Genomic DNA, 57671 nt, shown 5'->3' on the forward strand with positions numbered 1-57671 from the left:
ATCCGCACCCACCTCGGCCTCAACAAGCCCATCTACAAGAAGACCGCCGCCTACGGCCACTTCGGCCGAACCCCAGATGGCGACTTCTTCCCATGGGAAAAGACCGACCTCGCCGACGACCTCAAGGCCGCGCTGGCCTGAGATCCGGCGAAAGCCCGGAGTTGGAGGAGGCGGGGCGAAAGCTCCGCCTCTTTCCGTTTGGGCAACCGCCGGGGGAGGTGGCGGATACCGGAACGGAACGATGCGCTTCCGCTTCCCCGTCGGCCTGCCGCCTCCGCAGAATCCCGTGCCGGTGGAATCCCGTTGCGGCGGCGCCCGTAATTCGCGGTTCAGGCGTTAACCATTAGGTAACGAGTCGAAAGGGGAACGATCCCATGACCGACGCCGCCGCCACCTTCGCCGCCAAGCCGCTCCGCACCGTGTTCCAGCCCGTGATCGATGCCGACAGCGGCGCGCCGATCGCCTTCCAGGCGCGCGTGGTGGAACCCGACGCGGCCGACGCCTTCGAGCGCGAGCGGCTGCGCTACGAGGCGGCCATCGCCGCCGCCGCGCGCGCGGGCATCGCGGGGGCCGAGCCGATGCTGGCGATCGCGATGCGCCCATGCGGCGTCGATCCCAACCGCCAGATCGCCGCGCTGTTCCGCGCCGCGCTCGCGCATCGCGTGCCGGTCGAGCAGTTGCTGGTGGAGGTGCGCATCGATGCCGGCGCCGATCCCGAGGAGGCGGCCGGGCTGGTCGAGGCCTGCGTGCTGCGCGGGATCGAGGTCGCGCTCGACGGCTTTTCCGCCGGGCCGGCGGCGATGCGCCTGCTCGCCCGCTTCGGCCTGCGCTACGTCAAGCTCGACGCCGCGCTGACCCGCAACATCGACCAGAGCATGCCGCGCCAGCTCATCGCGGAAGGGATCGCGCGGCTGGCGCGGCGCCAGGGCTTCACGATGATCGTCCAGGATATCGCCACCCCGGCCGAGCTGGGCGTGCTCTACACCATGGGCGTGCGCCACCTGCAGAGCCACTGGATCGCCCCCGCGGTCACCGCCGCGCAGCTTCCGCCGCGCCTGGGCGCCCGCCGCGAACCGCGCGTGGTGCGCGTCACCCACGAAAGCCGTCCCGCGCTCCGCGCCGAGGCCGCCGCCGCCTGAGCGGCGGCCCGGATCCCGCCCAGCCTCTGGACTCGGGTCCGGCGCGGCCTCTATCCCTTTGGGGATGAGCGACGCCAGCCTTTACGCCCGCATCGCCCGCGCCGCCGCGGCGGCGGGGGACCGTCCGCTGCTGATCGAGGACGGGCGCGTCACGCTCGCCTGGGCAGAGCTGGACGCCGCCACCGCCGCCTGGGCCGCCGCGCTCGCCCGTGCCGGGGCGCGGCCCGGGGACCGCATCGTCGTCCAGGTCGAGAAATCCGCGGCGAACGTGCTGCTCTATCTCGCCGCGTTGCGCGCGGGGCTGGTCTATGTCCCGCTCAACACGGCCTATACGGTGGACGAGCTGGCCTATTTCCTGGCCGATGCCGATCCCTCGGTCGTGGTGGTCGATCCGTCGCGGGCGGAGGCGGTGGGCGGGCTGACCGGCGCCACGGTGCTGACGCTCGACGCCGCGGGCGGCGGCATCGAAACGCCCCCGGCGGCGTTCGAAACGGTGCCCCGCGCGCCGGACGACCTGGCCGCCATCCTCTACACCTCGGGCACCACCGGCCGATCGAAGGGCGCGATGCTGAGCCAGGACAATCTGGCCTCCAACGCCGAGGCGCTGGTGGCGCTGTGGCGCTTCACGCAGGACGATGTGCTGATCCACGCGCTGCCCATCTATCACGTCCACGGGCTGTTCGTGGCGCTGCATTGCGTGCTGCTGTCGGGCGCGGCGATCCGCTTCCACGCCGCGTTCGACGCCAATCGCGTGCTCGCCGAGATGGCGGAATCGACCGTGCTGATGGGCGTGCCGACCTTCTACGTCCGCCTGGCGGCGCACCCCGGCCTTACCCGCGCGGCGGCGGCGAACATGCGCCTGTTCGTCAGCGGCTCCGCCCCGCTGCTCGAATCGACCTTCGCGGAGTTCGAGGCGAAGACCGGCCATCGCATCCTGGAACGCTATGGCATGACCGAGGCGGGGATGATCACCTCCAACCCCTATGCGGGCGATCGCGTTCCCGGCACGGTGGGCTATCCGCTGCCGGGCGTGGAGGCGCGCATCGTGGACGAGGTGCTGCAGATCCGCGGCCCCAACCTGTTCAAGGGCTATTGGCGCAATCCGGAGAAGACCGCCGAGGACATGCGCGAGGGCGGCTGGTTCGCCACCGGCGACATCGCCACCATGGCGCCCGACGGCCGCGTGGCGATCACCGGCCGGGCCAAGGACCTGATCATCGCGGGCGGGCTCAACATCTATCCCAAGGAGATCGAGCTGGCGATCGACGCAATCCCCGGCATCGGCGAGAGCGCCGTGATCGGCGTGCCCCATCCGGACCTGGGCGAGGCGGTGGTGGCGGTCTGCACGCGCAACGGGGAGGTGGACGAGGCCGAAGTGCTCGCCGCGATCCAGGGGCTGGCACGTTTCAAGCAGCCGCGCCGCGTGCTCTTCACCGATGCCCTTCCCCGCAACGCGATGGGCAAGGTGCAGAAGGCCGAGCTGCGCAAGATGCACGCGGCGCTGTTCGCCGTCCCCGCCGCCGTTTGAGGGGGAGGGTTGCCGCCCCGGTGCGGCGCTGCCAAGCTCGCGGGCGCGGATGTACAAGCGGGTGGGGACGACATGATACGCATTGTGGCGCTGATGCTCGCAACGGCCTGCGCCCTCGCCCCGGCCCCGGTGCTGGCGCAGCAGGCCCCGTCGATGTCGATCAAGGAACTGCATGCGACGACGCTGGCCGCCGCGCGCGGCAAGCTGATCCGTGCCTATGATCAGGCCGCCTGGCACGGCACCGACGCGATGTTCGCCCGGATTCAGCACCCGGAGGACGTGATCGGTGGCTGGATCGTCGATGGCCCCGCCCACGCGCCGGTGCTGGTCTTCTTCGATCGCAACGATGCCGATCCGCACGCGGTGTTCGTGGTCGAGTTCCTCGACGGCAAGATCGTCGCCACCCGCCTGATCGGGGAGGGCGACGATGCCAGCCTGAGCCCCGAACGCAAGGCGATGATCGCCGCGCGCGAACGCGGCATCGCCGCATGGCGGGAGGAGAAGCCGCTCTATTGCGCGGACAAGCCGCCCAACACCGTGGTTCTGCCGCCGGAGCAACCGGGCGAGCCATATCTCGTCTATCTGCTCACGCCGCAGGTGAAGGATCGCGCCTGGCCCGCGGGCGGCCATTTCCGCGCGGAGATCGCCGCGGACGGGCGCGTGCTGGCGAAGCGGAGCTTCACCAGATCGTGCGTCACGCTCGAGGCCCCGGCGGACAAGGACGCGGCGGCGCTGATGGTGACCCATCCGCTCGATCCCGTGCCCACCGAAATCCACGTCTTCACCGCGCTCACTTCCGGCATGACGCTCTATGTCGGCGCGGGCGGGCGCCTTTGGGTGGTGGAGGGAACCCGGATATACTTGGCCGATCCGCCGAAGAAGCGATAGCGCGGACCGATGGAGAGAATGCCGATGCGTCACCTGTTCGCCGCCGCGCTGCTGCTCGCGCCGCTCCCTGCGGTGGCGCAGGCCCAGCCGGCCCCGGCGCCCGCCGCCGCCCCCTCGGCCTCGGTCCCGGAGGTGAAGGCCGCGCTCGAACGCGGCGAGCGGCTCTATTATTATGATTTCGCATCGGCGCTGGCGACCGACGACTATCTCGCCAAGGCGCCCGGCGGCCGCCAGCAGGTGCGCGGCTGGATCGTGGAAGGGCCGCCGCAGGACACCGTCGTCAGCTTCTATGGCGATGGCGCGGATGGCCCGCGCATCCTCTATTCGGCGCGCTTCGATCGCGGGCGGCCGGTTTCCAGCCATCTCGCCGCCGAGGGCGAGCAGCAGCCGCTGACGCCTGCGCAAAAGGCGCTGGCCGCCGCGCGCGACGCTGCCGCGGTTGCCATCGCCCAGGCCAAGGTGCAGCCGTGCGGGGCGCCCTATTTCAACGCGCTGCCGCTGGCGGGGGAACGGCCGGGCGATCCCGTGCGCGTCTATTTCCTCTCGCCCCGCGCGCTGGAGAAGAGCGTGCCCGGCGGCGGTCATTATGTGATCGAGGTGCCGCCGGACGGGGTGCCGCGCACAATCCACGGCTTTTCCGATATCTGTATCGAGCTGCCCGTCACCGCGCCCGGCGGAGGCCCTGTCCAGGCGCTGGGCATCGCACACCGGGTCGATCTGATGCCGACCGAGATCGACGCCTATCTGACGCTGCTCTCGGCCCTGCCCTCGCGCATCGTCACGGCCGACCGCACGGCCTGGATACTGGAGATCGCCAACGGCGCCCCGCGCGTCGCCCACGTCGTCCCCGCAGCCCCGCAGCCCTGATCCGGGCCGCCCGTCGGGGCTGCGAACAAGGCGCTTCAATTTGCGCCGCGCAGCCGGTAGGGCGCCGGAGCCCTTACAACCGATAGACGAAACCTGCGCGCCCGATGACCGCGAACAAGCCCGGCGATCCCACCACCATCCGGCGCCTCTACGGCCGCCGCCAGGGGCACAAGCTGCGCGCCGGCCAGTCGGCGCTGGTCGAGGAACTGCTGCCCGAACTGAGCGTGCCGGAGGAAGGCCCGCTCGACGCGCGCACGCTGTTCGGCGACGATCGCCCGCTGGAACTGGAGATCGGCTTCGGCGCGGGCGAGCATCTGGCGGGGCAGGCGGCGGCACGACCCGATCACGGCTTCATCGGCTGCGAGCCCTTCCTCAACGGCGTGGTCGGCGCGCTGGGCCATATCCGCGACGGGGGGCTGGCCAATGTGCGGCTGCACATGGGCGACGCGCTCACCGTGCTCGCGCGGCTGCCCGATGCCAGCCTGGAGCGCGTGTACCTGCTCCATCCCGATCCCTGGCCCAAGGCTCGCCACGCCAAGCGCCGCATGGTGAACCCCGGCCCGCTGGACCTGATCGCGCGCAAGCTGAAGCCCGGCGCCGAGTTCCGCCTGGGGACCGACGATCCCACCTATTGCCGCTGGGCGATGATGGTGATGAACGGCCGCCGCGACTTCGCCTGGCAGGCGGGCGAGGCACGCGACTTCCTCACCCGTCCCGCCGACTGGCCCGAGACCCGCTATGAGCGCAAGGCCCGGCGCAAGGGGCATGAGGTCTGGTACTTCCGCTACGTACGGATTTAGCTCAATCGCTTGCTGAGCATAAATGCGTGTTTTCAGAGAGTTGCCTATCCGATAGCCTCCAATTGTATCCGGCGGTTTCTAATCCGTGATTGCCCGGTGATTACTTTTTTGGTACATGAAGTATCGAAATGGCGACCGGGAAAATCACCAAGCGGACCGTCGACGCGCTTCTCGCGAATGCAGTCACGGGCTTTCTGTGGGATGAGGATCTGAAGGGCTTCGGCTTGAAGATCACTTCAGCCGGCTCTGCCTCTTATGTTGTTCAGTATCGCATGGGGGGACGAGAGGCGAAGACCCGCCGCTACACGATCGGTGGACACGGCTCACCCTGGACGCCGTCGACAGCTCGTGAGGAAGCCGCGCGTATGCTTTTCCTTGTTGCGCAGGGAAAGGATCCAGTCGAAGCGGACAAGCAGCGGCGCCGGGAGGCAGTCGATCTTGCCTTCTCCAATTATGCCGACCGCTTCGCAGCATCTTGCAGGGGAAAAGGATGGACGACGCTCGTGAAGCGATCGCTGCGGCTTCACGTCAAACCAGTGCTTCGCGACAAAGCTCTGCCGACGATTGCCCGAAGCGATATCGTCGATGTTTTCGATGGGATGCCTGCCGAGCAGATAGGCAATCGGAGAAACGTGTTCGCGGTCCTGCGCCGCCTGTTCAAATGGGCCATCAGTCGCGGCGATATTGCTTCCAGCCCGATGGAAGGAATGGAAACCCCGCCTCCAGTTAAGCCTCGCGAGCGCTGGTTGTCGGACGACGAGTTGCGACGCGTGTGGACGCACGCACCGCTATGCCATCGTTGTTTCGGACCTATCGTGCGTCTGCTGATCGCTACAGGTCAAAGACGAGAGGAGATCGCCGGGCTGCAATGGGAGGAGTTGAATCGCGCCGACCGCGAGATGCGGCTTTCCGGCGATCGCACCAAGAACGGTGAGCCGACGAGCGTTCCGCTCAACGACCTCGCCGTCGCCGAACTGGATATGGTCGCCCGCAGCGATCGCTGGCCAAAGCGTGGCCGGGTGTTTCCAACCTCGAGCGGTGCTGCCTTCACAGCCTACCACAAGGGCAAAACCAAGCTCGACAGGCTGATTGCTGAAGATGGCGGAGAACCGGTCGCGCCATGGCGCCTGCATGACCTGCGGCGAACCCTTGCCACAGGCTTCCAGCGCTTGGGGGTGCGATTCGAAGTCACCGAGGCAGTGCTCAACCATGTCGGCGCATCGCGTTCGGGCGTCGCCGCAATCTATCAGCGCCATGACTGGAAGCCCGAAAAGCGCGAGGCGCTGAACGCCTGGAACGATCATATTGTGAAATCGCTCGCCGCGGCGGCAACAGGTAGTTGAGGCCAGTTGAAGGCATGGGGCAGCCCAGGACGCCTAAGAATGCCGGCGAAGGAAAAGGGCGCGGACAAGCTGACCGCGCCCTCTAGCGCTCAGAAGCGGTATCCGATCCCAAGCAGGACCTGATGGCGATCGAACTTGCCATCACCGTCGCTGAGGTCGGCGTAGCGATACTCGACACGTGCCGAGACATTCTTCCAGACGTAGCGCTCGACGCCGCCGCCAACGGTCCAGCCGTCGCGATCCTCCGAACCGCTGGACGTGGTGCCGCCGACAGTCATCGTCGTGCGGACACGCGCATTGGTATAGCCGCCGCGCGCATAGAGGAGCGTACCCGGCAGGATCACATATCCGGCTCGGGCGGTCAGATCGATCGAGCGCTTCGGATCGAGCGTCACGCTGCCGACGCTCGTCAGATACTCGATCTCGTCGTTCGCCCCGATGCTGAAGTCCGCCTGGGCGCCGATGACGACATTCGGCACCACTTCGTAGTCGTAGGCGATGAAGGCGCCACCGACGAAGGCGTCCTTTGAGCCCTCGAGCGCGAGCGGGCCGAGTTCGCTCTGCGGGTTGCGAACATCCGTCTTGTTCCAGCCGCCCTGGACGCCGACCGACGGACCAGTGAACTCCTGCGCGTACGCAGGCATAGCCATCGCGGCGAGCGCGATTGCCGAGGTGATGATCTGAAGCGACTTCATTAGCTGTCTCCACGTTGCAGCCACCCAACCGGGGCGGCCGTCCGGTAGGGACTTAGATGGCTCTCCGGCAGGCGATGAGCCGTCGCTTCGGCGCAGAGGACCCATACATCCGGATTATGCCATTGATCCGGTGGGAGACATTTGAGCCTCAGGCATCATGCCTGGAGGAGAAGGGTCGGACTACCGGGCCCTCCTGGCGATTCGCCAGCTTGGCGAGCTTGTTTAGCGGGAGAGCCGGCGTACAGGGACGCCCCCTCAAAGGCAGGCGCCCCGTCACGACGGTCTCAAGTGCATGGGAAGCCGGTTGAGCAGTTGGCATAAGTATCTATTGGGTTTCGCGTGGGGCGCTGCGCTTCCCTCGTCAGAACACATTGATAGCAGCCGGCGCAAATGCCAGCCTCCGCTTGTCCCCGTCGACGTCGAGGTTATCTGGCACGATGGCGTGGCTTGGTGCGCCGCGCATCGGTGCATAGTGCACTCATCGCCTAGGGCGGCATGCTCAATCGAGCAGCCAGAGAGCGGAATGATCACTAATCAGAAAGGAGCGAGGCGGCTGTGGGCCTCCCAGAGCTACTGTCGAGAGCCTGCGCTTCCAACACGCGCTCCCGACCGCGCTATCCCTTAACTTCATCGAAGGAGCGCACGCCGAGCTGCTGCATCAAATCCCAGACATGAGGCACGCCCCAATGCGCGGTGATGCGGCCACGCCTGACCTCGACGATATCCATGATTGGAAACGCCACGGTCTTTCCCGAAGGCTTGAGGCCGAGGAACGGCCCCTGATGGGTGCCACGATAGGTCTTGAACGACGTGACGCGCCCCTGCTCGACAACTTGCAGGTGGACCTCGGCCCGAAAGTCGGGAAAGCCGTTTCGAAAGGTCGCGTAGATTCGCCGCGCCCCTTCCTTGGTCGGCGGATATCCGGGGAACGGCGTGTGATCGACGAACTCCGGGTGGAACAGCTCCTCGAATACCTGGAAGTCGCCGCCTGTCTGGACCTCGCGGATCAATCGATTGACGACCCGCCGCGCGTCTTCGTCATCGACGTCCTGCATTTGGCCGCCTGAGACGGCCGGGCCGGCTGCGGCCAAGCCCAGCCCGGCCGCACCCATCAGCCATGTGCGCCGGGCAACGCCGGGTCCATCGGCGAGGTCGACGGCGCTCATGCCGCCCTTGCCGTTTCGGAGGGCACCGGCGTGGCCAGGAGCTGCTGCTCCCAGGCAAAAGCAACGCCTGAGCCCCCGCCATGCTCGCCGAGCACCTTTGCCACCGCGGGGATTGATTCGGTCCGGGCCCAGTCGCGCTGCCACTCGCCCATGATCGCCATCCACGTCATCGGGTTGGCGCCCGCCGCGACCATCCGCTGGACCGCCATGTCGTGCGCTTCCCGGCTGACTCCGCCCGAAGCGTCGGTCACGATCGTGACCTCGAAACCATCACCCAGCGCGTGAATCGTAGGCATCGCAAGGCAGATTTCGGTCCACAACGCCGCGATCACAAGCTTGCGCCGGCCAGTGGCCCGAACCGCCTCGACGAAGATCTCGTCTTCCCAGGCGTTGATGAACGTCCGGTCGATCGGCACCTGTTCCGGGTCGACCGCCTGCAGACCGGAGATCAGCGCGCCGCCACGATCCGCGAGCACCGTCGAAAATATGATCGGCACTCCGAAAGCCTTCGCCGTCTTGGCGAGGCCGATGACGTTGTTGACGATCATCGTCGGCTCGTGGCTGTGCAGATTGGCGAACTGAAACGCTTGGTGATCGATCAGCAGGAGCGCACAATCTTGCGGTGCGAGCAGTGCGGTCAGGCCATTCTTGGTCATCGCTTTCTTCCTCTCTGAATCCTGGATGGGGTGGCGGCAGCGCCCGAGGGGGAGTGGACGCCGCCGCCTGTGCCGGCCACTGGCTTTGGGGGATGCGACCGGCGGGGGGACCTCTGGATAGGGTTCAGGCGAGCGCTGTCCGGCGCACCGCGGGTTCCTTGGCGCTCACGACCTTGGCGAAAGCCGCCACCTGCAAAACACCGCCGGCCAGCGCGATATTCTTCATGAAATGGATGAGTTGGTCATGGTCGGCGAAATTCGAGTGAAAGAGGAGCGCCGTCACGACGCAGAATGCCGACAGCAGTGGTGCGACGATCGCCAGGCGAATGCCGAAGATCAGCATCAGCCCGCCGATGATTTCCATGGCGATCGCGCCCGAATGGGCGAGCCAGGGGAACGGGATCCCGGCCGCACCGATATAGGCCTGAACGGCCGCCGGCATGAGGATCTTCTCGATGCCGGTGTAGAGGAACAGGCTCGCGATGAGCAGACGACCGATCGCCGCCATGGGCCGGTTTGCATTCATAGGGCTTCTCCCGGCAGCATATGCGCCGCCTGTGAAAAGAAGCTGCCCGTCGGTCGGCTTTCGCGAAATCAGACGGGCTGCGTACCGACCTAATACTTCGGTGTGAGCGACGGGTCCCGGCCGCATCGCCGCATGTCTTACGCCCCTTATCCCAGCGCATAATTCTCCGGGCACAGCCTGCCGGAGAAAATGGTGTCCGCACTTCAAGGAGCAGGCGCCATGCGATCAATTCGAGGCTTTTCGCGCGGAACGATGGCCGGCGGGCTGCTCGCCGTCATTGCCTTGGTTCCCGGCGTGGCTGCCTGGCGTGCGTTGGTCGAGACGCTTCAGGATCCGCTGGTTGCGGCCATCTTGCTTGGTGTGGCCGCAGTCTCGATCAGCCCAGCGCTGTCGCCCAGGCCCAATTCGCGAGGAGCAGGACGCTGACGGCTGCTTGCCTCAAAAGCGCTTGGCGACAAAAAGACCGAAGGATCGAGGCGGTGCAGCAGTAACTTGCGTGCGTCCAAGAGTTGCGCCGTTGACCGTTCCCGACTGGAGAGCGACCGTGTCGGTCAGGTTCGTGACGTACAGGAACGTGCTCCAGCTTCCTCGATCAATGCCGAGTTTCGCATTGATGAGCGTGTATCCGGGCAAACGCCGCCGAAAAGCGTTGGACGGACTGATCTCCGTGTAGACGCCGCTCGAATGGGAGCCGTCGATCCGGAACAAGCCTTCCAGGCCCTCACGGAGGGGACGCCGGTATTCGATCGTCCCGGCAATTGTCAGCTCCGGGACCATCGGGATTCGATCGCCGCGCCTGCCTGCGGCCACGACCGCCGCGCTCACCTGGTCGTCCGACAGCCTGGCGTCCAGAAGCGTAACGGCGCCACCAATCTCAAGTCCGTCCACCGGGAGGAGCAGGGTCTCGACTTCCAACCCCTGCACTCGGGCGGTGCCGGCATTCGAAATGAAGCGGAAGAAGCCATCCGGACGCGAGCCGCTGACCTGCATGTCCGACCAATCCATGATGAAACCGGCGGCATGGATGCGGGCCAGTTTGCCGAACGGCTGGACTCGGATACCGAGCTCGTAGTTTCGCACCTTGTCGGCTTGATAGGGGATGAGGCTGTCGGGAAGCCCGAGCACTTGATTGACGCCACCGGGCCGATAGAACCGTCGATGGTCGGCCAGGGCGGCACGGCAACTCTCATCCCGGATTGCTCGTAGCGCTGCTTGAACCGGTCAAACGAACTCGCCGTCAGCCATGCGTCGTGGATGAGAAGGACTGTCGCCACGTCTCGTCGCGTCTCCCTGGACAGACAGGAGATCCATCGTCCGAGGCAAGCATAGGCCTCGCCCGGGGCGGGAACAGCCCAGTCGAGTTCGTGCCGACCCCATTCGGGGTGGAACAAATGTCCGTCTGTACTTCAACCAGCTTAAGGGGGGTCGGCCGATGCGCGCGCGCAACGACTGTGATAGGCCTGAGCGCGCAATGCGGGGGAGAACCGACTGCACGATGGGCGAAGTGCAACGATGAAGCGGAGTTTTCTTGTCAGCTGCTTGCTGGCGCTATGCTGCTCGGCGGCAATCGCGTCTGACGTTCCGCGCTCGATCGCGCAGCTCGAGCACAATGCCTCGACGCGTGCGCAGGGCGCGCCAGCCGGTATTGTCGCAATTGCCCAGACCCGCGACGGCTATCTCTGGTTCGGCAATGTCGAAGGGCTTTTTCGCTATGACGGCCAAACCTTCGAGCCGATCGGCTCGCGTAGTCCCAACGCCGCCGGCTCAAGCATCATCGCCAGTCTCGCGGCGAGCCGCAGCGGCGCGCTCTGGATCGCATACCAGGCCCATGGTGGTGTCGCGGTGTACCGCAATGGCAGGATCGAGGATGCACGCCTTCCCGAGCCTGCCCATACGGTCACCCAAATCGAGGAAGCCCCAGACGGATCCATCTGGGCGATCAACGGCCGGCCAACAAATCAACTTGCCCGCTTCGTCAACGGCCGATGGGACCAGCTCAAGTCCCGCGGTGTCCCGGAGGGCTGGATCTACGATATTCTGTTCGCGCGGGACGGAACGATATGGCTCGCCTATGATACCAAGATCGCGATTCTCAAGCCACGTGCCGCGCGGTTCCAGATCGTGCCTCAGCCCGTCGCCACCGGTGCGAGCCTTGCGCAGGATCGCCATGGCCATATCTGGCTGTCCGATGCGTCAGGCACCCGGATCATCCCGGACTTCGGCCTTGGCACAACCAGGGCCCAGCGCGTCGTTTATCCGACCGATGGCTTGGTCCGCCGCGCCAGAATCCTGTTCGCGCGCGATGGAAGCTTGTGGGGGAGCAGCGACACCAACGGCCTGTTCCGCATCGCCGATCCAGAGGCCCTTCTGCGCCGCCGGGCGCCGATGCTTTCCACCCTGGAGACCTTTCGCGCCAAGGACGGGCTCACCGCCAATGGCGTGCTTCCAATTTTCGAAGACCGCGAAGGGAATATCTGGGCCGGGACCGAGCTCGGGGTCGACAAGTTTCGCGTGACGAACGTGATCCGGGAGGAGGGTTTTACCTCCGGCTCACCGGTCGGCTACATGGCGGCGGCCGACGGCACGGGCAATGTCTATCTCGCCGACGACCGCAATGTTCAAATCATCGAGCCCGGTCGCCCGGCCAGGCCAATGCTTTCCCACGGGGGCAAGGAGCTTGCCTTGTGCACCGTGCGGAACGGCGAAGTGCTGTTCGGCATCGATGGCGAACTGCGTCGCTTGAAAGGCGGGAAAATGGTCGAACGGTTGCCGATCCCCGGTCGCGCCTCGGCCTATGGCTGTGGCGAGGATCCCAACGGCACGCTTTGGATCGCGCTCCTGAGAAAGGGTCTCGCCTCCTGGACAAGGGCAACAGGATGGAAGGACCGAAGCAATCTGCTTCCCCAGGGGCGCGCTGCCCAGGACATCGTCATGGACCGTGCGGGCTGGCCGATCGTCATCCTCGATCGTGCGGATTTGCTTCGCATCGGCCGTGGCAGGACAAGCCTCGTCCCCGGCGACCGCTTGGGCATCGGACGTCTCTCGGCAGTGTATGACGGCCCAGCCGGCCTCTATGTTGCCGGCGTCAACGGACTGGTCCGGCTGAATGGCAGCAGCTTGCGCCGCCTCGACCCGTCGCGCTTTGCATGGAGTCGCAACATTCGGGGCATGATCCAGACGGCCGGCGGTGAAACCTGGACCCTCTCCATGGCGGGGATCGCGAAGCTGCGGACGGCCGATCTCGACCGCGCGATCAACGGCAGTGCCGACAATGTGCCGACAAGAATCTTCGACGAGCGGGACGGCCTGATCAGCATGCCCCAGCGCCTCGAAGGACCGCAGATCGTGCCAGATGGCGCTGGAAGACTGTGGTTCCTGACCCGGCAAGGGCCCCTTACGGTCAATCCAGCGCGACTGTTCCGCAATCCGCTCCCCCCGCCTGTGGTCATCCGCGCCGTCACTGTCGGCGAGTCTCGATTCCCGGATCCCTCCGACCTGATCCTGGAGAAGGGCACCAGCCAGCTTGCCATCGACTATGGGGCGCTGAGCTACGCCGTTCCTGATCGCGTCCGGTTCCGCTACCTGCTTGAGGGGGTCGATACGGATTGGGTCGATGCGGGCAGCCGGCGCCAAGCCTTTTATACGAACCTCGCCCCCGGCAACTACAAGTTCCGCGTGATCGCCGCCAATGATGATGGCGTCTGGAATCGCAAAGGCGCTACGCTCGCGATACGAATTCCGCCAACCTTCCTGCAGAGCCCCGCGTTTTTCGTCATGTGCGCGATCGCCGCGCTCGCCCTTCTTTGGCTGGCCTATTCGTTGAGGCTCCGCGCGGTTTCCGCCAATATTCGCGCACGTATGGCCGAGCGGATGGGCGAGCGTGAGCGGATCGCGCGAGAACTGCACGACACGCTCCTTCAGACCGTCCAGGGACTGATCCTTCGCCTTCAGAACATCGCGGACGACATGTCGCCGGAGCAGCGGAGCAGACGTTCACTCGAGCAGGTGATCGAACAGGCCGATGGAGCCCTGGAAGAGGGGCGGGACCGGGTTCTTGAACTGCGCGGCTCCAGCGTCGCCGACGATCTCGAGCAAACCATCATGGCGATCACGGCCAAGCAAGCCTTCAAGCCGGAGGTTCAGATTTCGGTCGTGAGCGAGGGCCAGCCACGAAAGCTGCACGCGATCGTCTCCGACGAAATCGCCCGCATCGCCGAGGAAGCGATATTCAATGTCTGGCGACACGCTGAAGCGACCATGCTTGATATCCGCCTCTGCTATCGAGCCACCTCATTCGTGCTCACGGTACTTGACGACGGCGTGGGAATAGATGCCGAAACGTTGCGCTCCGGCCGCGCGGGCCATTTCGGATTGACCGGCATGCGCGAGCGCGCCGCTAGGCTCGGCGCCGAACTGTCGATCGCCGAGGGCACGGTCCGGGGAACCGAGGTACGGCTGAGCATCCCCGCCGCGGTCGCCTATGCGGGTCGGACAAAGCGATGGTTCGGGCTGAAGATTCTCGCCGGGAGGGAGCAATGACGCAGGTCAAGGTAGAGGTCGCGCTGACCCCCATCCGAGTGCTGGTCGTCGATGATCATCCCATGCTCAGGGACGGGATCATCGGAGCAATCGAGCGACAGGCCGACATGCTTCTGGTCGATGAAGCGGTCGACGGCGTGGAGGCTGTCGAAAAATACCGTCTGCATCGGCCCGATGTCACCCTCATGGACCTCCAGATGCCGCGCATGGGCGGCATCGAGGCCATTGAGACCATACGAAATGAGTTCGCCGAAGCGACGTTCATCGTCCTCACCACCATCCCGGGAGACACCCAGGCGCTTCGGGCAATGCAGGCCGGCGCGACGGGCTATCTGCTCAAGAGCTGCATCCGCAAGGACCTGATCGACACGATCCGCACCGTCCATGGTGGCCGCAAGCGGATCGCACATGATGTGGCCCATGAGATCGCAGTGCATGCGCTCGACGAGCGCCTCAACGAGCGCGAAATCGAGATTTTGCGTCTCATCGCCGAGGGCCATCAAAACAAGCAAATCGCTTGGGAACTCGACATCACCATCGACAGCGTAAAGGCGAGCCTCAAGGCGATATTCGCAAAGCTGGATGTGGCGGATCGCACCCATGCCGTGACGGTCGCCCATCGTCGCGGCTTCATCGAGCTGTAATTCCCCACCCTGGCCGACTGGACATAGCACCAATCAACCAGGCCACTCGCCTTCTCGGTGGCTGATCCGGCGTCCAGCGCGTGCCTCTCGCTAGGGGGTCAACCGAACTGGTGAGAACTTGAGCGTGCAGAATCGCGGAGGTGTGCGAAGGCCGCCTAATCCTTACGGATAAGGAACGTTATCGGACCGTCTGATTCCTGCCGCCCCGATGCGATCGCATGAATGGTCGGGTACGGAGTCGCCGGCAGTTGCGCGCGCTCCGCGATTCGGGAGCGCTTGATGACGACTTCACGACGCGAACTGCTCCGCGGCAGCCTGCTTGGGGGATTGGGCTTCGCGGGCGCCATGGTCGCCCTTGACGATGCCGCCGCGGCACAAGCGCCGCGCGCACCTGTGCCGCAGGTGCCAGGCACGTCACTGCGAAGGGCGAAGCTCAATGGCATCGACATCGGCTATGCGGTCGCAGGGCGCGGTCCGGCGATGCTTCTTCTGCATGGCTGGCCCTTCACCTGGTACACCTGGCACAAGATCATCCCAGTCCTCGCCGAGGCCTTCACGGTGATCGCGCCCGACATGCGGGGAATGGGCGAAACGTCCAAGGCGGCCTCCGGCTATGACGTCGTGACGCTCTCTGAAGACGTTGCCGCAATCCTTGCGCATGAAGGGTTCAAAAACGCCAACATTCTCGGCCACGATCTCGGAGTGGGCGTCGCGTTTCAGCTCGCCATGCGACATCCGCAACTCGTTCGCCGCCTCGTGGTGACCGAGAGCATCGTTCTGGGTGCGCCCAAGGCCGAGATTTTTATGAATACGCCACCCTGGTGGGTTGCCTGGCACAATGTTCCCGGGCTGCCGGAGCAGGTCCTGGCGGGCAAGGAGGGCGCCTATCTCGACTGGTTCTACAGCAATCTGACCTTCGGCAACGTCGGCATCGGCAAGGCAGCACGCGACCAGCATGTCGCCGCCTATACCGGCATTGCAGCGCTGCGCGGCGGTTTCGAACACTATCGGGCTTTTCCCGCGACCACCGAGCAAGGCCGGCACGCGTCGCAGCGTCGGCTCACCATGCCTGTCCTGGCACTTGGAGGAGAGCTGGTGGGCGATGTTCTATATCAGCAAATGGCAGTCCTTGGTGACCAGGTCAGCGGCGGCAAGATCGACAAATGCGGGCACATCATCCAGGAAGAGCGCCCCGACGCACTGCTCGAGCGCTTGCGCGCCTTTTTGTGAGCGAGGGCGCTGGACAAACTTCAGACGACTTATGCGCCTTGGAGAGCCGCACAGGTTAGCACCATGCTCGGCAACTTCAGCCCCTCGCCAAAAGGGTTTGCGCGTTCTGGCGTCTCGATAGCATGAATGGTCAGGTGCGATCCGCCGCTTGAGGAGCACGCCGAGATCGTCGCTTCAGCGTTCGCTCAGCTCGATTCGAGCGCGTTCACCCGGCTTTCGAGCTCCGCGATGCTTTCGGACACGGCTTCGAAGCTGGGCGCGGTGCCGAAGATCATGCGCGACATCGCGGCATAGTCCAGCTTCAGCGCATCATACATCGCGCCCTCGGGCATAAGCGTAAAGGTCGGCGGCACTGCGCTTGCCAGGTCGAAAGCGGGCCGGTTGAAGAACATCCGCGCATGCGCAACGCAGTCCGCGCCAAGTGCAGGATCGGCGAGCGCCTGCTTGCCAACCGGTGACTGCATCAACTCGTGCAGATCGTAATAATGACGCGAGATGCGGTTGCCGCCGCCGCGCAGCACACCCTTCGTCTCATACCAGTGCCGCAGGCCATGGAGGATGACCACCTTATCCCAGAAGGTCCGCTCCGCGTCGACAATCGTGATGTTGGGCACTTCGAGATCGAGCCCCGGCGCATCTTCCTCCAGATAAGGACGGATCGAGCGCACCGAGTTCGGATCGAGCGCAGACTTGGCGCCTGATTCGATCTTCACGGCCTTGGGAATATAGGCGTCATCTTCGGTCGCGGTTGGATAGCGGACGAGCAGCGTCTGCCTATCCTTGTCGGGCACTATCTTCAGCTGGCCTACCGCAATACCGTTCCGCTCCGACGCATCGGCCGCAATCCGCGCCAGATTTTCGAGCACGGCGCCGTTGATGAACGCCTCGCACGCTTCGCGAATGGCATCGAGCGCCTTTTCGCGCTTCTTGCCGCTCATCGTCTGCAGGTCCTCGACCGAATGTCCCTCACCCAGATCGTCGCGGAACACCGTGACGTCGATATCCTCCGAGAAACGACGGATCAGCCCGAAGCCCTTGGATAGCGAGGTGCCGCCCTTGAACAGCAGCCGCGGGCCGTCCGGCATGCCGTTGAACAACGCATCGAGCGTCCAGCACACCCAGAAGTCCTTTTCGACATTCTGCGGCGTCGTGCCGATCCGCTGGGCAGTCGCGGCGAACAGCCCGGCGCGGGTTTCGGTATCGGCCGACAGGATCGTGTCATAGGCGGGGTTCATGCGGCGCGTCTCGCGGTCAGCAGGGGTTTCAGGAAATCGTGCATCCAGGTTGGCAGCGTCGACAGCCCGTCGCGCAAGTCGTCGCGAAGCACGGCCGCGTTGGGCCCGCTGTGCAATAGGTCGTCGAGCCGCTGCCGCAGGTCGTCGCGACCGTCTGGATCGCCGAGCGTGTCGCGCAGCCAGTGCAGCGCCTGCACGATCCGCATCGCCGGGCGCCCTGCCCAGTAGAGCTTGCTCGCCGCGGTCGGCTTGAACGTGATGATCATATTGCCGAGCTGAACCGATCGCAGCCGGGCATCGGTATGGACGACGATCTTCGACGGCACTGCGTTGGTGAGCCCCAGATCGTTAGCAGCCGTCATGCCATCGACCAGCACCCGGATCTGATCTCGGCGCGCAATCGCATCGATTACCTGACGCGGGTCGGGCGCGGTGGGCTGGCGGGTCAGCTGGTTGACATCCGGCTTGTCATAGAGCCCACGGTCGATGCGCCTGAGATCGCCAGCCTTGACCAGCCGCTGGAGAACCTTGTCGACTGCATCTCGCGAGCCCAGGTCGAGAAAATCGACCGGGGTCCACACCGTACGCGGCTTTGCCGTGGTGATGCGTCGCAGGATCTGCGCTTTGAGATCGGGTGGGTTCATGTCCGAAATCCGCCTAGATATTTCGGACCAGGCAGATACGTCATTGTCCGAAAAGTGACAACAAATTTCGGACAGAACTAGCGGGAATCACCTTCGCTCATAACATCGATGGCGGCGGCCGATCCTCGCCAAACAGTCGCCAAAATCCTTTGGTGAACGGCTGCAAGGCATCCGGCGTCATCGCGTCCTCGACGATCTCGCCGAGATAGGCCGGATCCTGCCAGGCAGGAGCGCTGACCCAGTCATCTCCGGCGATGATCCGATAGTCCCGCACCCCGGTCAGTGTCAGCATGGCGATCCACGGCCCCTCGACCTTATGGTCGCGCAGCCTGGTAATGGTGAAGGGCACGATCCCCTTCAGTTCCGGCACGAAATATCGGGGCCAGACCAGCTTATGGCCTTCTCTGTCCACATGGCCGATGCTCCAGGCAAGATCGACATAGCCCAGCCGGTGATTGACCGACCAGCTGCGCACGCTTCCGGTCTTCGCATCGACCGGCGAGTGCGCGATCACGCCGTCCAGGCTCACGATCGTCTGCACATCGCTCGTGTGGCGCGGCGGCAGCACCGCAACTTCCCGGGTAACGTCCAAAGAGCGCACGGCCCGTAATATGGAGACCGGTGAGACTGTCAGGACCGCAGCAGGCCCTTCATGGATGCGAAAGGGCATGCCGTTGCCCGCACTTGCCTCGACAGCCTTGTGGTGAAGGTCGCGGATGCGGGCGGGCAGATCGCTGGACGCCGCGAACGCCTGGCGGAGCTCCGTCGTGCTCATCTCGTAATTACCCCGGTTGGCGCGCCGGAAGAAGCGGCTGCTCTTGTCGAAGACCACCCGGTGCGGCGCGATCATGCTGGCGGCGACGCGCATCACGAGCGCCACCCGGCCATCGTCGAGCGGAATTTCTCGCACGCGGACTTGCGGGACGCGCGGATCGACGCAGCTGCGCAATTGGTCATCGATCCGGCGAAGCCCCTCGTCGAGCCCGTCCTTCTCGATCCCGACAATCTCCGCGGCGACGCCGTTCTTGTCCTCCCGGACACCGATGACGATATCGCCGCCATCGGTGTTGGCGAAGGCCGTCACGTCCGCGAGGAAGTCGCGAACCGCCTTGTGGTCGGCACCCGGAAAGCTTTGCTTGAAGTCGAGGGTCGGGCCTTCGCTCCGCCCATAGGTCTGCAAGGCCTGGATGTCGGCTGGGGTGATGTCGTCGAGCGGGCGTTCGATCATGCCCCCGTGTAGCAGGCTGGGGAGCGACTTCGAAGTTGATCGCGCGAGGAGTCGCGCGGCGCCGCCGGCCGTTCTAGAACGGCGGTGGTAAGGAAGGGAATTCGTGACGCATGAGCAGTTTGCGCTCGGTTGATTTGAGTCTGATCGACGAAATTCTGCGCGGCGGGGACAAAGGATATATCCTCGACTTTTCCGACCGAACGTTCGGCGACTTCTTCGTGCGTGAACTCGACATCGACATCGACGCGCCCGAGTATAAGGACGAGGGCGTATCGAAGGCCAAACGGCTTCGCTGCTTCCTCGGCAAGGTCGATGACGCCACCGCCGCGCGCGCGCTGCGGGCCTTGTGGGAGCATCGCGAGGCGCTTCGCGGCAGAGACGTGGCGGATCCGCTGCCAAGGGCGGCGGGCCAATATGCCGCGCTGATCGCGCGTCTCGATGGCTCCGGGCCGTCGGCCCCCGTCAACGTCGTCGCGGCGCCCGCGATCGAGGCGATCGAATTCGACCGGTTCCGCAGCCGGCTTGTCGCTATTCGCGACCTCGCGCCCCAGCAACGCGGCTATGACTTCGAACGCTTCCTGCAGGACCTGTTCAATGCATTCCGGCTGAGTGCGCGAGAGCCGTTCCGCCTCGTCGGCGAGCAGATCGACGGCAGCTTCGAGCTCGCCGGCGAGACCTATCTGATCGAAGCCAAGTGGCTCAACCGCAAGGTCGGCGTCGGCGATCTCGGCGCGTTTCACGCCAAGCTCGACCAGAAGGCGCAATGGGCGCGCGGACTGTTCATCAGCTTCCACGGCTTCACCGAGGTCGGCCTGGAGGGGTTCGGGCGCGGACGTCGCCTCGTCGGGATGGACGGGCGTGACATTCATGAGGCGCTGTTGCGCGGAATCGCGATCGACCGCCTGATTGCGCTCAAGGTACGTCATGCTGCGGAGACCGGCGAGGTATTCGCGCCGATCGACAAGCTCTTTCCCTAATATGACCGCGGTCTGCCGAGCGCCGGACTGCACCGCGACCAAATTGTGTCGTGCGCATATCGTGCCCGCCGGGTTCGCGCGGACGCTCAGCGCGCCGGGCGGGCACAACAAGGCGGTCCGGTCAACGGGCGCGCAACGGGCGGTCCCGCCCCATGGGGACTATGATCCGAACATCCTTTGCGGCGATTGCGACACCGCGCTCGGGCGCTTCGACGGATATGCGATCGCCTTCTGTGCCGAACTGCCGCCGACGCCCGATGCGCGCACCGGACAGGTCTTCTCGCACGAAGCCTTCGACGGGGCGCAGTTCGCTCGCGCGGTCCTCGCGATCCTCTGGCGTGCGTCCATTAGCACCCGCGAGCAGTTCCGGGCTATCTCGCTTGGACCCTATGAGGATCGTGCGGCAGCGATCCTTTTCTCGGGCGCCCCTCTGTCCAGCCTGCCCGAGTTCGAAGTCGTGCTGAGCCGCTATGCGTCCTCGGCACACGACGCGCGCAAGTTCGTCTTCATGCCGATGCGAATCCGGTCGGGGGCTCTCACCGCATTCACGATCGGGCTGAGCGGCTTTCTGGTCTGGGCCAAGGTAGATCAGCGTCCGACGGACAAGCTGCTCGCGCCCTTCGTGATCAATGCGGCGAGCGTGTTGCGCAGCCCAATCGTGCGCTTCGAGGAGTCCGCCGAATATGGCTTTTTCCAGAAGGCCGGGCGTCGGGGGCGGGAACGGGCACGAACATCATGAGCCCGGGACATGTGCCGGAGGCGTAAGGGGAGGTCTTCCCCTGCCGACAGCCTTGGAGTGGCCATACCCTTCTGCGAGGGCGAGCCCCCCAACATCCCGGGCTTCCCGGAAGGAGGGACAGGCCCGGCGCAGCCCTCAGGATGGGGCGGCGACAGCCGGCGGGCTCATCGCCGCCAGCCGCGTCCGCCCTCGCGTCCGCCTGCTGCTCTGAGCAACTGCCCGACCGGACGCCCACCCAGCGTGCAGGTAGCGACGACCCGGTCATAGCTTCGGCGCCCGGCGCGGCAGATGACGGTCTTGCCCATTGCCAACCGGATCAGCCGACGCTTGGCTTCCTCGCCACCGCGTTCGTGCAATTCGGGTGCATGGAAGTCGGCAAGCCGGACCTCGGGCTGCCGATCGGCGTCGCCTCTGCGGTATTGATTTGGCTGGAGTGCATCTCGGAAACCCTTCACGAAGCCAGTCGGCGCTGGCGATCATCCAGTCCGCGCGGGCCGACTTCCTCGATCTGAAAGCTGCGGGGCGGCAGCGCGCGGAGTAGCTCGGACTCGGGAAGCATACCGTCGAGCCAGGCCATGTTGTGGCGGCGCAGGATCACCGCGCCCTGGCGCTCCTGATAGAAGAAGATGTCGGGATTGGCTTCGATCGTGATGATCGCATAGCCGGTGTCCTGATCGCCCGACGACGGGCGCCAGATCCCGGCCATGTAGAAGAAGTTGCCGTCGTCGAGCGTGACCCGGAATTTGCGGTCGCCATTCTTCACCTGAAATTCGCTCGCCGGCACCAGGCAACGCTGATGCGGAAAGGTCCGCCCTTCCGACCGGACAAACTTGAACGGCTTGCCGCCGGGCTCCCAGGCATCCAGACCCCAAGCGGCGGAAATCACTTGGGGCTTCCCGGATTGGGGGTTGCGCCGAATGATCGCCTTTCGGCTACCAAAGGGTGCTTCCGACTCGAAGGGCGTGACTTCCATGGCGAGAACATAATGCGAACGATGTTGCCGTGCAAATCGGAGGATCGCGATGTGCAATGACTATCGGCTCGAGGTGCCGATCTCGTCGATCATGGAGGATTTCGAGGATCTCGAAATCGCGATCGACCTGCCCGAGGGCACCCCGAACGTCGCCGCGCGCGAAGACATCAAGATCACCGACATCGCGCCGATCGTACGCAGCGCGGGGGGTGGCAGGGGCGAGTTGGTCAACCGACGCTGGAGCTGGCCGGGGCAGAACGGCAAGCCCGTCTATAATTATCGCGCCGAAGGCCGGCAGTTCGGATCGAACCGCTGCCTCATCTTGGCGGATGGCTTCTACGAATTCACCGATCCCGAGGCCCCCAAGCAGAAGCGGCTCGACAAATGGCTCTTCACCATGACCGATCATCGCTGGTTCTGCATCGCCGGTATCTGGCGCGAGAGTCCGCTCGGCGAGGCTTTCACCATGCTCACTCTCGATGCCGGCGAGGACGTCGCGCCCTATCATCACCGCCAGATCATTCCGCTGCCGCGCGACCGCTGGGCCGCCTGGCTCGATCCGGAGGTGCCGGCCGAGGATGTGCTCGGGTTGCTGCCGAAAGGAAGCCTGGTGCCGGTGCGGGTCTACCCGCCGGCACCTGCCCAGGCCGCGCTGCTGTGACCGAGGCCGCGCGTTCGCTCGAGCGGTTCGTCGAGGCGCAGGCGTCCGTCTATGCGACGGCGCTCGGCGAAATACGGCGCGGTGCCAAGCGGTCGCACTGGATGTGGTTCGTCTTCCCGCAGCTCGCAGGACTGGGGCGCAGTGAGACCACGAGGTTCTTTGGTATCGGGTCGCTCGAAGAGGCTCGGGCCTATCTTGCGCATCCGGTCCTGGGGTCGCGCTATGTCGAATGTGTGGAGGCACTGCAGGACCTCGGGACGAGCGAGCCGATCGCCGTGTTCGGCGAAATCGACGCGACGAAGCTCAGGTCGTCGCTGACCCTGTTCGAGGCGGTGAAGCCGAGCCCGCTGTTCGCCGCGGCGCTGGATCGATGGTTCGGCGGCGAGCGCGATCCCGAAACCTATGCGCTGCTTCAAGCTCCCCGAGGGAATTCCGGATGACCGACGATCGCGAGGTTCGGCATGACCTGCGGGGGTCCGCCCGAGTCAATCCGACCGTCGCGGCGCTGATGCGCCGGGGCTTTGACAGCCAGACCGCAAATGACATCCGCGCGCTACGCCTCACCCTTGCCGACCTCAAGCAGCGCGATGACCCCGCGCTCGAACAGCTGGGCTTGAGCGCCTCCCAGATCGCCGCGGTTAGAGAGGGTGGCCGGCCGCCAATTCCATTTGACACGCTCGTTCAGGTTCTATGGGCAAACCGATCCAGCTGCTGTGTGTGCCGCAACTTCGATCGGGCAATCATCCTTCATCACATTGTCCCTTGGTCCAGAAGCCTGGATCATGATGCTGCCAATCTAGCTGTGCTATGCCTCGAGCATCATGCGCGGGCGCACCGTACCGGTACGCTGGAGCAGAACCTCGGCGCGGCGCAGCTGCGCGCGTTCAAACAGAAATGGGAAGAAGAGGTCCGCCATCTCGACCCGAAAGCGATACTCGACGCTACCAGGGTCGATGGTCATCACTGGTGGTGGTTCAACCACGTCCGCATTCTGGAGATGGCGCAACGGTTGGGGATAGATCTGACGCGCCGAGTCAATTTCGTAAGTGTCGCCGCGCGCGGCTGGGTTGACGGTCGCGGCCAGATCTCCGAGCGGCACCTGCAGTCTCCTTATATGTACGTCGGCGGCGACGGCATCATCCTCTACGACTATATGCGCGAGGTCGCCGAGGAGGTTTGGGCGCGGACCACAATCTTCAATTTGAGCGACGACCTTGATCCCGGATTTCTCCGACGCGTCGTCCAACCCGGAGATCTGATCCTTGTCCAAGGTCGGCACAGCTTCAAGTCGCTGAACCGCGAAGTCAGCGGACCTGGCCAGGCCTGCGCCGTTCAGCGCCAAGCCAATCGGGTACGGATCACCTTCACGATCGATCGCTGGGAGGCGGTAGCCAACTCCTCTTGGTCGGCCTGGCTGTACGGAACCCAGCACGCCGCCAGTATCCTTCGCGTCGTTCACATTGAGCCGGGAGAACAGCTGCATCTGCAATGCACCGGGATCGCCATTGGCTCGGCGCTGCAGGGATTATCGACCCGTCATTACTATTCCGCGACCTGGCCTTCATCCGTAGATGAAGAGGTGGAGGAGGGCGGAGAAGCCTAGGTGACGGCTGCCCGGCCCCGGCGCGACAATTGCCGATCCGGTCCGAATCGTTCCAAGACCCTGAGCGATACTCAGGCGCCTTGACCCACATGCCGATGTTATCGATGTAGGGCCGAGTTAAACGGCCGATCTCCAAGCATTGCGTCGCCGTTTCTTGGGAAGGCTAAAGGTCACGTCATGAGGTTCATTGCCGACGGCCCCGATCTTCCCGACGACTTGCTGGATGCCAGGGACGAAGGTCAGGTCATATTCTTCTGCGGGGCTGGCGTTTCGCGGGCCGAAGCCGGCGGCCCGAGCTTTCGCGAACTCGCGGATCGCGTGGTGACATCGCTGGGATCTTCACGACATTCCCCCGCCCGGCAGTTGCTCGAATTGTCGGAAAAGATCGTTCCGATTGCCGGTGTCGGGGGCATACCGCCTGCCGACCGCATCTTCGCGATGCTCGAGCAGGAATTTCCCGTTGCCGATGTGCGCCGCGCTGTGGCGGTTGCCTTGCGGCCTAAGCCCGATGCCGGGCTGGGGCCGCATGCCTCGCTGGTCGACCTGTCGCGCGGACCGGATGGGGTCGTGCGCCTCGTCACCACCAATTTCGACCGCGTCTTCGAGCAGGTCGATCCGACCCTTACGGCGATCGCTCCGCCCGAACTCCCTGATCCCGCGCGCGCAGGCGCCCTGCGGGGAATCATCCATCTCCACGGCAAGGTATCGCACGACTATACGGTCCAGGAGGGCCCGGAGTTCGTCCTGTCATCGGCCGATTTCGGGCGTGCCTATCTGGCCGATGGCTGGGCCACCACATTCATGCGCGCGCTGATGAACCGATATCGCATCGTCTTCGTCGGCTATTCGGCGGACGATCCGCCGATCCAGTACCTGCTTGAGGCATTGCGGCCGAGCATTGCGCCTGATCAGCTCTACGCCTTGCAGGAGGGCGAGGCTTCCTACGCGACAGGTCTTTGGCGCCATAAGGGTGTCACCGCGATTCCCTTCAACGGCTTCGGGTCCCTATGGCAGACGCTTGCAGCCTGGGCCGAACGCGCACGCGATCCGGACGCCTGGCGCAAGCGCATCGCCCGGATGGCATTGCGCGGGCCGCGCGATCTCCAGCCGCACGAGCGCGGTCAAGTCGCACATCTGGTGAGCTCCGCAGCAGGTGCGACGATATTCGCAGAACATGATCCCGCGCCGCCTGCGGAATGGCTCTGCGCCTTCGACCCCTATGTCCGGTTCGACCGGCGCCGCGCTGCAAGTTGGCGTGACCCCGAGCCCGATCGTTTCGACCCCTTCGCGAGCTACGGTCTCGATGGTGAGACCCAGCCGAACCGGGAGGAGGACGCGCGACCTGGCCCGACAACGGTTCCGGCCGAGAGTTGGTCGGCGTTCGAGGCCGCGCCCGGCGAGCGTCCCGGCGGCCGCAATCAGCTCCGGCGTTCCCTCCGTGGTCCGGGGGCGATCACGCCAGCGCCGCTCCCCGCTAGGCTTTCGCGCCTCGCATGGTGGATCGGCAAGGTCGCCACCGATCCGATCGCGATCTGGTGGGCGTCGGGCCAGAACGCACTGCACGCAGACATCAGGTTCCCGGTCCGCCAGGCGCTGCGCAAGGACGGCGTGACGCCCGACATTCGTGCGGCCTGGCGTCTCATCTTCGCCGCACTCGACGAGCCGGGCGAAGACGCCAGGGATCGCTACGAGCTTGAGCAACTGATCGGCGTCGAAGGCTGGTCGCGCCTCAGCGTGATCCAGCTGGTCGAGGTCGAACGGCCCCGCCTCACGGTTCGGCGCCCGATGACCGCGCCCATCGCCGGGCGCAGCGACACCCTCCACCTGGTCGAGGCCGATGTCAGCTATCCGGGCCACAATTCCGATCTTGAAGTGCCGGACGAGCATCTGCTCGACTATATCGACGGCACGCGCCGCAACCTTGTGCTCGCGACGCGACTCGAGGAGATGGTCGGCGGCTTCGCGCTGACTCATCTCGATCCGCTCAATCCGTTCGAACGCGGTCCCAACGAGTTCACCGCGAGCTCGCCCGATATCTCGTCGTTGATGGCGCATCTCGGTAATCTGGTTCAACGTCTCCATCGGATCAGCCCGGACCTTGCCGTAGCGGAGGCCGCAAGCTGGCCGAGCGAGTTGGGGACTCCGTTTCGCAATCTGCGCCTCTGGGCCGCCGCCATGCCCGGACTCACCGGCCCCGAGGCGGCGGCGGCCATCATTCTTTCGCTCGATGAAGACGCCTGGGACTCGCGCCTGGAGCGCGATTTGCTGACGGCAATCGGCGCGCGATGGGTGGAGCTCCCGGAGGAGGCAAAGCAACGCATCGAAGCGATGATCCTTGCCGGGCCCCAACCTTGGGAGGGCGTCGATCCCGATCGGTTCGAGCCCTATCGCCTCGATGGCATCATGCGGCGGCTGTTCTGGATGAAGCGCACCGAACTGGTCCCCAGCTTCGATCTGGACGCCAAAATTGCCCGGCTCAAGGATCTGAACCCCGAATGGGATGTGCAGATCGCCGCCGAGCAGCTCGACCGAAGTCCATCGCGTGGCGGCTGGGTCGGAACGGACAAGAGCCATTCGGCGCTGCTCGAAACGGCGTTGGACGCGCTGCTTCCCGAAGCGCAGGCAGCCTCGGGCCGCGGGCGCGACTTCCTGATGGAATCGCGTCCGTTCCGCGGGCTGGTCGAGACGCGGCCGGTAAAGGCGCTCGCCGCACTGCGCCGGGCCGCGGCGAAGGGCGAGGAATGGGCCTGGGCGTGGAATGACTTCCTCTGGTCAGAAGCTAGGGGTAACGATTCCTCTCGCTTTCGCTGCTATCTCGCCCGGCGCATCGGAGCGCTGCCCGATCCAGTGTTGGTCGCGAACCTGCGTGCCCTGGTGCAGTGGTTCACGGGCCACGCCAAGCCGGTCTGGAGCGCGGATCGCGAGCTCTACTTGGCGACCTGGACGCTTCTCGCAGGCACTATTGCCCAGCATCCCGACGCCGCCAACTCCGCGATCGTCGTCCAAGGACGGCATGACTGGATCAGCGAAGCGCTCAACGCTCCCGCCGGGCGCCTGGCCGACCATCTGTTCGACGAGCTCGGGTGGGATGAGGGGCCTGAGACTCCCACGCAATCGTTGCGCGAGCGCGCGCAGATATTGCTCACGCTGCCGCCCGAACCCAAAGCCCATTCCGCCGCGCAGTTGGCGATGCGGACCAACTGGCTCTACCTGCACGATTCGGACTGGACGGTGCAGCATCTGGTCCCTCTTATCGAGCAAGGGGCCGCGACCGATGTCGGTGATGCCGCGATCGCTGGCTTTCTGCGACAGTCTCATTTCCCGCCCAATGAACTCTTCCTGCGCCTCAAGCCGCTCATGCTGGCGCTATTCGCGGACGAGCAATCCACCTCGCGGCGGCACGACAATCTCCAGTCGCTCATTCTCGCCAGCTGGTTTCGAAAGGATGGCGAGGGCAATCGCCTGCTGGCCTCGGACGATCTGCGCGAGGCGCTGATCACGACGAGCGAGCCAAATCGACTGGGAATCCTCCGGCTCCTCGCAAATTGGGCTGAAGAGAATGAGGACTGCGCCGCACAGACGGTTGAATTCCTGCACTGGGTGTGGCCGCGCCAGCTCGCGGTGAGGAGCCCCGCAGCGTCGACCGCGCTTGCAGAGATTGCGCTACGTGCGGGGGATCGCATGCCCGAGACGACCGCCGTGGTCCTGTCCGTGCTGGAGACCACGGCGGAGCAGATCAATGCGATGCCCTATGTCCGCCGGACCAAGGACGATCAGATCTCGAAATTTCCCGAGGAGCATCTCGCGCTATTCTTCGCGATCCTTCCGGAGGACACCACCTTGTGGCCTTGGGGAATGGGCCAGGTGATCGAGCGGTTGTCGGAAGTTCCAGCTTTGAAGAACGATCCGCGGCTTTCCGATCTGCGTAGGCGACTCGCCAGGATCTAGCCGGCTCGTTACCTTTTCGGTGCAGGCCGCTTGCGAATTTTGGGCGGCGCTCCGCTTCCCGTTTCTTCGGTCAAGTCGGGCAATTCGGCTGGCACGGTAGTGGCCAGCATCGGCGATGCGCTGCGCCAACCCAGCGACAATGCCATGGTGGAATCCACCAGCTCAAGGTTGTTTTCGCCCGACACTGTGAACTCGACCTCGCCGGCTGCGAAGTCGAATGTGATCGACATGTTGTCGCGGCGATACATCAACTTTCGTTCTGCACGCCGCTCGTCGAATTGCCCCTCGCGATCGGCCAGGTCTTCAAGGGCATCGGCCACGTCGTCATAGGCAGCGGCGCGCTTGTCGAATGTAACGATGAACCGGTCCAGATCCAGCCCCGCAATCGCTTCCTCGATTTCCTCGCGCTGTCCTTCCCAGCCATCGCGGAGTTCAAGTCTGCGCCGGATACGCCAGGCAGCCGGATCGTCGGGATCCTGATCGCTCAGGACCCAAAAGCGAAACGCCGGCGTGTCCACTGTTCCGTCGCCACCGCTGACACTGACATCGCCTTCGCGCCGCTTGAATCCAAGCGCCTCCTTCGCTGTGCTGAACAGGTCGTCCAGTTCTTCCTGCAGCCGGTCGTTGAGAAGGCTGCCGATCCAGTTCGCCGCGCGCTCGTTGATGTCCGTGGGTACGGTGTGGAAGTTCCGCTTGAACCCTGGCAGCGATTTGATCGCACCGGTCTCGACGCCTTCGAGAAAGGCTTCCGAGTTTTTCAGGCCTAGATTCGCGAGCGTGGCTGCGGGTGTGACAGGCGGTTCGGGGACATGCCTAATCCTGAAGGTTCGGGGCGAATGCAGAATGGCTCGCGGCGTCTGCTTCTCGCGGATGCGGGTCTTGCTCGTGATGAAGTTCTGGACCTCGGACACGAGCCAATCGCGCAGGCTGACGTCAGTCATCCAGCGATCCCGTTCCAGCGCACGCTTGTCCTCCCCCTTCAAGGCTCGCAAAAGGTGATAGGTGAAGATGCCGTGCCCGATCGCGTCCGAGCCGTAGGATTTCTCCCCATCAGAGCAGGAAAGGAAGACGGCCATATAGTCCGTTCCTTCCAATTGCTCCTCGATCTCATCGTCGCTCAGGTCGAAGATCAGCGACCGGCTGGTCGCAAGCGCCTTCATCGATTCTGCGCAAGCGTCGATGAAGAGAAGTGCTCGGGTACAGGCACTCGCCTTGACCTTGGCGATGACGTCCTGGTCGAGGTCGATCGTGGAATCGCCAAGCTGCAAGGCGTTGGTATCCCAAGCAGTCAGACGGTTCTCACCCTCGATCTGGCAACCGTGCCCGGCATAGTAGAAGATGAAGAGGTCCGTCGGCGCGAGATTTGAGATGACATAGGTTGCGTCGCCACGAATCGTGCTGAGCGACGCATTGCTATCAATGAGGAGGTGGGGATCGACGTCGGCGATGCCGTCGTAGATTTGCTCGATCGTCCGTACGAACGCTTCTGCGTCGGCGCGCGCGTGATGGACCTGGACGATCGCTGGGCGCTTGGGCGCGTTCTGATAGTGCTCGACCGCGATCGCGAGGACCACAACTCGATCATAAGCCGATGCTTCCGACGCGATATTTCGAGTTACGACGCCCATCGTTCTTTTCATCTCTGACTTTCCGTCTTCAAGCGGCTCCTCAGGGAAATAGGCATTGAGCAGCACGCGTGCCACCGGCCCAAAGCTCGTACCACGCAAGTGCTTGACGACGCGCGCGGTTGTATCGGAACATAATAGGAACACACGAGTCGTTATTTCCTTATGCTGACCGAAGCCGCCAATGCCGAGACCGACCGCGCCCGCCTGCTTGCTGAGCTTAAGGCGCGCATTGCCGTGCCGGTTGCCAGCGGTGCGCCGCTTCTGCCGTACGGGATCGAGGCGATCGATGCGCGTCGCCTCGCTCTACCTGCCCCAACTCGCGATCGAGCGGCTGCGGCGGGCCGAGCGTCCCGCCGCGCCGCCTGAGCGGCCCTGGTCCCCCGCGCCGATCCTGCCGCCGAGCGTCAACGAGGATCCTGGCGCATGCTCGGTGCCGCGCGGCGGCGGCTGGCGCCCGGGCGCGCGCTGGGCGCAGGGCGGCGCGCTGGGACGGAATGCCGCGGCGAAACAGATTGCAGCATTGCCCGCGCACCAGCGCCCGCCGATGCGCGAACTCGGGCGCCGCTCGGAGGCGGCCGAGCATCCGTTTCGTGCGATGCCTCCGGACGCAGGAGGGCAAGCGCCCGGGCCAATAATGGTCCCCGTCGATCCACTCTGGGGACGGCCGACGATCCTGATCGAACGCATCGGTCAACGCGAGATCGTGACCGCGGCGTGTCCGGTCGCGCTGGCGCTGGACCTGATACCCGGCATGGCGGCCTCGCATGCACGGGCGCTGGTCGGCGATCTCGATGTGCGGGAGGCGGACGCAGCGGCCGACCTAGCTTGGCTCGACCGGCTGGCGCTGCACGCTGTCGCGCATTGGACGCCGATCGCCTGCCCCTCCGGCGCCGACGGCATCTGGCTCGATCTGACCGGCACCAGCCATTTGTTCGGCGGCGAGGCGCGCTTCTGCCGCCGCGTGCTGCGCTTCCTAGCCCGGCTCGGCATGACCGGGCGCCTCGCGGTCGCGGGCACGCCGGGCGCCGCGCATGCGCTCGCCCGCTATGGTGGCGAGGCGCTGACGATCCTGCCGCCTGCCCGCGAAGCCGAGGCGCTTGCCGGGCTGCCGGTTGCGGCGCTTCGGCTTGACGCGAGCGTGCTGGCGGCGGCGGCGCGGTTCGGGCTCGAACGCATCGGAGATCTTTATGCGATGCCGCGCGGGCCGCTGGCCCGGCGCCTGGGGCTGGGCGCCGTCGCGCGGCTCGACCAGGCGCTCGGACGGACGGCCGAGCCGATCGTGCCGGTGGTCCCGTTCGAAGCGCCCGAAGTATCACGGCGGCTGCTCGAGCCGATCGCCACCGCGGAGGCGATCGCGCAGGTGATCGCCGATCTGGTCGACGATCTCATGCTGATACTCCAGAAGCGCGGGCTGGGGCTGCGCACCGTTTTGCTCACGGCCGAGCGGATCGATGGCGCCGACCAGCACTTCGCGACCGGAGCCTCGCGCGCCACGCGCGATGCGCGGCACCTGGTGCGCATGTTCGGCTTGAAGATCGACCGGATCGAGCCCGGCCTCGGCATCGAGGCAATGCGGCTGACCGTTATGAGGAGCGATCGCATAGTGGCTGCCGAGGTCGAGCAAAGGAGCATATTGCAGGTCCAGATGGCCTGCTCCGGCCTTCATCGTCAGCAGGTCGATGATCGCTCGGGTCTTTTCCGCATCAGCGAATATCAGCTGCATCTGCTCGAACAGGCTATCGTGCGTGACGATCAGGACGGTCGACGCGAAGGTGAGATAATAGCGCTCTGCCTCGTCCGGGATGCCTTCGAGCTTCTTTTGGTAGACGCAGCTGATGAAGTTGAAATAGCGCTGGAGCTTGAAGATATCGATCGCCGTCACCCCCTCGGTGACTTGCTCATAGGGGTCGAGCCGGACGAAGCTGTCGACATCGAGGTGCAGGAGGTTCTCGACTTCGTCACGAAACATGTCGTCCCTTGAGAAGAGCTCGAACACCTGGGGTGCGCTCGGCAGCATCAGGCGCAGCCGCTTCACCGGCGTCGCGACCAGCTCGATCAGCGAGTCGAAGACCTGCTCCTCGAACCCTTTTTCGATGAACTCCCGCACCGAAGGAGGTGGGTCGGACCCGTTGAGATGGCGGGCGCGAATCCAGGCCTGGTTCTGGCTCTGGATATAGCCGAGCCGGATCGACCGCTCGATGTCGGGGTCCGACGAAAAGATCCTAACAGTCTCGCCCTCGAGCTCCGCCTCAAAGGGCAGACCGTCGATGAGCTTCTCGGCATCGGTGAACTTCGTCAGCCGGACAGCTGCGAGCAGAAGCCTCTCGTATACCGTCGCCTCGGGCAAGATGCCCTCTATATCGATGAAGTTGCAGCATTCGTCGTGGATCGGAAACAGCTTCGAATACATCGCGATGATCAGCGAGCCCGCGTCGGACAGATCCTCGGAGGAATAGCGCTCGAGGTTGAGCGAGCTCAGCGTCGGGTCGGGGATCCAGTGGTGGTAGAAGCGGCTGTTGAGCACGACCAGGATCGTCTTGAGCGCGATATTCTCGCGCGTCCGCAATATCCCGTTGATCTCCTTGTGCAGCGACAGCGCGTTGGGCGCGACCTTGGTCAGCGCGAGCACCGAGCGGAGATAGTCGATGCGGTCGTCGCGTGCGGTCAGAAGATGACGAACCTTGAGCGCCATCTTGATGATGCCGGCGATGAGCGATCCGTTGAACTCATATTTGGAGGATCGCAGGATGCCGCTCCTGCGCAATCTGGGGATCACATACTCGGCATCCGCCCGCAGGATCGCGATCGCGGTTGCCAGGGACTCTTCGCGCCGCGCCGCGCCCAGATGGCCGGTCAATTCCTCGATCAGCGACTTGATCTCCTGATCACGTGCTATTGAAGGCGCGGGCGGCTGGTACGCTTCAAGTACCGCGATCATGCCGGCATGATTGCGCGCGTTCAGCAGCGCTGCGACAAGCGATCGCACGGACTGGTCGCCAGATGGGGCAGGCAATGTCGGCATTCGCTTCGCGCATTGCCGTCTTTGCTCTCGCTGCTCAATGCTGATCTCCCGAGACTTACACAGGTCGCATTAGGAGCCTTGGCCAAGATTTTTCCAATACTGTCTATTCATGGGCGAGGACCTTCTGCTGATTGCGGATCAGGTCCCGAGGCCAGTTCAAACCGTCAACGAGTTGCGGTACCAACCCTTCAGCCGGAGGGAGCGTGCGATGAGCGAGGTCAAATTGTCCGCCACCCCCAAGGGCAATGGCTATCAGGCAACTGTCACCTTTCCCTCGGGCGTGTCGATCAGCTCGGCCGAAGCCTATCCCAGCATTCCCGAGGCGATCACGGCAGCGGCGCTGAAGCTGCTGGATATGCCCGAACGGATCGAAGCCCTGGCGCCCGGCTCGGTTTGAAGGAACGACGGGACGCCGTTCCTTACCGGCAGATCCGCGAGGGGAATGCCTTCCCCTGACGGCCAGCCTTGGTCTGGCCGTACCCCTTCTGCGGGCGCTCCGCCCCGCAACGCCCCGGTGAGAGCAAGAGAGCGGCCGGTTCGGCCGTGACGGGTCAGGGCCGAGAGAGAGTCTCGCGGCGCCCGTCGCGGAGAATTTTCCATGGCGACTGTCCTCAATCCCGCTGCCGCGCCGCCACCGCGTTCCGGCGCCTACAAGGTCGATATCTCGCGAGGGTCGCGCATCGGACGCGTCTCGTCCGAATGGTTCTCACGGCCCGACGACGAGCGCTATTTGTCGCTCACCGAGCTCCATGCCGCGGTCCTGGCGCGCGCCGAGCGCGCCACCACCCGCACCGTCGAAACCCGCGAGGTCCGAGTCGAGGCGAGCCGCGACGATGCCGAGCGGCTCGCACTGATGATCCCCGGTCGCGCCGAGCCGGTCGCCCCGACCCATTGGTCGTTCGGCCAGCTCGCCAGCCTGGTCGGTGCGCCTTCGGGCTATCTGCGCCAGCTCCCCGCACCGCTTGCTGCTATCAATCTGCAGCACGGGCTCCTCTCGCATCGCGGCGAGCTGATGAAGACCCTCGAAACCGAGGACGGCCGCACCGAGCTGCGCGCCGTCACCGGTCCCGATTATGGGCGGATCTGGGACCATGAACTGGTCGCCGCGGTGATGAAGATCGCGGGCAACGGCACGGGCGATACCCGCTGGAAGGTGCCCGGCCTGCTCGACTGGTCGACCATGACCCACAACCCGTTCGTCGAGGTGACCAAGGATACCACCACCCTCTATGCGAGCGATCGCGACGTCTTTCTGTTCCTGGTCGACGATGCGCATCCGATCGAGGCGGGCCGACTGCCCAATGGCGACCCGGACCTGTTCTTCCGCGGCTTCTATTGCTGGAACAGCGAGGTCGGCTCGAAGACGCTCGGCATGGCGAGCTTCTATCTCCGCGCCGTCTGCATGAACCGCAACATCTGGGGTGCGGAAGGCTTCGAGGAGATCAGCATCCGCCACTCCAAGTTCGCCGCGAACCGCTTCGCCCATGAAGCAGCGCCCGCGCTGGAGAATTTCGCGACTTCGTCCCCGCAGCCCTTCATGGCCGGCATCATGGCCGCGCGGCGGCGGATCGTCGCCAGGACTGACGAGGACCGGCAGGATTTCCTGCGCAAGCGTGGCTTCTCCAAGGCCGAGACCGGCCGGATCATCGCGACCGTGCTCGACGAGGAAGGGCATCCGCCCGCCTCGATCTTCGACTTCGTCCAGGGGATCACTGCGCTCGCCCGCGACAAGCCGCATCAGGATTCGCGGCTCGATCTCGAGGCCAAGAGGGCGATGGGTCGGCAGCCGGCGGCCCTGCGCAACGGTTCGCCCGGCTATTTTCCGCCGCGGGCGTACCGCCCGCGTTGCATCGCGAAGCAAAATAGCCGGGCTCCACCGTCCTCCGCTGACGCTTCGGCATCCCCGGCGCATGCGCGCCGGCCGCGTTGCTGGATGTGCCCCGTGCCGCCGGCCACCGCCTCTTGTCGCCAGGAAGGCCGCGAGGGCGCGGCCGCAAGCCAGGAGACGCATCATGAATGATGACCGCCATATCGACGAGGACGAGGCTCCCTCGCAATTCGCCGACCTCCTCCAGGAACTCGAGCTGTTCGGACGCAGGCCCTTCGACGACGATCTCGATCCAAGGCCCCTGCCCGAGGGCCGGCTGGTCGAGGCGGCGGCCGCCGACAGCTTCGACGCGATGGTCGCGGCCCTTTGCGATACGCGTCTCGAGCCCGACATGGAGGATCTGCTCTGGGGCTTCACCAACGTCTTCCACCGCGCCGGCGAACGGGTCGAACGCGAGCTCGACGCCAACGAGGAGGCGCAGAGGCGACTGCAACGCGAACAGGACGGATCCGAGGTCAAGTCGGTCGAGCTCGAGACCGCGATCGCGGAAGGGCGCACGATGATCGAGCGCCGCGATGCGATGGAAGCGTTCCGCGAAGCCTTTGCCGAGCAGTTTCGCCACTATTTCCGCAAGGCCTGGCTGCCCCGCTCGGGATCGATGCTCAACCGCCGCGCGATGACTGCGGCGGTGATCGAGAGCCGCGAATTTGTGAACGACAGGCGCTGGACCGACGCCAAGCTCCTCCTGCCCCCCGGCGAGCGCATCTATGTCAGCGGCGGTGCCGACTATAACGATCATCGCAAGGTCTGGCGGGTGCTCGACGAGGTGCGTGGGCGCCATCCGCAGATGGTCCTGCTCCATGGCGGGTCGAGGACGGGGGCCGAGCGCATCGCTGCCCTCTGGGCAGGAGAGCGCAAGGTGCCTCAGGTCGCATTCGCTCCGGACTTCACCAAGCACAGCCGCTCGTCCGCACCCTTCAAGCGCAACGACCGGGTTCTCGACACCCTGCCGCGCGGGATCATCATCTTCCCCGGTGGCGGCATCCAGGACAATCTGTTCGACAAGGCACGTGCTGCCGGGATCGCGGTCCTCGATCATCGTCGGCGATGATGGTCGCACATCCACACGCGCCGAAGCCGGGCGGTCCCGACCTGGGCCCGCGCCGGCGCGCCGCAACGCGGGCGTTCGCCCGCGTCCTCCACTGCGTTCCGGCCCAAGGGTGCGGCCCGCCTCCCACGCGAGCCCGCTCGGTCTCCGTCCCCCGGCTTCGGCCGGCAAGAGCTGGAGGTGAACGATGGACGCCGAACTTCGCAGACTTCGCCGCAACCTGGAGACCATGCCCGAGCCCGAGCGCCAGGTATTCGATCGGGCGCGCTATCGCGACCTCGACTATATTCAGATCGCCGATGAACTCGACATCACGATCTTGGAAGTCGAGCAGCTGATGGCGAGCGCCATGCGGCATCTGGTTCGCGGGGACGCTTGATAAGCGGGAACATTGAGGAAACTAGGTGGCATCGCTAGGCTATGAACATGCGCGTCGATCTCGATCATCTTCCCGAAGTTCAGCAGGCCGAGCTGGCGCGCGTGCGCGAGACGCTGATGGCCGAGTTCGCGCAGGCGATCTCGACCAGCACCCAGCCGTGGAAGAAGAACGGGCGGATCCTCAAGATCATCCTGTTCGGAAGCTACGCGCGTGACGACTGGGTGGATGAGCCCGAGAACGGCTACCAGTCCGACTTTGACCTGCTGGTGATCGTCAGCCACGAGGACCTGACCGACATCGCCGGCTACTGGTATATCGCCGAGGACAAGATCCTCCACGATCCCAAGGTCCAGCGGCCGGTCAACATCATCGTCCACACCCTCGACGAGGTGAACAAAGCGCTCCAGCGCGGTGAGTATTTCTGGGTCGATATCGTCCGCGACGGAGTCGTGCTGTACGAACTGCCGCAGCACGCGCTAGCGGCGCCGAAGCCGCTGACGCCGGCGGATGCGCTGGCGATGGCCCAAGGCTATTTCGAAGAAGAGAGCCGGTCGGCGTCAAACTGGCTTCGCATGGCTGAACTGGCGGCGGCCGAGGGCTCAGATAAGGATTGGCGCAACAAAGCCGTGTTCAATTTGCATCAGGCGACCGAGACCGCATATGCCTGCTTCCTCTTGGTCCGCACGCTCTATTTTCCGCGCTCGCACAACATCAAGTTCTTGCGGTCGCTTGCCGAAGACAAGGACCCGCGACTGATTGACGCCTGGCCCCGCGCCACGCGCATCGATCGTCGTCGCTTCGAGCTACTCAAGCGTGCCTATGTCGAGGCGCGCTACTCCCCGAGCTACGAGATAGGAGCTGACGATCTCGATGCGCTCGCCGCGGCGGTGAGGCGATTGCGCGACGTCGTTGAGACATTGAGCCTTGAGCGGTTGGCGCAGTTGCGCGGCGAGATGACCCGTTGATCGACTAACAGGATTCGCAGCCTCTTTGCGACTGCGCTCTATGCCGCTTCGCGGTACCGAGTCCCCAGCGGGTCTCAGCCGCCAGAGGGTGACGATCGCGAACGCTCATTCGCGGCGGATTTGCGCCCCAATTTTAGCCACTCATCCGCCCAGCACTTAAGCCTGCGAGCCGCCGTTCGCCTAGGCAGCAACATATATGATACTCGGTGGGAATTGGCTCGTCCGCTTTGAGGGGGCGGTCTCCTCCGTTAAGGTAGCGAGAAGGCGTGGAGTCGCTGTTGGTGGAAACTGGTCGCTCGCCTTTCCGGGTCGTGATCGCGGTAAGCTGGACGTTTGAGTGCCAGCGCGGCGGTCCCCCGACCAGTTGATCGCTGCTACTGCCCAGGCATGCCCCCCTTCGCAGCGTCGCCGCAGTGCATCAGATTGAAGCTGCGCGAGGGACGTTATCGCGTTATATCGCTCGGAACAGGTAGAGATCGGAAGAACTTCATGGCCACCGCTGCAAATTTGGATTTCAAGAACGAGAGCGATCTGGTCTTCTCCGACATCTCGAGCGAGGCTTGGCGCGAATATCAATTCGAGTCCGGCGCGACCGTCAAGATCGACAATCCGGTCAAGCTCAACGTCAGCGAAAGTGGCGGTCACCGGATTTTCGACGGCCAGGGTCTATCTCATTATATCCCGAAGGGCTGGATCCATCTCGTGTGGGAGCCCAAGCCAGGCCAGCCTAATTTCGTGCGCTGATCCGGCCGCAAAGCAACCCGGCGCGAGGGCATAGGGGGCGCCCGTGATCGTCTTTATCTCTTCATCCGCGCGGCCGCGTTATGTCGACGATATCATCCGCATGCTGGCATTGCCCCAGGGCGGTCAGATGCAGTTTCGCTACAGCGCGAACTGGCTGACGGATGATCTGCGACGCCGCGTGCCGGGCGCGCAACTCGCCGATGAATATGGGCTGGTCTGCTTCGTCGCCCCTGACACGGCCGCTGCTCCCTATGAATTGATCCCGATCCGGTTCGTGCGCGTGATCCGCGCCGAGCAGGTTGGCACCTCCTACATCATCACGCTCGCGGCGGACGCTTATGCCAGCGGCGTTACCGACGCTGCGCTGCGGGGCGCGGTTCCGGCGGACGACCGCAAACGGCTGCCGAGCGCGGCCAAGGCCGCCGACGAACTTTATTGTCTCGAGGCGGCCTTCAACCCCCGGCCGCACAAGCGCTTCGACCACCGGGCGTTCGAGGCGACCGCCGAGCAGTTGAGCAAGCAGCCCACCTTCAACACCGATGAGACTGCCTTCTTCGCCGTGAGGCAGATCAGCAAGATCGACGGCTGGAGTTGGTTCGGCACCTTCGCCAGCCCAAGCGCGATCGAACGTGGCGCGTTCAAGCTTCGGACGGGCAATCGCTATGAGTGCCAGGTCTACTGCCTGCGGCTGTTCGAGCACGACAGGGGCGAGGACGGCGTCCGGCCTCCCTTGAAAACGCTGTACTTGGTCGCCGAAGGCAATGACGATTCGATCCAGTTCGCGTCCACCAAGCGCAGCGCCATCGACTCAAGATACGACGTCAAACGCTATGTGTTCGCGGTCGAACTGGAGGCAATGCGCCGGGTCAGCGGCATCCGGCTGTTTCTGTCGGTAGCGGGCGACGCCGATGAACTCGCGCGGCAGGACGTGCCGCTGCAGATGGTGTTTGGAGGATCGATCGCCATCGCATTCTTCAAGATGCTGTTCATCGGGGTGGCGACCGCTGGCCCCGGCATGACGGCCGCCGGCCTCGCCGGCAAACTCACCGCGGGCGTTGCGGTCGCGATGATCGCGATCGGCATGCTTGCCGGCGTGGCCGCGGTTTTTCCCGCGTTCCGCAAGCCATAGGAAGAAAGGCGCGAGTTTTTGAACGAGGCCCGCACATCGGGCAGTCTGCTTGGTCTTAGTGGGGATGTCACCGGCGGCCATGTGCCGCGATCAAAGGAGGACATGATGACTGTAGATACCAACGCCGACGACCGCCTTCTGACCGAGGTGGAGCGCCAGGAGAAGTACCTGGCCAAACTGCCCGACGATTTCCCGTTCCCGCTGTTCAACGCCGCGCAGGCGCTCGAATCCCAGCGGCGCAGCGGCTATCGCAACACCGCCGCCGCCGCCCGCGAGATCGTCGACAACGCGATCGAGGCCAAGGCGACGCGCATCGATATCTGTTTCGAGCGTCCCAAGCAGTTGAAGGCGCACCAGCGCTCTGAATCGATCCACGCCATGGCGTTCATCGACAATGGTTCAGGCATGCTGCCCAAGATGGCCCGCTACGCCTTGTCCTGGGGATCGGGCACGCACTTCGACGACCCGGCCTTCATCGGCAAGTTCGGCTTCGGCCTGCCAAACGCCTCGATCAACCAGACCAAGCTGGTCGAGGTCTATACCAAGACCGCCGACGCGCCCGCGATCACCAAGGCGACGCTCGACGTTCGCCGCGTGCGCCAGCACGGCCTCCACACCATCGAAGAGCCGGTCGAAGCGACCCTGCCCGATTTCGTGCAGAGCTATCTCGACAAGGCTGGGCTCGCCTTCGATCACGGCACCGTCGTCGTGTGGGTCGAACCCGATCGCCTGAGTTATCGCACCCCCGCGCTGATGAAAGAGCATCTGCTCGACGATTTCGGCGTCACCTACCGCTACCTGCTCGACAAGGTCGAACTCCATGTCGATCGCACCAAGATAGCCGCGGTCGATCCGCTCTTCCTGACCCCGCACGCCCGCTATTACCTCGACGAGACCAAGGGCGGGTCGAAGATGAGCGCCGACTATAACATCGCGGTCAAGTATGCCCGTGACCCGGAAACCGGCGTGCCCGCGCTGACGAAGGTCGCAGACCTTGCCGAACTGGATCGCAGCGATCCCAACCTCGAAGCCGCCGGCGCGATCTACGTCCGCGTCGCGCGCTTTCCCTATGGTTTCGCCGAAGCCGCGCCCAAGGGGCAGAAGGCGGCGACCGACGCCAACCGCCGGTTCGAGATCCGCAAGTCCCGTCGCGGCATGTCGTTCGTGCGCGCTGGCCGCGAGATCGAAACCGTGGACGTCTTCCCCAAGTCGGTGAAGGACCAGTCCAAGGGTCTGGGCGATTGGCCGCTGCTTCAGTCCTACGCCTATCATTGGGGTGTTGAAGTCCGCTTTGATCCCGACCTCGACGAGGTGTTCGGGATCACCAACGACAAGCAGACCGTCCGGCCGATGGAAGACCTGTGGCGGCTGTTCGCCGCCGAGGACATCGACGATCAGCTTGGCCGGGAGCAGTCGTACCAGCGCAAGATGCGCAAGGACGAGCGCGCCAAGCAGGACGTCGCCAAGGCCGAAAAGAGCGCGGAACCGACCGCGGCGGAGACCGCCGCTGCCGCAGCCGACGCCATGGCCGGACAGAAGCCGCGCGTCGCCGAGCGGCTGAAAGCCAAGGTTCGCGAAGAACTCGAGGAAAAGGTCGCTCAGCGCTCGAAGGTCGACGACAGTTCGATCGAGGCGGCGCGCAAGGCGCTGGAGGACGAGGCCAAGCGGCGGCCGTATATCGTCGACTTCTATGACGAGCCGCGCGGCCCCTTCTACAAGCCGGAGTGGCTGCTCGGCTCGCAGGTCGGCGTGCTGATCAACCGCCAGCATCCCTTCTTCCAGACGCTCTACAGCCCGCTGCTCGACTTGCCCCATGGCGGCCAGGCCAAGCAGGCGCTCGACATCCTGCTGATCGCGCTGGCGCGTGCCGAACTGGCGGTCGAGCATGAGGAAACCGCCAACTGGTATGTGACCCAGCGCGAACGCGCCTGGAGCACGTTCCTGACCGACGCCTATACCTCGCTTCAGCAGAAGATGGCACCGGTCGACGAGGAATCCGCCGATCCCGCGGAGCCTGAGGCGGATGCCGGCGCGGCGATCGAACTCGAAGCGGCGGAATGAGTTGAGGCGCGGGGGCGATGAGCCCCCGCGCCGCCATCTGGCCAATCGGTTGTTCGATCGGTAGGATGGTGTTCGAGTGTAAAGCGTACCCAGCTCGAGACCAGTGTAGGCGCGGCCATGAGCCGTCATGTCCCCCGGACGCTGCAACGGCCTTCAAGCTGATTTTGAAGGCAATAGCAGCGAAAAGGAGGACTCCGTCATGCGCGGTGTCACGCTCAATGATCTTATCGTCGCGGCGCTAACGCAGCAGCCATATCACCAGCAGCGGCTTGGCCTTCAGGCCAAGCGCTATTGCCGGGCGATCACCAGCCGGTTCTGCGCCGACTTTCCCGAAGATCGCCATGAAGAGGTTTGCGGCCAAGCTTTCACCGAGTTGATGGCACTCGGCCCGGCCGCGCTAGATCGGCGATCAGGCCTGTCCCTTTTCCGCCGGGCAATTTTCGCCTCGATCCGCATCGTCCGGTCCGATTATGCGGCCCCCGGCCGACGTACGCGGCGGGCGGGCATGACCATGCCACGGCCCAAAATCGCGGCGGAGGATATTGGCCGTTTCGCCGACGGCGAAGCGATCGAGCGCGCGACGGTGAGCGATCCCAACGGCGCCTATCTCGACTTCGACGCGTTCGAGAGCGTCGCGGCGGCCGACGCGCTAAAGCAGTGCGAGGACCGGGTCGATGCGGAATGGGCATTGCGGCGGGCGCCGCCTGGGATCGCCAAGGCGCTTCGGCTGATCCATCTCGACGACGAGCCGGTGGCGAAGGCGGCTGCGGCGATCGGCATGACCCGATTCGATCTGTACCGCCATGCCCAGGCCTTCGCCGCAAGCTGGGCGAAAGCGGCCTGAGCCATGAACATGTCTCGATCAATGCGGGGGGCGGGCATCAGTTCGGTGCTTGCCGCCCAGCGCGCCTACGCCGAAGCGCGCCGTGAACGCTCGAAATATGGGCTCATGGTCCCGGAGGCGTTTGTCCGCGGCATTCGTGATCTGGGCTATCGCAGCAATGGCGACGCCATCGCCGAACTGATCGATAATGCCCTCCAAGCCTTTGCCGACCGCGTCGATATCGTGTTCGGCTACGATGGGACCACGTCCAGCAAGAAGCCGGTGCAATTGGCGGTGATCGACAATGGTCACGGCATGGAGTCCGACATGATCCGCATGGCGGTGATGTGGGGCGGCACCCACCGGGAGGACGATCGCACGGGCCTCGGGCGCTACGGCTATGGCTTGCCCTGCGCGTCGGTGAGCTTGGGTCGACGGTTCACCGTTTACTCGGCTGTCGCGGATGGCGACATGCACGCGGTCACGCTCGACCTCGATGCATTGGCCGCCGGCGACTATACCGACCTGCATGGCGAAATCGTCGTGCCCGAAGCGCAGCGGGTCGATCTGCCTTCGTTCGTCGCCGACCATATCGCACTGGCGCACCCGACTGGCTGGCATGCCGGCACGGTCATCCTGATCGACAAGCTCGATCGGCTGGAATGGGCCACAACCCAGGGCCTGCGTGAAAACCTGGGCCGGCAGTTCGGCGTCACCTACCACAAGCTACGCGGCGAGGCGGCGCTGTTCGTCGACAATGAATTCGTCGAGCCGATCGATCCGCTGTTCCTGACGCCCGACTTTCACCTGCATGATCTCGACAGCGACCTCGCCCAGCCGCTCGATCCGATCCGCATCGAAGTGCGCGATCCCGAGACAGCAAGCTATCGCGGTGCGATGACGCTCCGTTACGCTTGGCTTCCACCCAGCTTCGGTTCGGTCGACAAGGAGCGCGACGCGGTCGGGCTAAACGCCAATCCGCGCTTTGCGATCCTGAAAGACTATCACGGCATCGTCTTCAGTCGGAATGGACGGCTGATTGACGTGCAGACGCGTACGCCCTGGACCAGCTTCATCAACAACGACCGCTACATCAAAGTCGAGATCGAGTTCTCCGCAACGCTCGACGAGGCGTTCGGCGTGACCACCTCGAAGCAGCAGGTCACCGTCTCGACCTTCATCTGGGACTTGCTGCGTGAAGCTGGGCTGCCCAAGGCGATCGAGCAACTGCGCGCCAAGGTGAAAGACGCCAAGCTCGCCCGCCGGCTCGCGGCATTTAGCCCCAAGCCGGGCGAGCGGCTGCTCTCGGAACGCGCCATGTGCGGTATCGCCGGACTCGGTGGCGCCGAGCGCGAGCATCAATATGATCTCGGCCTGCGCGTCTCGCCCTACCGCCTCCAGTTTGAGACGCTCCCTGGGCACCCTTTCTTCCGGGTCGACCGAAATTCGGGGGCACGCACGCTTCACATCAACACCGCGCACCGCTTCTATGAGGATCTCTATCAGGCTCCGCCGACCACTGCCGAGTTCCGTTCGGCCCTCGAAATCCTGCTGTTTTGCTATGGCGATGTTCTGCTCGACGCCGGCGAAGGCGCCAAGGGCACGCTGTTCGGCCAGGTCCACCTCTGGTCCCGGCGGCTCGAACAGGCGCTCGGTATGATGGCCTCGCACCTGATCGCGAGCGACGATGAGGATGTAGGTCCGTTGGAATGAAGCGGCTAAACGAGGTGGCTAAAGCGCTGTCAGGATGCAATAAGAGTCGGGGTCGCGCGAGCGGCCCAAATCGATTCAGGAGGCGGGGTGGCCGCGAACGACGAACTCTTTGGTCCCGGCCGAATACGTGCTTTTTCGCCATTCCTTGCGCCTGAAGAACGTCATGAGCTGAACAAGGCGATCGACATTGTCGGTCCGTCAGTGCCGAGCTTCGCCGATGCGATGCGCGCGCTGGCGCGCAGCTACATCGATGACGGCGACAGCCTGAAGCTGCGGACCCTGCTGCTCCTGATCGCCGACCTGTCCGAACAGGGCTGGCAGGTCACGTCCAAGGGCGGCGCGATCACGTTCCAGCCGCCCGGGCTCGCGGCCAAGGGTCAGGAGTCGATCGAAGACATCAAGGCGCGCGTACGTGACGCGCTGCAGAAAGCCAGACGCCGCCAACTCGCCGAGCCCTCGGTGCGCGCGTTTCTCGAGCGGTCCGAGCGCCGCCGTTGCCGTAAGGATCACGGCAATACTTCAGTCCTCGACCTCATCGACGATGGCTCGGACCTGGCTCGGGCGCTGGCGGCGGTCAATGCCTTGCCCGAAACGGAGCGCGAGGCCGCGCTCGCCAAGGTCGTCGATCCGATCGTCGAAGTCTGCGATGCTAATGCCCGCTGCGCCGACACTGGGCTCCCGCTGAACGATATCTGGCGCTACTTCCGTCACACCTGGGCGCATGAATATCGCTCGATCCCGGGGCGCCAGATGCTCGTGCTGATCCGCAACGCGGCACGCCCCAACCGGCCGATCATGGGCATTGCCATGCTCGCCAGCCCAGTCATGCGCCTGACCGCGCGCGACCAGTGGATCGGCTGGCTGCGCGAGTCCGCGCAACAGCGCATCGCAACGGGTGCATGGGACGCGGTCGAGTTCGCCGAGGCGCTAATGGCGCGGGTCGATGCATCGATCGACGAGGTGCGCTGGGACGATCTGGCTACGGCGACCGAGATCAAGACGCCGGGCGAGGCGGTTGCCATGCGCCTCGAGCAGCGCGCCGCCGGCGCGAAGTTCGCCCGCGAAGCCGAACTCAAGGCGCATTTCGAGACCCAGCGGGGCGAAGGCGATGCTGTGCGCCCACATCGCGGTGTCCTCAAGTCAGCGACGCCCGATGCCGACTGGGTCGCCGCGTCGGAGGATCTGCTGTTCGTCGGCAAGCGCGCCGAAAGCTTGTCTAAGTTGCTTTTCGCAAAGCAGGTCTTTCGTGCGGCCCGCTTGAAGCGCTGGCCGACTCAAGCGCTTGATCGGCTGTTCCAGAGTCGTGATGGCAAGCGCGCGCTCGACATCGTCCTGGCCGAGTTCCGCAAGGCCGGCCTCTCCAGCGAAGTCGCCGATGTCAGCATCTGCGGCGCGGTGCATCCCTATAACGAACTGCTCGGCGGCAAGCTGGTGGCGCTGTTGCTGGCGTCGCAGGATGTCCGTGATGCCTATGCGCGGCGCTATGGCGGGCAGATCAGCGTCATCACCTCGCAGATGGCGGGCCGACCGGTAACGCGATCCGCTGATCTCCGCCTCGTCACCACCACCAGTTTGTACGGGGTCGGGTCGAGCCAGTATAACCGGCTCGTCCTTCGCCAGAAGGATCACCCGAACCTGCCGGGCGACTTGCGGTGGGGGGCGATCGGCAAGAGCCTGACCGGGGGCTTCGGCACGATACACCTCGGCAGCGAGACCGCTCAGGCGCTGCGCAGCATGGCTTTCGCCCGACACGACTCCCGCCGGGTGAACAATCGCTTCGGCGAAGGCACCAGCCCGCGCCTGCGCCAGATCCGTGAGGGCTTGGACGCGCTCGGTTTGAAGAGTGATGCGATCCTGCATCACGCCACGCCTCGCATCTTTTACGGGTGCGAACTGGTGCCGGGCGCGCGGTCATCCTTGCTTGGCTTGAGCGGTGCGGCGGCGCCGGCGGCGTCCAGCACCGATGTCGCAGCTGCGTGGCGCCGGCGCTGGCTGCTTGCCCGAGTTGCACGGCCGGAGACCCTCGAAGCGCTGCGGCGCCTTGGGCCGACCAGTATTCGGGCGAGCCTCCATGCCGATATCCATGGTCAGTTCTCGCTGCCGATCGATACTGACTGATCTAGGACGCGATCGATTAGCACTTCGCCGCGGTCGTCGAGCAACTTCATTCTGACGTTGAAAGGCTGCAGACCATGCCTCCAGCGCGCCATGCCCGACAGCCGATCAAAATGTCGGGCAGGCACCTATCGAACGCGACCGCCGTTTCTATCCCGGTTGGTTGGAACCACTGGGACCCGGGTCGGCCAACATTGCCGCGCCCCCCCTGTCGCTTGTACGCCTTGCCGAACGAACGTCCGCTGTGCCACCTTGTACAACTGAATGCGGACGGTCGGCACGGGCCGAAGTCAGCCGCCCCCGGTTCTAGGTCGTTTTCCCACCCCAATACCCGTACGCCCTTAGTTGGGCTGGGGCCTACCTAGCACGTTCGCGGATTGTATGGGACGTGCGGCCTAATTGGCACGAGATAAGGGGTTGAAATGTCGGAAGCGAACAGCCTGAATTCGGTCGAGCTTGCGGCCGAACTGACCATTGCCTGGCTCGGCAATCAGAATAATCGCGTGACCGCGGAGGATGTGCCAGCGTTCCTCCGGACGATGTATGCGACCATCGTCGAGCTCGAGGGTAGCGGGTCAGCGGCGCCGGAAGCGCTCGGGGAGGATCCCGCGCCTGAGCAATTCACGCCTACGGTGACGGTGCGCAAGTCGCTGGCATCGAAGGATCACATAATCTCGATGATCGACGGCAAGCCGTACCGCACGCTGCGCCGGCATTTGTCGACGCACGGGCTTACGCCCGAGGAATATCGCCGCCGCTACAACCTCAAGGCGGACTATCCGATGGTCGCCGAGAATTATTCCGCGCAGCGCCGCGAGATGGCAAAAAAGATTGGGCTCGGCTCGAAGGGCCGTCAGGCCAAGGCCCAGGCATCTGGTGATGCGAGGACTTCCACGCCGCGGCGCCGCACCAAGGCAAGCTGACTGGAGGAACGCGGGTTCAGCGGAGCGCACACTGGCGGTCTCCCTTCGGGAGCCGCCAGGGGTCGCGCGCCCTTGTTTGCGCGTGGCACACTCGCACGGCCGGAGGTCGGGGCGGCGGCTGGCCCCCAGGCCCGCGCGCACGCCGCCCCGCCGGCCGGCCTCTTGCGAGAGTGCATCCCTTTACTGGGGTCGCCTGCGGCGACCGTTCGCCCTGATGAGACCGCTTCTTCTCACGCTTCGGCCGAACAGTCGTAATCGTCTCCTTCCCATTCCGGGTCGAACCAGACTTCGTGTTCGCCATCTCGCACGATCAGCCCGTTGAATCCGTCTGTCACCGCGCGGACTGCGTCCCGGATCAGATGCTCGATCCCCTCGATCCAGCGCCCAGGCTTCACCTCGACAGTGTAAAAGGCGCACGCTTTCGAATCGCACCAGATCGATTCGAGCCGTGCGCGGACCAGATCCGGCATGGCGTCCACCGCCGCGGACATGGTCTCCAACTCGTGCGCGATGGAATAGCGGCTTTCGACTCGCACGCCGCGGTGGTCGATCGAGGGCTCCGGCGCTTGCGGACCCGCTTCCGCGATATCGAGGTCGCGCTGGTGCTTGAGCGCGGCGGCGAGTTCGGGAGACATTTCGATATATTCGACGGGCGCGAGAGCCGCTTCGTGGGCGCTGGCAGGCGGCGCAACAATCGGCTGGGGGCGGGTCCCGGTGTTTGGCAGGTCGGCCCCCGGCCAGTCGGCTTCGGTGTACGCCGGTGCCAGCGCGGCGAGCCGCCGTGCCAGGGCGCTGACGTTGACGCCGCCTTTGACCTGGCCCGTGAGGTAGAACTCAGTGCCGTGGCCGTAGATGCCGCCCCAGCGGATGCGAACGGTTTTCCGGCCATGCCGCTTCGCCCATGCCCGGCGATTCTCCGCGTTACTCGTGAAACGGCCAGGATAGGGCTCTTCCGAAAGCACAAAGCTGCGCGTCTTCGGATGATACCAGCCCTGGTCGTGATCGGCGCCCGGCGGCCGATTGTCCCAGCTGCCCTTTGGATAACAGCGGCCGCCGCGAGATGGCTTCAGGCCCGTCGCCGCCATGAACTGCAACGTGCGCGCGATCCGGCAGATCTCGAAGCGCGCCTGCTCGAGGCTGTGCGACCGGCCATAGCCGATGATCTCGTTCCCGCTCGCGAGCGAGCATCCGCCCAGATAGCCCGACAGCTGGTGCGGCTTCACCAGATCGGACAAGGGTTTGTCGATCATGAAGGTCCGCGACTCATTGCCTCGCTCGCCGCGCTCGCGGTCCGACCAGAATTCATAGATGGTGACGGGATATTGCCGCCGTTGCCGCGGCGTCTTTGGTGTCGCAAACCTGATTGTCGCGGCGTGATAGTCGGCGAACCCGGCGTCGCGCGCGACCTGCTCGAGGGCGGCGTTATGGCTGACGCCGGATGCGCGCTTCAGCTTGGTCGCGGCGCGCTTGATTCCATCCAATGTGGCAAAATGCTTGGGCATGACCTTCTCCGGCGGCCATGATGAAACGTCGCCCGCTAACGCTTCCCACGGCCACGGATAGGGCATCATCCAGCAAATTCGAGACAGTGCCGGTAAGGGCTACACCACGCGGGCGGCATGCTCCTGTCGAGAGCTGCGACTATTTCTAATGGATCTTGATCGCGACGCAAGCGGACCTTGCGAACCCCTGACCACCTATCGGCAAGCAGGCCGTTCTGACCGACCGCGGGCACCGTCCCCGCTCTTTGAGGCACTTCCTTGGACCGGCCCACGGCCTGACGCCATCAACCCGTAAAGGGTCCGCTATGCTGTGCATGCGGCCGCTTCGCCTGCGGCTACGCGGTGATTGCGGCCGTGCGCCGGACACTTCGGGCGCCTGTCGAGCGGGGGCGGTCCCCGCTCCCGGACAGGAGCTTCGAAATGCCGCTCGCCCTCGCACAGAAGAACGCATGGAGCCTCGCGCGGACCCTCATGACCATCGTCGTCGTATTCCGTATCGAGGGCAGCGAGTTCGGCGTCGCCGAAGCCCAGGAGTTCGACGGCGATCCGTCGCTGATCATTCGCGAATATGACCCCTTCGCGCGCTGACCGCACGCGGTGGTTCGTGTCGATTAACAGAGCGCTTGCGCGCGGCGGCGTACCCTGCGGTGATGTCGGCGGAGGGGCAAAGACTATCCGGGCGAGGCTGCGAGGCCTGGCGAGGTGCTGGCGCTCGCCGATGAATATCGGCGCGCGGCCAAAGGCTGTTGCCGATCGGCCAGCGGCGGTCGCCGCTTTCGCGCGCGCCCTATCGGTTGGTCGCGAACCACGCGATCGAACTTTACCTCAACGCCTTTCTGCTGGCTGCGGGCCACTCGCCCACCGAGATTCGGCGCCTCCAGCACGATTTCGGGCCGCGCGCTGGGCACGCCATCGGCGCAAAGCTGGTGCTGAGAAGGCGAACGCTGCTCCATCTCAATCGGCTGTCCGAGCGGCGCGAATATCTCACGACCCGGTATGACTATGCGCCGACCATGACGTCCGAGCTCAACCGGCTTTTGCCGTCGCTGACCGAGGTGGCCGAGAAGGTCTCGGCGATTGTCGGCGCGCCGCGCGCGGTCTCCTGACCAAGGCAGAAGGCGCTCCACCTTGTCCGGCGAAGCGCCTCGCTGCGTTCTGTTGTGCTGGTCCTGCATGGCGACGCACGGACCGGAAGCGCGCCACCTCGACGTTGAAAGGCAAGCCGCTGGCCTGGGCAGGGATCGACTGGTCCAGCCGGATCGGGCGCCTCGGCATCGACTTACGCAGGCGGGCCGATGCCGGCGGTCGCTTCGATCGAGGAGACAGGTTGCTGTGGTTCTCATGAAGCTCGGAAGCGTGCCGACGCACGGTCAGGACACGGATCGTCACAATTCCAGCCTGACCCGCCCAGGTCCTTGAACCGCGCGATACGCCAAGTCCGTCCTGCATGTCCAAACCGCCCCTGGGGCCTCGTCAATGGCTGTCTGGCCGGATGACGGCTTCGCCTCGCCTGACTTGCCGCAACTGCGTCGCCGACTTTCTTCCCCTGGACTTTCCACCCCACGCACAAGCGCGTGGGGACCCCGGATTCGCCCATTCCTCGCGAGGCAAGAAACTCTGCTTGGGCAGTCCTCCGCTCACGCTTCGGGCAGAGCTGCGGCGTCATGCGCACCCGGCCTTCGGACGCCATCGAGGCCGCATGGGGCGGTCCCGAATTCGAAGGACTAATACCATGGCAAACATCGGCAGCTTCAAGAAGGTCGGCGAGGAATATCAGGGCTCGATCGTGACCCTCAGCGTCCAGGCCAAGGGCGTCCGGATCGTTCCGGAGGACAACCGCCCGAACGACAATGCGCCCACCCACCGGGTCTATGTCGGCCGTGCCGAGATCGGCGCCGCCTGGGCCAAGACCTCGGCCGAGCAGCGTCCCTATCTCTCGGTCAAGCTCGATGATCCCAGCTTCGCCCAGCCCATCTTCGCCAACCTGTTCGACGATGAGGGCGGCGAAACCTCCAGCCTGATCTGGTCGCGCCCGCGGCGTTCCAGCAACGACTGACACGCGATCAAGGCGCCCCGCCGGACACGGCGGGGCGCCTTTCGCATGCCTGGGTGCCGCGCGGCGATCCGAGCCAGTTATCCCCTGGCGGGGACAATGGCGCGACGCCTTCGGGGCTTCGATCGCCCCCTGATTTCGCGAGCCTGGCGCCGGGAATAGTCCCCAGCCGGAGCCTACGCTGTCGCCATCCGCCCGTTCTTGCCGGCACGATCTGCCCACGGACTTGCGAAGCACGACCGCGCCGATTTCGCGCAGGAATTCCTGCGGCGAAACCCCGGCTATCGTGCGGATTGGGCGGCCTCGCGCGACGCTCGGCGATGGGGGCTTGTGTCCCTGTTCGATCCCGATCGTCCGGTGCGTTCGACCCCCGCGCTGTGGCGTGCCGATAGCGCCTCCCAGATCGTCACCCTAGTCCCCGCGCCGGCCGATTTCCCCGCCGCAGCGTCGCTGGCTGGAGACGGTGCGCTGAACGAAATGTGGGCCGCGGACGTCCGGCATCTCGTGATAGAGCGGGCGGGGTTGCGGCACCGGATTCAGGTGCGGGGCCGTGATCCGCATGCGCCGCTCGCGATCCTGCTGGCGCCGCTTGGCGACACGCTACACGCGGCCGCCTGCGACGCCACCCCTTCACGCTTGACTGCGGGGGCCATCAATCGCGGAGACCGCTGGATCGGCGTCGACCTGCTTCCCGAGCAGAGGCGGCACTCGGTTTTCGCCTCCTTCAGCCAAGACATATTCTCAGGTCTGCGCTTCTATGCGCGCGGTCAGGCAACCTGGCGCAATTTCAGTATCGCCGTGCAATCGAGCGGTGATGCGCGGCGCACGGTTCCGGTGGCGAACCCCTTCTATGTCGATCCGCTCGGAACGCGTCAGCCCGTCGGCGTCATGTACAGCTTCACGCGCGATCTTGGTCCGGAAAGAACAGCTGGCCGGGTTACGGCCTATGGCGGCACAGCCGGCCTCGAAGCACAATTCGGAGCTTGGCGGATCGACGGCCACGGCACATGGGGAAGGCAGGTCGAGCACTACGGTCTGTTCAACCGGATCAACACCGCGCGGCTCGCACTGGCGCTCGCCGACACCAACCCCGCGACGGCCTATAATCTGTTTGGTGACGGCCCCTCGACCAATCCTGCGACGATCGAATCGATCCGGGGATATACACTTCGCGACTATGGCGGTTGGTCTTGGTCGGCTGCGATCCGAGCAGACGGGCCCCTCTTCGCGCTTCCTGCCGGTACCACGCGCCTCGCGGTGGGTGCAGAGTTCCGCAAGGATCGCTACAAGGACATCGGGACACGGACCTACACGTCGACCCTGACGCCCGTCCCGCTTGCGGTCACACCCTACCCCGGCGCGCGTACCGTCAAATCTGCCTATGCCGAGCTGCTGCTGCCGGTCTTCGGCGAGGGCATGCGACTACCCGGCTTCTATAAACTCGATATATCCGCCGCCATCAGGGCCGAACGCTACAGCGACTTCGGTGACACGCACAATCCAAAGCTCAGCCTTGCCTGGGAAACGGTGCGAGGTCTCACGCTTCGCGCCACCTTCGGCAAATCGTTCAGAGCGCCCATCTTTCCCGAGCTTCGTCAGGACCCGGCGTCGATGGCATATTACGCCTGGTCCGCGCCCGATCCGCAATCGCTGACGGGCTCGTCCAACATGTTGGTCATTGCCGGCAATGACCCGGATCTGCATCCCGAACGCGCCACGACCTGGACGGTCGGAGCCGATCTGAAGCCGCAATTCCTGCCAGGATTCCAAGCCGGCGTGACTTGGTTCAAGGTCGACTATACCGACCGGATTGCGACCCCTCGGCCCAACCTGGGCAACTTCCTGATCAACCGGGACGTCTACGATGCAATCCTGACGCCCAACCCGTCCGCCCCCCAAATCGCCGAATTCTACGCATCGCCCTATTTTCTGGACCTTACCGGCATTCCAAAGACGGCGACGTTCGTCGCGATTGCCGACGCAAGGCTCCAGAACCTTTCGTCGGTCAGGCAGTCCGGCCTCGACGTCAACCTCTCCTACGCCTTCGACCTCGCTGGCGGGCGCACTGAATTCGGCGGAAGCGCCACCTACATCTTTTACATCAAGCAGGCGCTGACCGAGACCGCCCCGTCTATCGATGTCATCAATACCATCGGCAACCCGATCGACCTGCGCGCACGCGCCCATGTCAGTTGGTCCAACGGCGGATTCTCCGCGACATTGTTCGGCAACTATGTCGCGGCCTATACCAACAAGACGGTCTCTCCGTTCGAGCCAGTGTCCGCTTGGACGACTTTTGATCTTAACCTCAGTTACGCGTTCACGGACAAGTCGGGACCGTTCTCCGGGCTAAGGGTTGCGCTCACCGGCAACAATATCTTCAACCGCGAGCCGCCCTATGTGAACTATACAGCGGGCACCTATACTGCGGCCTTCGACGCAGAGAACGCGAACCCGCTCGGGCGCTTCGTCGCCTTGCAGGTCACCAAGAAATGGTGAGCCGGGCACTCCTGGCCAGCTCGACTGCCTTGCTCCTCAGCTTGAACCCAGCGGCGCACGCAACGCCCGGGACCTGCAGGGAGCGCCTGTTGCCGCCTCGACATGAGGCGGCAACAGGTACCAGGCCGATCAAGCCGCGCGACCTGATCGAGTTGCGAGATTTCGGGCGCAGTGATGCCAGCCTGACGGGGAAACCGATCTACACCCTCTCGCCCGACGGGATGAGCGCTGCCATCGCGCTCCGTCGCGCGGACGTGCAGTCGGACAGCTATTGCCTGGGTGTTGCGATTATCAGGCTCGACGGTTCGAGAAGAGCGCGCCTCATCGACGTCGGCGGCGAATTCATGCAATCCTACGCGGATGGCCGAGGTATCCCGGCGACACCGACCGGATCCGCCTATGGCACCGCGCCGATATGGTCGCCCGACGGCAAGGCGGTATTCTACTTGCGTCGCGACCACGGGGTCACGCAGGTCTGGCGGGCCGCAGTCGATGAAACCCAAGGTCGGCCTCTCACCCATTTTTCAACCGACGCGCTCAGCATCGAGTGGAGTTCGGTCGGCCGCACCCTTCTCGTTGCGACCAGGCCTGCGCTCGCGGCTGGAGCGGCCGCTATCGAGAATGAAGGCCGCCGCGGCTATCATTACGATGCGCGCTGGTCGCCGCATTGGGAAGCGAAGCCCCGTCCGCCGCTTCCGTTGCCTCAGCAAATCAGCGCGATCGACCCGCGGACCGGCGAGGAGCGGATACTCCTCGAAGCGGAGGCGCGGAAACTCAAGTCCGTGTCCATGCCTTCGCGGCCAACGGACGCGGAGCTATTCACCATTTCCGCGGCTGGAAACCGGGCTTGGACGACCAGAGTGGGCCTCAACCCCTTCAACGCACCGCGTCGGTTTCACGTCGAATTTGACGGTAGAGAACTCAACTGTCCCGATGCGATCTGCGGCGCCGGCGTATCAGCTGCCTGGTGGCGTAACGATCATACTCTGGAATTTCTTCGCGGTGGGCGCGCGGACGATGGAGGACGCTTAGCCCTCTATCGCTGGGACATCCGAAGGGGTGGTTCGCCTCAGCTGCAATTTCAAACCGATGCGGCATTAATGGACTGCACGCCGTGGCACGCCAGCATGCTTTGTGCCGTCGAAACGGCAAGAATGCCGCGCCGGTTGGTGAAGGTCGACCCTTCCACCGGCCGCTTTACGACACTCTTTGACGCCAACCCACAATTCGCAAGCCTTCGGCTCGGCGCAGTCGAGCGGTTGCGATTCAGAAATGCGATCGGTCAGCAGACCTATGGCGACTTAGTTTTGCCCCCCAACCATCGGGCCGGGCAGCGGCATCCGCTGGTCGTGGTGCAATACATAAGCAGGGGCTTCCTGCGTGGTGGCACCGGTGATGAATACCCCATCTTCCTACTCGCCCAGCAGGGCATCGCCGTACTCAGCTTCCAGCGGACTGGCTATCTCCCGGAAACCTATGCAACGGCCGACCCGAGCGCCGCCCAGCGAGTAAACATTGAAGGGTTCAAGGAGCGCCGAGCCATTTTTTCCGCGCTCCTGGCGGGGGTCGACGCAGCGATCGGCAAAGGCGTTGTCGATCCCGATCAGCTTGGCATTTCCGGGATGAGCGACGGCGCCTCCACGACACAATTTGCGCTCATCAATTCGAACCGCTTCAGGGCCGCAGCAATCAGCTCCTGCTGTGACGAGCCGAGTTGGCTGTTCGTTACCGGACCGGCGTATCGGGATCAGGCTTTGTCCTGGGGATATCCGAAGCAGGCATCGGACGGCGAGGCATTCTGGAAGGCCATGTCACTGACTGCCAATGCACCGACGATGCGCACGCCATTGCTGATCCAGGTTCCAGACAGTGAATTCCGCGGCGCCCTCGAACCCTTCTCGGCGCTCCAGCAATATCGTGCGCCCGTCGACATGTATGTTTTTCCTAACGAGATGCACGTGAAGGCGCACCCAGCGCATCGGCTGGCGATCTATCAGCGTGCCGTTGCGTGGTTCAGGTTCTGGTTGCTTGCCTCGACATCCGACGAGCCCGAGCTGGCGAACGAGATCATCCGGTGGAAGGCGCTCCGAAACCCTCCTCAGTGAATTCGAGCTGGCTCATTCTCCCCAAGCACAGACCCATGCTTCGACGTCCGCCAGGACGAGCAAATCGACAATCGCCCGCCCGTCCGGCAACGGACGCTCAAACGCGGCGCTAATCTTTGCAGGGTCGGCGACCCCTTGCCGAACGAGAACACCGTCGAGCAGCATGGACCGGAGACGCGATGCATTCCTTCGGATCACATTCGCGGCCAACGTATCGAATGCTCCCTTGGAGCGGCGTCCGAGGATGGAGTTCGGCAGGAGCCCACGAAAAGCCTCCCGCGCAACCGAGCGATTCTGACCATGGTTGAACCAGAGCCATGTTGGGATACGAAGGCACGTCTCGACCACAGGTTGCGAGAGCAGGGGTGAGCACATTGGCGCAACGTGCTGCCTGCCATAGCCCTCGAGATGGTTCGAGATGCTGATTAGGCCCCAGATTTGCCGACGTTTGCCCGGAAGCACCTGGACGCTTGGCTCCAGCCACGGATTTCCCTGAGGCCAGGGAAGGTCATGCACGGCCGAGTCTGCCATGAAGCGATTTCTCCGCGGCGTCGGCAGCTTCTGCTCCCGATCGAGCGTCCGCTTCGCCACTGAGCGCAGGGCCTGCCAGAAGGTGACATCAGCCACCTCCGCTACGTCCATTGTGCTGCGGAGTGCCGCGGCGGAGAGACCGCGGCGCCGTAGCAAATCGACGACTGGAAGCGTCGATTGCAAATGACAGAATATGTTGTCCCCCCCGCCGCCACCGAGAAACATGTCTCCGCCAACCGACCGCGCTAGCTGCTGGAGCGGCCGGTCGAGCGCCTGCGTGAAACTGCGCGCGCACGGGCGGGGTAACTCTGATGAATCCGAGCGCGAGATGTCGACGATGGCGGGGTCCAACACCAGCTCGATCAGTTCCAGTTCAAATTGCTTGGCGACCGCTCGCGCAAAGTCGCGTTCGTCAGAATCCCCGGCAATGGGGACGAATGTTGCGCATAGGGGAGCGGATCCCGCCAAGGCGAGACTCGCAGTCACGATCGATGAATCAAGACCTCCTGAGAGTTCTACGATCGGGACCGCCGCCGTCCTGCTCCAGGCTCTGCCGACCTGAAGAACGGCCTCGCGCACCGCACCAACGGCATCGGCGAAGTCGTCGATTTCGACCTGCTCCGCCGCGAAGCGCCAAGGAGTCCAGGTGGCCTGTGCCCTGGTCGCTCCGCGACCGACCTTCGCGGCCATGCCTGGCAGCAACTCGCTGATTCCGCGCAATGCAGTTTGCGCGGGCCTCAGATCGCGGAACGTCAAGGCCTGCGCAACGACGGTCCAGTCCCGTTCGGCCTCCAAGAGCCCAAGCTCGAAAAACAGCTTGGGCGCAGACGTCGCAAGTTCGACGCCATCGACGGTCGCTATATAGCAGGGCACCATACCGGAAGGATCCCGGAGAATTTCCACCCCATCGCCAAAGCTGCGCAAGGCAAGATAACCGCCCCAGAAGTTCCTCAGAAACCGTTCGGCCGGAGCGTGCAGTTCACCATCGCCAGCTTTGATAGAAAAGGTCGAGCTTCTGCGGTCGAAGAGCGGACCCCATACGATCCCGCCCCCCTCGATCAACACGTGACTGCTGGAGGCCGAACCAAGGAAGATGAACCCGGGAAGATCGACCAGCTTACAGAGATCGGGCGCCGCTTCCGCTATTGCGATGACGCGTTGCAATCTCGGCGAGAGAGGCTGACCCCTGGGCCATGCGAAGGCGAAGAACGGGCCGACGATCATATGACAAGGATCGGCGAGTAACGCCGCACATGATCATGGCTGTCGTTGAGAATCGCGCTGTCGGATTGCACCCAGCAATGCGCGAGAAAGGGTTCCGACGTGATACCGAAGACGATCTGACGCGGGCCACCGCGAGGCCCGAGCCAGGAATCGAGCGCCAGCGCATCCAGCAGGCAGTTCTTCTTGATTGGGAGTAGCCGACGTTTGCGGTGATAGGCTGACAACAGATCGGCGGAGAGCGGATCCGACACATCGGCGTAGGTGCGCCGTAAAGCCCGATGGTGCGCAATGATCGTGTGAAGTGGGCGCGTTCGCAGCGCAATCCAGCTTCTCGCGACAGCTCGTGTCAGACCATGTACGGGGGGTAGGACAGAGGCGCGACTCATTGGGTCCGCTAGCGCTCTGGGAATTACAACAACGACCGGCCTCGCCACGATTTCTCGGCTTTCGTTCTCGAAGACCGCGCTGTGCCGGACGAGCAACGAGATCAACGCAGCCGGTGGCGCGGTTTCACTCCCGTCCAGCCAATTCAACGTGAGCTGCGCGATCGCTGCCGGTACGCGAAAATATCGATCTTGCCTTATATCAAGCAGGATCAGCGCCTCGCCTTGCAAGCAAGCGGTCAGATGAGGAAGGAGAGTCCACATTGGAGGAGCACGGATCGTCGGCGCGGCGCGAGCCGCGCCGACGCAGACCGTCAGCTGTCGGAAAGGCCAGCCGGGATCTGGTAGCCGAGGCCATCGAAGTTGCCCTCGTCCTTGACCTGAGTCTCGACGCTCGCCGCGCCCAGGTCGATCAGGTCGACCGCTTTTTCATTGATGCGTTCCATGACGACACTCCTTGCTTGTCGCGACGATTCGCGACCCAGAAAATGTCGGCGCTCCTGCAGATTATAAGAACTTTATAATCGGATTATAATTTCGTCCGAAGGCGGATCAATTCCTCGACCGATTTCATCCTCACAAGATGATACCTTCTGATCGCAGCCAGTTGCTTGGCTGGGTCAAGAATTTCCTCGAGATGCCCGATCATCGGAAAAGAGACTTTCTCTTCAGCAATGCGAAAGGGATGGAGGCGCTCTGAAATATTTTCGACCGCGGGCCTGAGCTCGCGATTGGGCGCCGATTCGGCGAGTAGCCGAAACACCGCAGCAGTAGCGTCTGCCAAGGGCTTGGTTGCCAGCGCCTCCGCGATAGCCTCTTCGTCAGGTATGCGCCGTGCGGTGCGCGCCGCCATGATCGCAACAGCGGAGTGCCATTCGTATAGATCACGAAGGTCGCCCTCCGCCAA

50 protein-coding genes and 2 pseudogenes (1 of these 52 running past the window's edge) are annotated in these 57671 nt (G+C 64.4%); 36 read left to right on the top strand and 16 right to left on the bottom strand.

Annotated features, from left to right (window positions below; all coding sequences use genetic code 11):
• The 7 genes from OM513_RS18975 to OM513_RS19005 form a co-directional block, all read left to right on the top strand.
• Positions 1-141, top strand: a 141-nt coding sequence (locus OM513_RS18975) for a methionine adenosyltransferase domain-containing protein (protein ID WP_264946437.1), incomplete at its 5' end; no start/stop codon positions are given.
• Between the two features lie 233 nt (positions 142-374).
• Complete coding sequence (locus OM513_RS18980; protein ID WP_264946349.1) at positions 375-1139, top strand: EAL domain-containing protein; 765 nt, start codon at positions 375-377, stop codon at positions 1137-1139.
• A gap of 64 nt (positions 1140-1203) precedes the next feature.
• Positions 1204-2667: an AMP-binding protein gene (locus OM513_RS18985; RefSeq protein WP_264946350.1), complete on the top strand. Its 1464-nt coding sequence runs from the start codon at positions 1204-1206 to the stop codon at positions 2665-2667.
• Positions 2668-2739: 72 nt separating this feature from the next.
• Positions 2740-3555 (top strand): hypothetical protein, encoded by an 816-nt coding sequence (locus OM513_RS18990; protein ID WP_264946351.1) that lies wholly within the window; start codon positions 2740-2742, stop codon positions 3553-3555.
• A 24-nt stretch (positions 3556-3579) separates the two neighbouring features.
• Positions 3580-4422 carry a hypothetical protein gene (locus tag OM513_RS18995; protein WP_264946352.1) on the top strand — a complete coding sequence of 281 codons (843 nt, stop codon included), beginning with the start codon at positions 3580-3582 and terminating at the stop codon, positions 4420-4422.
• Between the two features lie 104 nt (positions 4423-4526).
• Positions 4527-5222, top strand: a complete 696-nt coding sequence (trmB, locus tag OM513_RS19000) for a tRNA (guanosine(46)-N7)-methyltransferase TrmB (RefSeq protein ID WP_264946353.1) — start codon at positions 4527-4529, stop codon at positions 5220-5222.
• A 128-nt stretch (positions 5223-5350) separates the two neighbouring features.
• Positions 5351-6565, top strand: a complete 1215-nt coding sequence (locus tag OM513_RS19005; RefSeq protein WP_264946354.1) for a tyrosine-type recombinase/integrase — start codon at positions 5351-5353, stop codon at positions 6563-6565.
• A gap of 89 nt (positions 6566-6654) precedes the next feature.
• Here OM513_RS19005 and OM513_RS19010 read toward each other — a convergent pair whose 3' ends face one another.
• The 4 genes from OM513_RS19010 to OM513_RS19025 form a co-directional block, all read right to left on the bottom strand.
• Positions 6655-7260 (bottom strand): outer membrane protein, encoded by a 606-nt coding sequence (locus OM513_RS19010; RefSeq protein ID WP_264946355.1) that lies wholly within the window; start codon positions 7258-7260, stop codon positions 6655-6657.
• Positions 7261-7874: 614 nt separating this feature from the next.
• A complete protein-coding gene (locus tag OM513_RS19015; RefSeq protein ID WP_264946356.1) occupies positions 7875-8426 on the bottom strand; it encodes an ester cyclase in 552 nt (183 codons plus the stop codon).
• Positions 8423-9082 carry a hydrolase gene (locus OM513_RS19020; RefSeq protein WP_264946357.1) on the bottom strand — a complete coding sequence of 220 codons (660 nt, stop codon included), beginning with the start codon at positions 9080-9082 and terminating at the stop codon, positions 8423-8425. The genes OM513_RS19015 and OM513_RS19020 overlap by 4 nt, the downstream gene beginning before the upstream one ends.
• A gap of 124 nt (positions 9083-9206) precedes the next feature.
• The gene (locus tag OM513_RS19025) at positions 9207-9590 is read right to left on the bottom strand and encodes a DoxX family protein (RefSeq protein WP_264946358.1); all 384 of its coding nucleotides are present in this window, start codon (positions 9588-9590) and stop codon (positions 9207-9209) included.
• Positions 9591-9827: 237 nt separating this feature from the next.
• Between OM513_RS19025 and OM513_RS19030 the strand changes: the two genes are divergently transcribed.
• Positions 9828-10034, top strand: a complete 207-nt coding sequence (locus tag OM513_RS19030) for a hypothetical protein (RefSeq protein WP_264946359.1) — start codon at positions 9828-9830, stop codon at positions 10032-10034.
• A 12-nt stretch (positions 10035-10046) separates the two neighbouring features.
• Here OM513_RS19030 and OM513_RS19035 read toward each other — a convergent pair whose 3' ends face one another.
• Positions 10047-10733 carry a TonB-dependent receptor domain-containing protein gene (locus tag OM513_RS19035; protein WP_264946360.1) on the bottom strand — a complete coding sequence of 229 codons (687 nt, stop codon included), beginning with the start codon at positions 10731-10733 and terminating at the stop codon, positions 10047-10049.
• A gap of 387 nt (positions 10734-11120) precedes the next feature.
• On the opposite strand from OM513_RS19035, the gene OM513_RS19040 reads away from it, so the two are divergent.
• From OM513_RS19040 to OM513_RS19050, 3 genes are all read left to right on the top strand, one after another.
• The gene (locus OM513_RS19040) at positions 11121-14147 is read left to right on the top strand and encodes a sensor histidine kinase (RefSeq protein ID WP_264946361.1); all 3027 of its coding nucleotides are present in this window, start codon (positions 11121-11123) and stop codon (positions 14145-14147) included.
• On the top strand, positions 14144-14791 hold the full coding sequence (locus tag OM513_RS19045; protein WP_264946362.1) for a response regulator: 648 nt from the start codon (positions 14144-14146) through the stop codon (positions 14789-14791). The genes OM513_RS19040 and OM513_RS19045 overlap by 4 nt, the downstream gene beginning before the upstream one ends.
• Before the next feature lie 279 nt (positions 14792-15070).
• Entirely contained in the window at positions 15071-16021 is a 951-nt protein-coding gene (locus OM513_RS19050) for an alpha/beta fold hydrolase (RefSeq protein WP_264946363.1), read from the top strand.
• A gap of 185 nt (positions 16022-16206) precedes the next feature.
• Here the strand turns inward: OM513_RS19050 and OM513_RS19055 are convergent, their stop codons facing one another.
• The 3 genes from OM513_RS19055 to OM513_RS19065 all read right to left on the bottom strand — a co-directional run bounded on the left by OM513_RS19055 (position 16207) and on the right by OM513_RS19065 (position 19128).
• Entirely contained in the window at positions 16207-17256 is a 1050-nt protein-coding gene (locus OM513_RS19055) for a nucleotidyl transferase AbiEii/AbiGii toxin family protein (RefSeq protein WP_264946364.1), read from the bottom strand.
• Positions 17253-17900, bottom strand: a complete 648-nt coding sequence (locus tag OM513_RS19060; protein ID WP_264946365.1) for a DUF6088 family protein — start codon at positions 17898-17900, stop codon at positions 17253-17255. Before OM513_RS19060 ends, OM513_RS19055 begins: the two co-directional genes overlap by 4 nt.
• Before the next feature lie 97 nt (positions 17901-17997).
• On the bottom strand, positions 17998-19128 hold the full coding sequence (locus tag OM513_RS19065) for an AlbA family DNA-binding domain-containing protein (protein ID WP_264946366.1): 1131 nt from the start codon (positions 19126-19128) through the stop codon (positions 17998-18000).
• A 110-nt stretch (positions 19129-19238) separates the two neighbouring features.
• Between OM513_RS19065 and OM513_RS19070 the strand changes: the two genes are divergently transcribed.
• Together OM513_RS19070 and OM513_RS19075 are read left to right on the top strand one after the other, a co-directional pair.
• A complete protein-coding gene (locus OM513_RS19070; RefSeq protein WP_264946367.1) occupies positions 19239-20105 on the top strand; it encodes a restriction endonuclease in 867 nt (288 codons plus the stop codon).
• A gap of 1 nt (position 20106) precedes the next feature.
• Positions 20107-20844 (top strand): hypothetical protein, encoded by a 738-nt coding sequence (locus OM513_RS19075; protein WP_264946368.1) that lies wholly within the window; start codon positions 20107-20109, stop codon positions 20842-20844.
• A 451-nt stretch (positions 20845-21295) separates the two neighbouring features.
• Here OM513_RS19075 and OM513_RS19080 read toward each other — a convergent pair whose 3' ends face one another.
• Complete coding sequence (locus tag OM513_RS19080; protein WP_264946369.1) at positions 21296-21817, bottom strand: SOS response-associated peptidase family protein; 522 nt, start codon at positions 21815-21817, stop codon at positions 21296-21298.
• A 49-nt stretch (positions 21818-21866) separates the two neighbouring features.
• Here OM513_RS19080 and OM513_RS19085 point away from each other — a divergent pair, with 49 nt between their 5' ends.
• The 4 genes from OM513_RS19085 (at position 21867) to OM513_RS19100 (ending at position 28029) form a co-directional block, all read left to right on the top strand.
• On the top strand, positions 21867-22478 hold the full coding sequence (locus tag OM513_RS19085) for an SOS response-associated peptidase (RefSeq protein WP_264946370.1): 612 nt from the start codon (positions 21867-21869) through the stop codon (positions 22476-22478).
• Entirely contained in the window at positions 22475-22918 is a 444-nt protein-coding gene (locus tag OM513_RS19090; protein ID WP_264946371.1) for a DUF1810 domain-containing protein, read from the top strand. Before OM513_RS19085 ends, OM513_RS19090 begins: the two co-directional genes overlap by 4 nt.
• Positions 22915-24081, top strand: coding sequence for an HNH endonuclease signature motif containing protein (locus OM513_RS19095; protein WP_264946372.1), 1167 nt, complete (start codon positions 22915-22917; stop codon positions 24079-24081). Before OM513_RS19090 ends, OM513_RS19095 begins: the two co-directional genes overlap by 4 nt.
• Positions 24082-24258: 177 nt before the next feature.
• Positions 24259-28029: an SIR2 family protein gene (locus OM513_RS19100; protein WP_264946373.1), complete on the top strand. Its 3771-nt coding sequence runs from the start codon at positions 24259-24261 to the stop codon at positions 28027-28029.
• Positions 28030-28037: 8 nt separating this feature from the next.
• Here the strand turns inward: OM513_RS19100 and OM513_RS19105 are convergent, their stop codons facing one another.
• Positions 28038-29732 carry a caspase family protein gene (locus tag OM513_RS19105; RefSeq protein ID WP_264946374.1) on the bottom strand — a complete coding sequence of 565 codons (1695 nt, stop codon included), beginning with the start codon at positions 29730-29732 and terminating at the stop codon, positions 28038-28040.
• 87 nt (positions 29733-29819) lie between these two features.
• Here OM513_RS19105 and OM513_RS19110 point away from each other — a divergent pair, with 87 nt between their 5' ends.
• A complete protein-coding gene (locus OM513_RS19110) occupies positions 29820-30023 on the top strand; it encodes a hypothetical protein (RefSeq protein ID WP_264946375.1) in 204 nt (67 codons plus the stop codon).
• 946 nt (positions 30024-30969) lie between these two features.
• Here OM513_RS19110 and OM513_RS19115 read toward each other — a convergent pair.
• A complete protein-coding gene (locus tag OM513_RS19115) occupies positions 30970-32595 on the bottom strand; it encodes a hypothetical protein (protein ID WP_264946376.1) in 1626 nt (541 codons plus the stop codon).
• Between the two features lie 292 nt (positions 32596-32887).
• Between OM513_RS19115 and OM513_RS19120 the strand changes: the two genes are divergently transcribed.
• From OM513_RS19120 to OM513_RS19175, 12 genes and pseudogenes are all read left to right on the top strand, one after another.
• Positions 32888-33076, top strand: a complete 189-nt coding sequence (locus OM513_RS19120; protein WP_264946377.1) for a hypothetical protein — start codon at positions 32888-32890, stop codon at positions 33074-33076.
• 201 nt (positions 33077-33277) lie between these two features.
• A pseudogene (locus OM513_RS19125) lies at positions 33278-34447 on the top strand (DUF932 domain-containing protein); the annotation flags it as partial.
• Between the two features lie 244 nt (positions 34448-34691).
• Entirely contained in the window at positions 34692-35618 is a 927-nt protein-coding gene (locus tag OM513_RS19130; RefSeq protein ID WP_264946378.1) for a DUF2493 domain-containing protein, read from the top strand.
• Between the two features lie 184 nt (positions 35619-35802).
• A complete protein-coding gene (locus tag OM513_RS19135; RefSeq protein ID WP_264946379.1) occupies positions 35803-35994 on the top strand; it encodes a sigma factor-like helix-turn-helix DNA-binding protein in 192 nt (63 codons plus the stop codon).
• Between the two features lie 47 nt (positions 35995-36041).
• Positions 36042-36959 (top strand): HEPN domain-containing protein, encoded by a 918-nt coding sequence (locus tag OM513_RS19140; RefSeq protein WP_264946380.1) that lies wholly within the window; start codon positions 36042-36044, stop codon positions 36957-36959.
• Positions 36960-37382: 423 nt separating this feature from the next.
• Entirely contained in the window at positions 37383-37703 is a 321-nt protein-coding gene (locus OM513_RS19145) for a hypothetical protein (RefSeq protein ID WP_264946381.1), read from the top strand.
• 43 nt (positions 37704-37746) lie between these two features.
• Positions 37747-38832 (top strand): hypothetical protein, encoded by a 1086-nt coding sequence (locus OM513_RS19150; RefSeq protein ID WP_264946382.1) that lies wholly within the window; start codon positions 37747-37749, stop codon positions 38830-38832.
• 105 nt (positions 38833-38937) lie between these two features.
• The gene (locus OM513_RS19155) at positions 38938-40893 is read left to right on the top strand and encodes an ATP-binding protein (RefSeq protein ID WP_264946383.1); all 1956 of its coding nucleotides are present in this window, start codon (positions 38938-38940) and stop codon (positions 40891-40893) included.
• Between the two features lie 127 nt (positions 40894-41020).
• Entirely contained in the window at positions 41021-41737 is a 717-nt protein-coding gene (locus OM513_RS19160) for a hypothetical protein (protein WP_264946384.1), read from the top strand.
• A 3-nt stretch (positions 41738-41740) separates the two neighbouring features.
• Complete coding sequence (locus OM513_RS19165) at positions 41741-43429, top strand: ATP-binding protein (RefSeq protein ID WP_264946385.1); 1689 nt, start codon at positions 41741-41743, stop codon at positions 43427-43429.
• Positions 43430-43516: 87 nt separating this feature from the next.
• Positions 43517-45547, top strand: a complete 2031-nt coding sequence (locus OM513_RS19170) for a DUF4338 domain-containing protein (RefSeq protein ID WP_264946386.1) — start codon at positions 43517-43519, stop codon at positions 45545-45547.
• 419 nt (positions 45548-45966) lie between these two features.
• Positions 45967-46467, top strand: coding sequence for a MucR family transcriptional regulator (locus OM513_RS19175; RefSeq protein WP_264946387.1), 501 nt, complete (start codon positions 45967-45969; stop codon positions 46465-46467).
• Between the two features lie 230 nt (positions 46468-46697).
• On the opposite strand, the gene OM513_RS19180 is transcribed toward OM513_RS19175, so the two are convergent.
• Entirely contained in the window at positions 46698-48035 is a 1338-nt protein-coding gene (locus OM513_RS19180) for a hypothetical protein (protein WP_264946388.1), read from the bottom strand.
• A 354-nt stretch (positions 48036-48389) separates the two neighbouring features.
• Between OM513_RS19180 and OM513_RS19185 the strand changes: the two genes are divergently transcribed.
• The 6 genes and pseudogenes from OM513_RS19185 to OM513_RS19205 all read left to right on the top strand — a co-directional run bounded on the left by OM513_RS19185 (position 48390) and on the right by OM513_RS19205 (position 54626).
• Entirely contained in the window at positions 48390-48557 is a 168-nt protein-coding gene (locus OM513_RS19185) for a hypothetical protein (protein ID WP_264946389.1), read from the top strand.
• A gap of 158 nt (positions 48558-48715) precedes the next feature.
• A complete protein-coding gene (locus OM513_RS19190) occupies positions 48716-49075 on the top strand; it encodes a hypothetical protein (RefSeq protein ID WP_264946390.1) in 360 nt (119 codons plus the stop codon).
• A gap of 626 nt (positions 49076-49701) precedes the next feature.
• On the top strand, positions 49702-50025 hold the full coding sequence (locus OM513_RS19195; RefSeq protein WP_264946391.1) for a DUF736 domain-containing protein: 324 nt from the start codon (positions 49702-49704) through the stop codon (positions 50023-50025).
• A gap of 198 nt (positions 50026-50223) precedes the next feature.
• Positions 50224-50337, top strand: a pseudogene (locus tag OM513_RS20860) (transcriptional regulator domain-containing protein); the annotation flags it as partial.
• 15 nt (positions 50338-50352) lie between these two features.
• Complete coding sequence (locus tag OM513_RS19200; RefSeq protein ID WP_264946392.1) at positions 50353-52521, top strand: TonB-dependent receptor domain-containing protein; 2169 nt, start codon at positions 50353-50355, stop codon at positions 52519-52521.
• Between the two features lie 41 nt (positions 52522-52562).
• Complete coding sequence (locus tag OM513_RS19205) at positions 52563-54626, top strand: Atxe2 family lasso peptide isopeptidase (protein WP_264946393.1); 2064 nt, start codon at positions 52563-52565, stop codon at positions 54624-54626.
• A 12-nt stretch (positions 54627-54638) separates the two neighbouring features.
• On the opposite strand, the gene OM513_RS19210 is transcribed toward OM513_RS19205, so the two are convergent.
• The 4 genes from OM513_RS19210 to OM513_RS19225 all read right to left on the bottom strand — a co-directional run.
• A complete protein-coding gene (locus OM513_RS19210) occupies positions 54639-56381 on the bottom strand; it encodes an asparagine synthase-related protein (RefSeq protein WP_264946394.1) in 1743 nt (580 codons plus the stop codon).
• Positions 56378-57028 carry a lasso peptide biosynthesis B2 protein gene (locus tag OM513_RS19215; RefSeq protein WP_264946395.1) on the bottom strand — a complete coding sequence of 217 codons (651 nt, stop codon included), beginning with the start codon at positions 57026-57028 and terminating at the stop codon, positions 56378-56380. Before OM513_RS19215 ends, OM513_RS19210 begins: the two co-directional genes overlap by 4 nt.
• Positions 57029-57078: 50 nt before the next feature.
• Entirely contained in the window at positions 57079-57210 is a 132-nt protein-coding gene (locus OM513_RS19220) for a benenodin family lasso peptide (RefSeq protein ID WP_264946396.1), read from the bottom strand.
• A gap of 83 nt (positions 57211-57293) precedes the next feature.
• A protein-coding gene (locus OM513_RS19225) for a GntR family transcriptional regulator (protein WP_264946397.1) crosses the window boundary here: on the bottom strand, positions 57294-57671 show its 3' portion. The gene runs 210 nt beyond the window's last position; the window shows 378 of its 588 coding nt (coding positions 211-588); its start codon lies beyond the right edge, outside the window; its stop codon occupies positions 57294-57296.

This window comes from Sphingomonas canadensis, from assembly GCF_026013525.1.
In the GTDB taxonomy this organism is placed as follows: Bacteria; Pseudomonadota; Alphaproteobacteria; order Sphingomonadales; family Sphingomonadaceae; genus Sphingomonas; species Sphingomonas canadensis.

Excerpts from the sequence above, each read along its gene's own strand:
- OM513_RS18980 (WP_264946349.1), top strand. The coding sequence starts at position 375 with ATGACCGACGCCGCCGCCACCTTCGCCGCCAAGCCGCTCCGCACCGTG.
- OM513_RS18985 (WP_264946350.1), top strand. The coding sequence starts at position 1,204 with ATGAGCGACGCCAGCCTTTACGCCCGCATCGCCCGCGCCGCCGCGGCG.
- OM513_RS18990 (WP_264946351.1), top strand. The coding sequence starts at position 2,740 with ATGATACGCATTGTGGCGCTGATGCTCGCAACGGCCTGCGCCCTCGCC.
- OM513_RS18995 (WP_264946352.1), top strand. The coding sequence starts at position 3,580 with ATGCGTCACCTGTTCGCCGCCGCGCTGCTGCTCGCGCCGCTCCCTGCG.
- trmB (WP_264946353.1), top strand. The coding sequence starts at position 4,527 with ATGACCGCGAACAAGCCCGGCGATCCCACCACCATCCGGCGCCTCTAC.
- OM513_RS19005 (WP_264946354.1), top strand. The coding sequence starts at position 5,351 with ATGGCGACCGGGAAAATCACCAAGCGGACCGTCGACGCGCTTCTCGCG.
- OM513_RS19010 (WP_264946355.1), bottom strand. The coding sequence starts at position 7,260 with ATGAAGTCGCTTCAGATCATCACCTCGGCAATCGCGCTCGCCGCGATG.
- OM513_RS19015 (WP_264946356.1), bottom strand. The coding sequence starts at position 8,426 with ATGAGCGCCGTCGACCTCGCCGATGGACCCGGCGTTGCCCGGCGCACA.
- OM513_RS19020 (WP_264946357.1), bottom strand. The coding sequence starts at position 9,082 with ATGACCAAGAATGGCCTGACCGCACTGCTCGCACCGCAAGATTGTGCG.
- OM513_RS19025 (WP_264946358.1), bottom strand. The coding sequence starts at position 9,590 with ATGGCGGCGATCGGTCGTCTGCTCATCGCGAGCCTGTTCCTCTACACC.
- OM513_RS19030 (WP_264946359.1), top strand. The coding sequence starts at position 9,828 with ATGCGATCAATTCGAGGCTTTTCGCGCGGAACGATGGCCGGCGGGCTG.
- OM513_RS19040 (WP_264946361.1), top strand. The coding sequence starts at position 11,121 with ATGAAGCGGAGTTTTCTTGTCAGCTGCTTGCTGGCGCTATGCTGCTCG.
- OM513_RS19045 (WP_264946362.1), top strand. The coding sequence starts at position 14,144 with ATGACGCAGGTCAAGGTAGAGGTCGCGCTGACCCCCATCCGAGTGCTG.
- OM513_RS19050 (WP_264946363.1), top strand. The coding sequence starts at position 15,071 with ATGACGACTTCACGACGCGAACTGCTCCGCGGCAGCCTGCTTGGGGGA.
- OM513_RS19055 (WP_264946364.1), bottom strand. The coding sequence starts at position 17,256 with ATGAACCCCGCCTATGACACGATCCTGTCGGCCGATACCGAAACCCGC.
- OM513_RS19060 (WP_264946365.1), bottom strand. The coding sequence starts at position 17,900 with ATGAACCCACCCGATCTCAAAGCGCAGATCCTGCGACGCATCACCACG.
- OM513_RS19065 (WP_264946366.1), bottom strand. The coding sequence starts at position 19,128 with ATGATCGAACGCCCGCTCGACGACATCACCCCAGCCGACATCCAGGCC.
- OM513_RS19070 (WP_264946367.1), top strand. The coding sequence starts at position 19,239 with ATGAGCAGTTTGCGCTCGGTTGATTTGAGTCTGATCGACGAAATTCTG.
- OM513_RS19075 (WP_264946368.1), top strand. The coding sequence starts at position 20,107 with ATGACCGCGGTCTGCCGAGCGCCGGACTGCACCGCGACCAAATTGTGT.
- OM513_RS19080 (WP_264946369.1), bottom strand. The coding sequence starts at position 21,817 with ATGGAAGTCACGCCCTTCGAGTCGGAAGCACCCTTTGGTAGCCGAAAG.
- OM513_RS19085 (WP_264946370.1), top strand. The coding sequence starts at position 21,867 with ATGTGCAATGACTATCGGCTCGAGGTGCCGATCTCGTCGATCATGGAG.
- OM513_RS19095 (WP_264946372.1), top strand. The coding sequence starts at position 22,915 with ATGACCGACGATCGCGAGGTTCGGCATGACCTGCGGGGGTCCGCCCGA.
- OM513_RS19100 (WP_264946373.1), top strand. The coding sequence starts at position 24,259 with ATGAGGTTCATTGCCGACGGCCCCGATCTTCCCGACGACTTGCTGGAT.
- OM513_RS19110 (WP_264946375.1), top strand. The coding sequence starts at position 29,820 with ATGCTGACCGAAGCCGCCAATGCCGAGACCGACCGCGCCCGCCTGCTT.
- OM513_RS19115 (WP_264946376.1), bottom strand. The coding sequence starts at position 32,595 with ATGATCGCGGTACTTGAAGCGTACCAGCCGCCCGCGCCTTCAATAGCA.
- OM513_RS19120 (WP_264946377.1), top strand. The coding sequence starts at position 32,888 with ATGAGCGAGGTCAAATTGTCCGCCACCCCCAAGGGCAATGGCTATCAG.
- OM513_RS19130 (WP_264946378.1), top strand. The coding sequence starts at position 34,692 with ATGAATGATGACCGCCATATCGACGAGGACGAGGCTCCCTCGCAATTC.
- OM513_RS19135 (WP_264946379.1), top strand. The coding sequence starts at position 35,803 with ATGGACGCCGAACTTCGCAGACTTCGCCGCAACCTGGAGACCATGCCC.
- OM513_RS19140 (WP_264946380.1), top strand. The coding sequence starts at position 36,042 with ATGCGCGTCGATCTCGATCATCTTCCCGAAGTTCAGCAGGCCGAGCTG.
- OM513_RS19155 (WP_264946383.1), top strand. The coding sequence starts at position 38,938 with ATGACTGTAGATACCAACGCCGACGACCGCCTTCTGACCGAGGTGGAG.
- OM513_RS19160 (WP_264946384.1), top strand. The coding sequence starts at position 41,021 with ATGTCCCCCGGACGCTGCAACGGCCTTCAAGCTGATTTTGAAGGCAAT.
- OM513_RS19165 (WP_264946385.1), top strand. The coding sequence starts at position 41,741 with ATGAACATGTCTCGATCAATGCGGGGGGCGGGCATCAGTTCGGTGCTT.
- OM513_RS19175 (WP_264946387.1), top strand. The coding sequence starts at position 45,967 with ATGTCGGAAGCGAACAGCCTGAATTCGGTCGAGCTTGCGGCCGAACTG.
- OM513_RS19180 (WP_264946388.1), bottom strand. The coding sequence starts at position 48,035 with ATGCCCTATCCGTGGCCGTGGGAAGCGTTAGCGGGCGACGTTTCATCA.
- OM513_RS19185 (WP_264946389.1), top strand. The coding sequence starts at position 48,390 with ATGCCGCTCGCCCTCGCACAGAAGAACGCATGGAGCCTCGCGCGGACC.
- OM513_RS19195 (WP_264946391.1), top strand. The coding sequence starts at position 49,702 with ATGGCAAACATCGGCAGCTTCAAGAAGGTCGGCGAGGAATATCAGGGC.
- OM513_RS19210 (WP_264946394.1), bottom strand. The coding sequence starts at position 56,381 with ATGATCGTCGGCCCGTTCTTCGCCTTCGCATGGCCCAGGGGTCAGCCT.
- OM513_RS19215 (WP_264946395.1), bottom strand. The coding sequence starts at position 57,028 with ATGTGGACTCTCCTTCCTCATCTGACCGCTTGCTTGCAAGGCGAGGCG.
- OM513_RS19220 (WP_264946396.1), bottom strand. The coding sequence starts at position 57,210 with ATGGAACGCATCAATGAAAAAGCGGTCGACCTGATCGACCTGGGCGCG.